At 51.0% G+C, this 50,558-nt stretch carries 49 protein-coding genes, 1 tRNA gene and 5 pseudogenes; 33 read left to right on the forward strand and 22 right to left on the reverse strand.

What is annotated here, in order from left to right; translation table 11 throughout:
- The 8 genes and pseudogenes from BGK49_RS23440 to zapC form a co-directional block, all read left to right on the forward strand.
- Positions 1–339 (forward strand): annotated as a pseudogene (locus BGK49_RS23440) (IS1-like element IS1B family transposase); the annotation flags it as partial.
- A gap of 15 nt (positions 340–354) precedes the next feature.
- Positions 355–861: pseudogene (locus BGK49_RS23445) on the forward strand (fimbria/pilus outer membrane usher protein); the annotation flags it as partial.
- Positions 862–908: 47 nt separating this feature from the next.
- Positions 909–1,979 (forward strand): annotated as a pseudogene (locus tag BGK49_RS23450) (fimbrial protein).
- 11 nt (positions 1,980–1,990) lie between these two features.
- Positions 1,991–2,533 carry a fimbrial protein gene (locus BGK49_RS23455; RefSeq protein WP_073816582.1) on the forward strand — a complete coding sequence of 181 codons (543 nt, stop codon included), beginning with the start codon at positions 1,991–1,993 and terminating at the stop codon, positions 2,531–2,533.
- A gap of 7 nt (positions 2,534–2,540) precedes the next feature.
- Positions 2,541–3,056: a fimbrial protein gene (locus tag BGK49_RS23460; protein ID WP_000919489.1), complete on the forward strand. Its 516-nt coding sequence runs from the start codon at positions 2,541–2,543 to the stop codon at positions 3,054–3,056.
- Positions 3,022–3,759, forward strand: a complete 738-nt coding sequence (locus BGK49_RS23465) for a fimbrial chaperone (protein ID WP_001111471.1) — start codon at positions 3,022–3,024, stop codon at positions 3,757–3,759. Before BGK49_RS23460 ends, BGK49_RS23465 begins: the two co-directional genes overlap by 35 nt.
- 110 nt (positions 3,760–3,869) lie before the next feature.
- Positions 3,870–4,880, forward strand: coding sequence for a quinone-dependent dihydroorotate dehydrogenase (gene pyrD / locus BGK49_RS23470; RefSeq protein WP_005043088.1), 1,011 nt, complete (start codon positions 3,870–3,872; stop codon positions 4,878–4,880).
- A 173-nt stretch (positions 4,881–5,053) separates the two neighbouring features.
- Positions 5,054–5,596, forward strand: coding sequence for a cell division protein ZapC (gene zapC / locus BGK49_RS23475; RefSeq protein WP_005026339.1), 543 nt, complete (start codon positions 5,054–5,056; stop codon positions 5,594–5,596).
- Here the strand turns inward: zapC and ycbX are convergent.
- A complete protein-coding gene (gene ycbX / locus BGK49_RS23480) occupies positions 5,593–6,702 on the reverse strand; it encodes a 6-N-hydroxylaminopurine resistance protein YcbX (RefSeq protein ID WP_000224267.1) in 1,110 nt (369 codons plus the stop codon). The two genes, zapC and ycbX, sit on opposite strands and share 4 nt — an antisense overlap.
- A 243-nt stretch (positions 6,703–6,945) precedes the next feature.
- Between ycbX and rlmKL the strand changes: the two genes are divergently transcribed.
- The 6 genes from rlmKL (at position 6,946) to rmf (ending at position 14,984) form a co-directional block, all read left to right on the forward strand.
- Positions 6,946–9,054 carry a bifunctional 23S rRNA (guanine(2069)-N(7))-methyltransferase RlmK/23S rRNA (guanine(2445)-N(2))-methyltransferase RlmL gene (rlmKL, locus tag BGK49_RS23485; protein WP_001086537.1) on the forward strand — a complete coding sequence of 703 codons (2,109 nt, stop codon included), beginning with the start codon at positions 6,946–6,948 and terminating at the stop codon, positions 9,052–9,054.
- Positions 9,055–9,065: 11 nt separating this feature from the next.
- Entirely contained in the window at positions 9,066–10,973 is a 1,908-nt protein-coding gene (locus BGK49_RS23490) for an ABC transporter ATP-binding protein (protein ID WP_000053101.1), read from the forward strand.
- A gap of 129 nt (positions 10,974–11,102) precedes the next feature.
- Complete coding sequence (gene pqiA, locus BGK49_RS23495; protein ID WP_000333176.1) at positions 11,103–12,356, forward strand: membrane integrity-associated transporter subunit PqiA; 1,254 nt, start codon at positions 11,103–11,105, stop codon at positions 12,354–12,356.
- A 4-nt stretch (positions 12,357–12,360) separates the two neighbouring features.
- Positions 12,361–14,001 carry an intermembrane transport protein PqiB gene (gene pqiB, locus BGK49_RS23500; RefSeq protein ID WP_000445545.1) on the forward strand — a complete coding sequence of 547 codons (1,641 nt, stop codon included), beginning with the start codon at positions 12,361–12,363 and terminating at the stop codon, positions 13,999–14,001.
- Entirely contained in the window at positions 13,998–14,561 is a 564-nt protein-coding gene (gene pqiC, locus BGK49_RS23505; protein WP_000759113.1) for a membrane integrity-associated transporter subunit PqiC, read from the forward strand. The genes pqiB and pqiC overlap by 4 nt, the downstream gene beginning before the upstream one ends.
- 255 nt (positions 14,562–14,816) lie before the next feature.
- Entirely contained in the window at positions 14,817–14,984 is a 168-nt protein-coding gene (gene rmf / locus BGK49_RS23510; RefSeq protein ID WP_000828648.1) for a ribosome modulation factor, read from the forward strand.
- Between the two features lie 69 nt (positions 14,985–15,053).
- Here the strand turns inward: rmf and fabA are convergent, their stop codons facing one another.
- Together fabA and BGK49_RS23520 are read right to left on the reverse strand one after the other, a co-directional pair.
- Positions 15,054–15,572, reverse strand: a complete 519-nt coding sequence (gene fabA / locus BGK49_RS23515) for a bifunctional 3-hydroxydecanoyl-ACP dehydratase/trans-2-decenoyl-ACP isomerase (RefSeq protein ID WP_000227927.1) — start codon at positions 15,570–15,572, stop codon at positions 15,054–15,056.
- A gap of 68 nt (positions 15,573–15,640) precedes the next feature.
- Positions 15,641–17,400, reverse strand: a pseudogene (locus BGK49_RS23520) (AAA family ATPase).
- A 185-nt stretch (positions 17,401–17,585) separates the two neighbouring features.
- On the opposite strand from BGK49_RS23520, the gene matP reads away from it, so the two are divergent.
- A complete protein-coding gene (gene matP / locus BGK49_RS23525; protein ID WP_000877160.1) occupies positions 17,586–18,038 on the forward strand; it encodes a macrodomain Ter protein MatP in 453 nt (150 codons plus the stop codon).
- A 75-nt stretch (positions 18,039–18,113) separates the two neighbouring features.
- Here matP and ompA read toward each other — a convergent pair whose 3' ends face one another.
- Together ompA and sulA are read right to left on the reverse strand one after the other, a co-directional pair.
- On the reverse strand, positions 18,114–19,154 hold the full coding sequence (ompA, locus tag BGK49_RS23530) for a porin OmpA (RefSeq protein WP_005042889.1): 1,041 nt from the start codon (positions 19,152–19,154) through the stop codon (positions 18,114–18,116).
- Between the two features lie 356 nt (positions 19,155–19,510).
- Positions 19,511–20,020, reverse strand: a complete 510-nt coding sequence (gene sulA / locus BGK49_RS23540) for an SOS-induced cell division inhibitor SulA (RefSeq protein WP_000288710.1) — start codon at positions 20,018–20,020, stop codon at positions 19,511–19,513.
- Between the two features lie 218 nt (positions 20,021–20,238).
- Here sulA and sxy point away from each other — a divergent pair, with 218 nt between their 5' ends.
- Positions 20,239–20,868: a CRP-S regulon transcriptional coactivator Sxy gene (sxy, locus tag BGK49_RS23545; protein WP_000839153.1), complete on the forward strand. Its 630-nt coding sequence runs from the start codon at positions 20,239–20,241 to the stop codon at positions 20,866–20,868.
- On the opposite strand, the gene yccS is transcribed toward sxy, so the two are convergent.
- Both yccS and BGK49_RS23555 read right to left on the reverse strand, forming a co-directional pair.
- The gene (gene yccS / locus BGK49_RS23550; protein WP_000875021.1) at positions 20,831–22,993 is read right to left on the reverse strand and encodes a YccS family putative transporter; all 2,163 of its coding nucleotides are present in this window, start codon (positions 22,991–22,993) and stop codon (positions 20,831–20,833) included. The two genes, sxy and yccS, sit on opposite strands and share 38 nt — an antisense overlap.
- A gap of 9 nt (positions 22,994–23,002) precedes the next feature.
- Positions 23,003–23,449, reverse strand: coding sequence for a YccF domain-containing protein (locus BGK49_RS23555; RefSeq protein WP_001261235.1), 447 nt, complete (start codon positions 23,447–23,449; stop codon positions 23,003–23,005).
- Between the two features lie 122 nt (positions 23,450–23,571).
- Between BGK49_RS23555 and helD the strand changes: the two genes are divergently transcribed.
- Positions 23,572–25,626, forward strand: coding sequence for a DNA helicase IV (helD, locus tag BGK49_RS23560; RefSeq protein WP_005043009.1), 2,055 nt, complete (start codon positions 23,572–23,574; stop codon positions 25,624–25,626).
- Between the two features lie 31 nt (positions 25,627–25,657).
- Here helD and mgsA read toward each other — a convergent pair whose 3' ends face one another.
- Both mgsA and BGK49_RS23570 read right to left on the reverse strand, forming a co-directional pair.
- Positions 25,658–26,116 (reverse strand): methylglyoxal synthase, encoded by a 459-nt coding sequence (gene mgsA, locus BGK49_RS23565; RefSeq protein ID WP_000424181.1) that lies wholly within the window; start codon positions 26,114–26,116, stop codon positions 25,658–25,660.
- 95 nt (positions 26,117–26,211) lie between these two features.
- Entirely contained in the window at positions 26,212–26,874 is a 663-nt protein-coding gene (locus tag BGK49_RS23570; protein ID WP_000847792.1) for a DUF2057 family protein, read from the reverse strand.
- Between the two features lie 172 nt (positions 26,875–27,046).
- Between BGK49_RS23570 and BGK49_RS23580 the strand changes: the two genes are divergently transcribed.
- Entirely contained in the window at positions 27,047–27,460 is a 414-nt protein-coding gene (locus BGK49_RS23580; RefSeq protein WP_005043073.1) for a CoA-binding protein, read from the forward strand.
- 44 nt (positions 27,461–27,504) lie between these two features.
- On the opposite strand, the gene hspQ is transcribed toward BGK49_RS23580, so the two are convergent.
- Both hspQ and rlmI read right to left on the reverse strand, forming a co-directional pair.
- On the reverse strand, positions 27,505–27,822 hold the full coding sequence (hspQ, locus tag BGK49_RS23585; protein WP_001295356.1) for a heat shock protein HspQ: 318 nt from the start codon (positions 27,820–27,822) through the stop codon (positions 27,505–27,507).
- 57 nt (positions 27,823–27,879) lie between these two features.
- Positions 27,880–29,070: a 23S rRNA (cytosine(1962)-C(5))-methyltransferase RlmI gene (gene rlmI, locus BGK49_RS23590; protein WP_000116300.1), complete on the reverse strand. Its 1,191-nt coding sequence runs from the start codon at positions 29,068–29,070 to the stop codon at positions 27,880–27,882.
- Positions 29,071–29,164: 94 nt separating this feature from the next.
- Here rlmI and yccX point away from each other — a divergent pair, with 94 nt between their 5' ends.
- Entirely contained in the window at positions 29,165–29,443 is a 279-nt protein-coding gene (gene yccX / locus BGK49_RS23595; protein WP_000048252.1) for an acylphosphatase, read from the forward strand.
- Here the strand turns inward: yccX and tusE are convergent.
- From tusE to BGK49_RS23610, 3 genes are all read right to left on the reverse strand, one after another.
- Positions 29,440–29,769, reverse strand: a complete 330-nt coding sequence (gene tusE / locus BGK49_RS23600; protein WP_000904442.1) for a sulfurtransferase TusE — start codon at positions 29,767–29,769, stop codon at positions 29,440–29,442. The two genes, yccX and tusE, sit on opposite strands and share 4 nt — an antisense overlap.
- A 90-nt stretch (positions 29,770–29,859) precedes the next feature.
- A complete protein-coding gene (yccA, locus tag BGK49_RS23605) occupies positions 29,860–30,519 on the reverse strand; it encodes an FtsH protease modulator YccA (protein ID WP_000375139.1) in 660 nt (219 codons plus the stop codon).
- Positions 30,520–30,725: 206 nt separating this feature from the next.
- Positions 30,726–30,813, reverse strand: a tRNA-Ser gene (locus BGK49_RS23610).
- Between the two features lie 426 nt (positions 30,814–31,239).
- Between BGK49_RS23610 and hyaA the strand changes: the two genes are divergently transcribed.
- The 10 genes and pseudogenes from hyaA (at position 31,240) to appA (ending at position 41,015) form a co-directional block, all read left to right on the forward strand.
- Positions 31,240–32,358, forward strand: a complete 1,119-nt coding sequence (hyaA, locus tag BGK49_RS23615) for a hydrogenase 1 small subunit (RefSeq protein WP_001058323.1) — start codon at positions 31,240–31,242, stop codon at positions 32,356–32,358.
- Positions 32,355–34,147 (forward strand): annotated as a pseudogene (gene hyaB / locus BGK49_RS23620) (Ni/Fe-hydrogenase large subunit). The gene hyaA and the pseudogene hyaB overlap by 4 nt, the downstream one beginning before the upstream one ends.
- Before the next feature lie 18 nt (positions 34,148–34,165).
- Positions 34,166–34,873 carry a Ni/Fe-hydrogenase b-type cytochrome subunit gene (gene hyaC / locus BGK49_RS23625; protein WP_001186423.1) on the forward strand — a complete coding sequence of 236 codons (708 nt, stop codon included), beginning with the start codon at positions 34,166–34,168 and terminating at the stop codon, positions 34,871–34,873.
- Positions 34,870–35,457 carry a hydrogenase 1 maturation protease gene (gene hyaD / locus BGK49_RS23630; protein ID WP_000003658.1) on the forward strand — a complete coding sequence of 196 codons (588 nt, stop codon included), beginning with the start codon at positions 34,870–34,872 and terminating at the stop codon, positions 35,455–35,457. Before hyaC ends, hyaD begins: the two co-directional genes overlap by 4 nt.
- Positions 35,454–35,852 carry a hydrogenase-1 operon protein HyaE gene (gene hyaE, locus BGK49_RS23635; protein WP_000063975.1) on the forward strand — a complete coding sequence of 133 codons (399 nt, stop codon included), beginning with the start codon at positions 35,454–35,456 and terminating at the stop codon, positions 35,850–35,852. Before hyaD ends, hyaE begins: the two co-directional genes overlap by 4 nt.
- Entirely contained in the window at positions 35,849–36,706 is an 858-nt protein-coding gene (locus BGK49_RS23640; protein ID WP_000004914.1) for a hydrogenase expression/formation protein, read from the forward strand. The genes hyaE and BGK49_RS23640 overlap by 4 nt, the downstream gene beginning before the upstream one ends.
- 133 nt (positions 36,707–36,839) lie before the next feature.
- Entirely contained in the window at positions 36,840–38,384 is a 1,545-nt protein-coding gene (gene appC, locus BGK49_RS23645; RefSeq protein WP_000263542.1) for a cytochrome bd-II oxidase subunit 1, read from the forward strand.
- Between the two features lie 11 nt (positions 38,385–38,395).
- Positions 38,396–39,532, forward strand: coding sequence for a cytochrome d ubiquinol oxidase subunit II (gene appB / locus BGK49_RS23650; RefSeq protein WP_000460803.1), 1,137 nt, complete (start codon positions 38,396–38,398; stop codon positions 39,530–39,532).
- 12 nt (positions 39,533–39,544) lie between these two features.
- On the forward strand, positions 39,545–39,637 hold the full coding sequence (gene cbdX, locus BGK49_RS23655; RefSeq protein WP_000270305.1) for a cytochrome bd-II oxidase subunit CbdX: 93 nt from the start codon (positions 39,545–39,547) through the stop codon (positions 39,635–39,637).
- Positions 39,638–39,716: 79 nt separating this feature from the next.
- The gene (appA, locus tag BGK49_RS23660) at positions 39,717–41,015 is read left to right on the forward strand and encodes a bifunctional acid phosphatase/4-phytase (protein WP_005028145.1); all 1,299 of its coding nucleotides are present in this window, start codon (positions 39,717–39,719) and stop codon (positions 41,013–41,015) included.
- Between the two features lie 114 nt (positions 41,016–41,129).
- Here the strand turns inward: appA and etk are convergent, their stop codons facing one another.
- The 8 genes from etk to cspH form a co-directional block, all read right to left on the reverse strand.
- A complete protein-coding gene (etk, locus tag BGK49_RS23665) occupies positions 41,130–43,310 on the reverse strand; it encodes a tyrosine-protein kinase (RefSeq protein WP_000208686.1) in 2,181 nt (726 codons plus the stop codon).
- 19 nt (positions 43,311–43,329) lie between these two features.
- Positions 43,330–43,776, reverse strand: a complete 447-nt coding sequence (gene etp / locus BGK49_RS23670) for a protein-tyrosine-phosphatase Etp (RefSeq protein WP_000057871.1) — start codon at positions 43,774–43,776, stop codon at positions 43,330–43,332.
- Positions 43,764–44,903: a polysaccharide export protein gene (locus tag BGK49_RS23675; protein ID WP_046891702.1), complete on the reverse strand. Its 1,140-nt coding sequence runs from the start codon at positions 44,901–44,903 to the stop codon at positions 43,764–43,766. Before BGK49_RS23675 ends, etp begins: the two co-directional genes overlap by 13 nt.
- A 45-nt stretch (positions 44,904–44,948) precedes the next feature.
- The gene (locus BGK49_RS23680) at positions 44,949–47,045 is read right to left on the reverse strand and encodes a YjbH domain-containing protein (protein ID WP_024259633.1); all 2,097 of its coding nucleotides are present in this window, start codon (positions 47,043–47,045) and stop codon (positions 44,949–44,951) included.
- On the reverse strand, positions 47,045–47,791 hold the full coding sequence (locus BGK49_RS23685) for a capsule biosynthesis GfcC family protein (RefSeq protein ID WP_001038065.1): 747 nt from the start codon (positions 47,789–47,791) through the stop codon (positions 47,045–47,047). The genes BGK49_RS23680 and BGK49_RS23685 overlap by 1 nt, the downstream gene beginning before the upstream one ends.
- On the reverse strand, positions 47,788–48,432 hold the full coding sequence (gene gfcB / locus BGK49_RS23690) for a lipoprotein GfcB (protein WP_024259632.1): 645 nt from the start codon (positions 48,430–48,432) through the stop codon (positions 47,788–47,790). The genes BGK49_RS23685 and gfcB overlap by 4 nt, the downstream gene beginning before the upstream one ends.
- Positions 48,433–48,538: 106 nt before the next feature.
- Complete coding sequence (locus BGK49_RS23695; protein WP_001295358.1) at positions 48,539–48,844, reverse strand: threonine-rich inner membrane protein GfcA; 306 nt, start codon at positions 48,842–48,844, stop codon at positions 48,539–48,541.
- A gap of 441 nt (positions 48,845–49,285) precedes the next feature.
- The gene (cspH, locus tag BGK49_RS23700; protein ID WP_000087763.1) at positions 49,286–49,498 is read right to left on the reverse strand and encodes a cold shock-like protein CspH; all 213 of its coding nucleotides are present in this window, start codon (positions 49,496–49,498) and stop codon (positions 49,286–49,288) included.
- Between the two features lie 285 nt (positions 49,499–49,783).
- On the opposite strand from cspH, the gene cspG reads away from it, so the two are divergent.
- From cspG to BGK49_RS28680, 4 genes are all read left to right on the forward strand, one after another.
- Positions 49,784–49,996, forward strand: a complete 213-nt coding sequence (cspG, locus tag BGK49_RS23705; RefSeq protein WP_000066490.1) for a cold shock protein CspG — start codon at positions 49,784–49,786, stop codon at positions 49,994–49,996.
- A gap of 10 nt (positions 49,997–50,006) precedes the next feature.
- A complete protein-coding gene (ymcF, locus tag BGK49_RS29995) occupies positions 50,007–50,195 on the forward strand; it encodes a cold shock small protein YmcF (RefSeq protein WP_071524879.1) in 189 nt (62 codons plus the stop codon).
- Entirely contained in the window at positions 50,170–50,232 is a 63-nt protein-coding gene (locus BGK49_RS31815; protein WP_226342180.1) for a hypothetical protein, read from the forward strand. The genes ymcF and BGK49_RS31815 overlap by 26 nt, the downstream gene beginning before the upstream one ends.
- Positions 50,233–50,281: 49 nt before the next feature.
- Positions 50,282–50,558 (forward strand): transposase domain-containing protein (locus tag BGK49_RS28680; RefSeq protein ID WP_024249094.1); only part of this gene is annotated, 277 nt, incomplete at its 3' end.

Consider the following 50,558-nt stretch of genomic DNA (forward strand, 5'->3'; position numbering starts at 1 on the left):
CAGCGCTGGCTGTTTTACGCGTATGACAGGCTCCGGAAGACGGTTGTTGCGCACGTATTCGGTGAACGCACTATGGCGACGCTGGGGCGTCTTATGAGCTTGCTGTCACCCTTTGACGTGGTGATATGGATGACGGATGGCTGGCCACTGTATGAATCCCGCCTGAAGGGAAAGCTGCACGTAATCAGCAAGCGATATACGCAGCGAATTGAGCGGCATAACCTGAATCTGAGGCAGCACCTGGCACGGCTGGGACGGAAGTCGCTGTCGTTCTCAAAATCGGTGGAGCTGCATGACAAAGTCATCGGGCATTATCTGAACATAAAACACTATCAATAAGTTGGAGTCATTACCCTGAACTACGCTCTTTCAGGCAGTTTAGTTGCCCATTCACAGGGCATTACCCTGGGGCAATCGCTGGGGGAAACTAACGTGCTGATTGCAGCACCAGGCGCAGAGAATACTCGTGTGGCGAACAGCACCGGGCTGAAAACTGACTGGCGCGGATATACCGTTGTCCCCTATGCCACTTCTTATCGGGAAAATCGAATCGCACTTGATGCGGCATCGTTAAAACGTAACGTGGATCTTGAAAATGCAGTAGTCAACGTGGTTCCCACCAAAGGGGCGTTGGTTCTGGCGGAGTTCAATGCCCATGCGGGAGCAAGGGTATTAATGAAAACATCAAAGCAGGGTATACCGCTGCGTTTTGGCGCGATAGCGACGCTGGACGGCATACAGACTAATAGCGGCATTATTGATGATGATGGCTCGCTCTATATGTCCGGTTTGCCCGCTCAGGGAGCGATAACTGTACGCTGGGGCGAAGCTCCCGATCAAATTTGTCATATCAGTTACTAGCTTACCGAACAACAAATTAACTCTGCGATTACGCGAATGGATGCCATATGCAGATAATCTTTGGAGAAAAATGCGTGTTATTACTACGACTATTTTTTGCCGCCGTCTTAATGCTATGGTGCGCTCAAACTGCTGCTTATAGCGGGCAGTGTCATACCACTCAGGGGAATCCGTATATTGGCGTCAATTTTGGCGTTAAAACCCTGGAGGAAGAAGAAAATACGGCTGGAGTAGTTAAAGACAAATTTTATCAGTGGAACGAATCGAATGATTATTATGTTTCCTGTGATTGCGATATAGACAATGTCAGAAGTGGCCGATGGGCATTCGCCGCGGATTCACCGTTAGTCTATTTAGGCGACAACTGGTACAAAATTAATGACTATCTTGCCGCCAAAGTTTTATTGCAGGTTAAAGGCAGTTCTCCTACTGCGGTTCCTTTCGAAAACGTGGGCACAGGGGCAGATACACGATGGCATATTTGCGATCCCGGCGGTCAACGTTTAGGTGGCCAGGGGGCTAGCGGTAATAGCGGTAGCTTTTCCCTGAAAATATTGCAGCCGTTCGTTGGTTCGGTCGTCATTCCTCCTATGGCGCTGGCGCGATTATTTGAATGCTACAACATACCCGCAGGTGATTCCTGCACGACTACAGGTACACCGGTTTTAGTGTATTACCTGTCTGGTACTATCAATTCACTTGGCTCATGTTCCGTCAATGCCGGAGAAACAATCGAGGTCGATCTGGGCGACGTATTTGCGGCTAACTTTCGTGTTGTAGGGCATAAGCCTCTTGGGGCCAGAACGGCAGAACTTGCAATTCCAGTCAGGTGTAACACGGGAAACGCGGGGTTAGTTAACGTCAACCTGAGTCTGACGGCAACTACAGACCCCAGCTATCCCTAGGCGATTAAGACGTCACGTCCTGGCGTGGGCGTGGTGGTGACCGATAGCCAGAACAACATTATTTCCCCTGCTGGTGGAACATTACCGCTCTCTATTCCTGATGATGCAGACAGTATCGCGCGAATGAATGTCTATCCAGTCAGCACGACAGGTGTACCACCAGAAACCGGGCGATTTGAAGCCACGGCAACGGTGAGAATAAATTTTGATTAACGCGTGAACGTATGAAGAAAAAAACGATATTTCAGTGCGTTATCTTGTTCTTTAGCATTCTTAACATCCATGTCGGGATGGCTGGGCCTGAACAAGTTAGTATGCATATTTATGGGAATGTGGTCGATCAGGGCTGTGATGTCGCCACCAAAAGTGCATTACAAAATATTCATATTGGTGATTTTAATATCAGTGATTTTCAGGCTGCGAATACCGTAAGCACTGCTGCTGATTTGAATATCGATATCACCGGTTGTGCCGCTGGTATTACTGGCGCGGACGTCCTTTTTAGCGGCGAGGCTGACACCCTTGCGCCGACACTGCTCAAACTAACTGACACAGGCGGAAGCGGTGGTATGGCAACGGGGATTGCCGTGCAAATTCTTGATGCGCAAAGTCAGCAAGAAATCCCGCTCAATCAGGTCCAGCCTCTTACGCCCTTAAAAGCCGGGGATAACACACTCAAATATCAACTTCGTTATAAGTCCACAAAGGCGGGAGCAACGGGCGGTAATGCGACGGCGGTTATCTATTTTGATCTGGTTTACCAGTGAAGGAGTGATGTTGAAACGGATAATCTGGATTCTGTTCTTACTGGGATTAACGGGGGGCTGTGAGCTATTTGCCCATGATGGCACGGTCAACATTAGCGGATCGTTTCGCCGTAATACATGCGTGCTGGCACAGGATAGCAAGCAAATCAATGTGCAGTTAGGCGATGTCTCGCTGACACGTTTTTTTCATGGGAATTATGGCCCGGAGAAATCTTTCATCATTAATTTGCAGGATTGCGGAACAGATGTCAGCACGGTTGACGTCACCTTTTCAGGAACCCCCGACGGAGTGCAGAGCGAAATGCTGTCCATTGAAAGTGGTACGGATGCAGCCAGCGGGCTGGCAATTGCGATTCTGGATGATGCGAAGATATTGATTCCGCTTAACCAGGCGAGTAAAGACTACAGCCTACATAGCGGTAAGGTGCCATTAACTTTTTATGCGCAATTGCGACCTGTCAATAGCGATGTGCAGTCGGGTAAAGTGAATGCCAGCGCGACATTTGTACTTCATTATGACTAATACGTGGAACAGATTGGCGCTCTTGATTTTCGCCGTTTTATCGCTGCTGGTGGCGGGTGAATTGCGGGCAGGAGTGGTGGTCGGCGGAACGCGATTTATCTTTCCGGCAGACAGAGAATCGATATCTATTTTACTGACTAATACCAGTCAGGAATCCTGGCTGATTAACAGTAAAATCAACCGCCCAACGCGTTGGGCCGGGGGGGAAGCGTCGACAGTGCCAGCACCATTACTGGCCGCTCCGCCACTTATTCTCCTGAAGCCCGGTACTACAGGCACGTTGCGCTTGCTGAGAACGGAAAGCGACATCTTGCCTGTGGATCGCGAAACGCTATTTGAGTTAAGCATTGCCAGCGTGCCATCCGGCAAAGTTGAAAATCAGAGCGTAAAAGTGGCGATGCGCTCGGTATTTAAACTGTTCTGGCGACCCGAAGGTTTGCCGGGCGACCCGCTGGAAGCTTATCAACAATTACGCTGGACACGGAATTCGCAGGGTGTACAACTCACTAACCCAACGCCTTACTACATTAACCTGATTCAGGTGAGCGTAAATGGTAAAGCGTTAAGTAATGCGGGAGTTGTGCCGCCTAAAAGCCAGCGTCAGACAAGCTGGTGTCAGGCAATCGCACCGTGTCATGTCGCCTGGCGGGCGATAAATGATTACGACGGGTTGAGTGCAAAGAAGGAGCAAAATCTGCCCTGAAACAGGTTCGGAAAACGTTTGCGTTTTTTTTGCCGCAGGTCAATTCCCTTTTGGTCCGAACTCGCACATAATACGCCCCCGGTTTGCACACCGGGAATCCAGGAGAGTTCATGTACTACCCCTTCGTTCGTAAAGCCCTTTTCCAGCTCGATCCAGAGCGCGCTCATGAGTTTACTTTTCAGCAATTACGCCGTATTACAGGAACGCCGTTTGAAGCACTGGTGCGGCAGAAAGTGCCTGCGAAACCTGTTAACTGCATGGGCCTGACGTTTAAAAATCCGCTTGGTCTGGCAGCCGGTCTTGATAAAGACGGGGAGTGCATTGACGCGTTAGGCGCGATGGGATTTGGATCGATCGAGATCGGTACCGTCACGCCACGTCCACAGCCAGGTAATGACAAGCCGCGTCTCTTTCGTCTGGTAGATGCCGAAGGTTTGATCAACCGTATGGGCTTTAATAATCTTGGCGTTGATAACCTCGTAGAGAACGTAAAAAAGGCCCATTATGACGGCGTCCTGGGTATTAACATCGGCAAAAATAAAGATACGCCAGTGGAGCAGGGCAAAGATGACTATCTGATTTGTATGGAAAAAATCTATGCCTATGCGGGATATATCGCCATCAATATTTCATCGCCGAATACCCCAGGATTACGCACGCTGCAATATGGTGAAGCGCTGGATGATCTCTTAACCGCGATTAAAGATAAGCAAAATGATTTGCAAGCGATGCACCATAAATATGTGCCGATCGCAGTGAAGATCGCGCCGGATCTTTCTGAAGAAGAATTGATCCAGGTTGCCGATAGTTTAGTTCGCCATAATATTGATGGCGTTATTGCAACCAATACCACACTCGATCGTTCTCTTGTTCAGGGAATGAAAAATTGCGATCAAACCGGTGGCTTAAGTGGTCGTCCGCTTCAGTTAAAAAGCACCGAAATTATTCGCCGCTTGTCACTGGAATTAAACGGTCGCTTACCGATCATCGGTGTTGGCGGCATCGACTCGGTTATCGCTGCGCGTGAAAAGATTGCTGCGGGTGCCTCACTGGTGCAAATTTATTCTGGTTTTATTTTTAAAGGTCCGCCGCTGATTAAAGAAATCGTTACCCATATCTAATTATTTCTTCGAATTCCTCTTTATAAGATAATCAGGGCTTTATTTTCAGCCCTGGTTGTTTTATATTCATCGCTGTTGCTTATTTAGACATTTTGTACTTTTATTGTTGAGGTTATTAAGCGAAGCGACAATGGATTGTGTTGCTGCGGTTTTATAGGGTAGGGGAGAGGCAGATGCGAATTAAACCAGACGATAACTGGCGTTGGTATTACGATGAAGAGCACGATCGAATGATGCTCGATTTAGCCAATGGTATGCTATTTCGCTCACGTTTTGCGCGCAAGATGTTGACTCCAGATGCCTTTTCTTCCGCAGGCTTTTGCGTTGACGACGCCGCGCTCTATTTCTCTTTTGAAGAAAAGTGCCGCGATTTTAATTTATCTAAAGAACAAAAAGCCGAACTGGTGCTGAATGCACTGGTAGCAATTCGCTATCTCAAACCGCAAATGCCGAAAAGCTGGCATTTTGTTTCCCATGGTGAAATGTGGGTGCCCATGCCGGGCGATGCGGCCTGCGTTTGGTTGAGCGATACTCACGAGCAGGTCAATTTGCTGGTCGTTGAATCTGGCGAAAATGCCGCACTATGCCTGCTGGCACAACCCTGCGTTGTTATTGCGGGTCGCGCGATGCAGTTGGGCGACGCCATTAAAATCATGAACGACAGGCTGAAACCGCAGGTTAATGTTGACAGCTTCAGCCTCGAACAGGCAGTCTAACGCGCCAACTTAAGTGCAGTCTTCGGTACACAGCTACAGCAAAGAATGGTGCCATCATCGCCCATTGCTGATTTTTTCAGCGGCGAGACTTCGCCTTCTAAAATCTGAACACGGCAACTTCCACAAATGCCCGCGCGGCAAGAATAAGGGATACGAATTCCCTGATTTTCTAATTGCTCCAGCAACACCTGTTGGTTATTTCCACGAAATGCCTGTCCCTGCCAGTCAATATCTACATTTGCGTCCGGTTGTTGCGTGATGTTGGCGGTATCATCAGCGGCAGCTGCGCCGTAAATTTTTGCCGGAGCCGTTGCCAGAATTTCCACCTCATCGCCAACGCGAATCACGCCGCTATTACGGGCAATTAAATTCTGACCAAAATCGACATCGCCGTTATCCTGGGCAGTGCGGAAAGATTGCAATGTTTTTAATGGTTCGCCTGCCGGATGTTTTTGCCCTTTTTCTGGGCTGACGGTGGTGAAAATACAGCGGCTACAAGGTTTAACCACATCAAACACCACATCACCAATGCGAATCACTTTCCAGCGATCTTCTTCCCAGGCTGACGCGCCGGAAACCACCAGATTGGGGCGGAATTGCTCCATTTTTACACTGGCCGGACAACGTTGTTGGAGATCACGTAACGAGGCTTCGTTAGCAAGAAGGTAAGGATAGCCATCAGCAAATGACAGAGGTACAGTGTTGTGGCGTTTCACGCGCCGGGTCATTTGTGGCCCCACCCAGCGTAATTGCACTTCGCGGGAGAAAAATCCACTTAGCCATTTGTTGATCGCGTCTGGCGCAATTCGCGCGGTAAAATGTGTGCCCCAAACTTCGGTTGGTGCGTCTTGTGTGGCGAAATCAGCAAAACGAACATATGCGCTACTGCCATCTGGTGCGGTGAGATGCAAGCCATCATGCACAGGTGAAGGAGTAAACCGTACCATCTGGGGAAACTGGCGAGCGGTAATAAACGTACCGTCAGGTTCCGTGATCATAAAGATGCGATCGAAGGCCAGACCACTGACATCAGCCAGAGCATGTGTAAGACCAATGCCGCGCATCGATTTAACAGGATGAATAAAAAGCCGGGTTAATGTCGCCACGGTGCGGTCCTCAAATGAAAATAAGCCCTCAACTTTATGACATGACGCGCTTATTAGCTATAATGCGCAACAATTTTCTTAGCGCCTGTCCCATTAGGCTATTTTATTTGTCAGTTTGGCCCTGGGTTGTGCTCGAAATCCTCACGTACTTGTGTACGCTCCGGTTTCTCCGCGCTGTCCATGTCCAGACTGACTGCAACAATTACGCCTACTGCGGTAGGCTCTTAGAGTAAAAGTGACGATATGAATTCTCTGTTTGCCAGTACGGCCCGTGGGCTGGAAGAGCTGTTAAAAACTGAACTGGAAAACCTGGGGGCCGTTGAATGCCAGGTGGTTCAGGGTGGGGTCCATTTCAAGGGCGACACACGGCTTGTTTACCAGAGCCTGATGTGGAGCCGCCTGGCCTCGCGTATTATGTTGCCGCTGGGCGAGTGTAAGGTTTACAGCGATTTAGACCTCTATCTCGGTGTTCAGGCGATCAACTGGACAGAGATGTTTAATCCTGGCGCGACCTTCGCTGTCCACTTCAGTGGTTTGAATGACACCATCCGCAACAGTCAGTACGGCGCGATGAAAGTGAAAGACGCGATCGTCGATGCTTTCACGCGGAAAAATCTGCCGCGTCCAAATGTTGATCGCGATGCGCCGGATATCCGCGTTAACGTCTGGCTGCATAAAGAAACCGCCAGTATCGCTCTTGATCTGAGTGGTGATGGTTTACATCTGCGTGGCTATCGCGATCGTGCTGGTATTGCGCCGATCAAAGAAACCCTGGCAGCCGCTATTGTGATGCGATCCGGCTGGCAGCCTGGAACACCGCTGCTCGATCCGATGTGTGGTTCCGGTACGTTGCTGATTGAAGCGGCGATGCTGGCGACCGATCGCGCACCCGGCTTGCACCGTGGGCGTTGGGGCTTTAGCGGCTGGGCGCAGCATGATGAAGCTATCTGGCAGGAAGTGAAAGCGGAAGCGCAAACTCGCGCCCGTAAAGGCCTGGCTGAGTATAGCTCTCATTTTTACGGTTCGGACAGCGACGCACGGGTGATTCAACGTGCACGCACTAACGCCCGTCTTGCGGGGATTGGTGAACTGATCACCTTTGAGGTGAAAGATGTCGCGCAACTGACCAATCCGCTGCCGAAAGGGCCGTACGGCACAGTGTTGAGCAACCCGCCATACGGGGAACGTCTGGACAGCGAACCGGCGCTGATTGCGCTGCATAGCCTGCTGGGTCGGATCATGAAAAACCAGTTTGGTGGCTGGAATCTCTCTTTGTTTAGTGCCTCGCCGGATCTGCTAAGCTGCTTGCAGCTGCGTGCAGACAAACAGTACAAGGCGAAAAACGGCCCGCTGGACTGCGTACAGAAAAATTACCACGTTGCCGAAAGCACTCCAGACAGCAAACCGGCGATGGTAGCGGAAGACTACGCCAACCGCCTGCGTAAGAACCTCAAAAAATTCGAGAAGTGGGCTCGCCAGGAAGGAATTGAATGTTACCGCCTGTATGACGCCGATCTGCCGGAATATAACGTTGCCGTTGACCGTTATTCCGACTGGGTGGTGGTGCAGGAGTATGCACCGCCAAAAACTATTGATGCTCACAAAGCGCGTCAGCGTCTGTTCGATATTATCGCTGCAACCATTTCGGTACTGGGGATTGCGCCAAACAAACTGGTGCTGAAAACCCGTGAACGCCAGAAGGGCAAAAACCAGTACCAGAAACTGGGCGAGAAGGGCGAGTTTCTTGAAGTTACCGAATATAACGCTCACTTGTGGGTGAACCTGACGGATTATCTCGATACTGGTCTGTTCCTCGATCACCGTATCGCCCGCCGTATGCTCGGTCAGATGAGCAGAGGCAAAGATTTCCTCAACCTGTTCTCTTATACCGGTAGCGCCACCGTGCATGCGGGATTAGGCGGCGCGCGCAGCACCACCACCGTGGATATGTCGCGTACTTATCTGGAGTGGGCAGAACGCAACCTGCGTCTGAATGGCCTAACCGGGCGTGCGCATCGCCTGATTCAGGCCGATTGCCTGGCGTGGCTGCGTGAGGCAAATGAACAGTTTGATCTGATCTTTATCGATCCGCCAACCTTCTCTAACTCAAAACGAATGGAAGATGCGTTTGATGTTCAGCGCGATCATCTGGCGCTGATGAAAGATTTGAAACGTCTGCTGCGTGCAGGTGGGACGATCATGTTCTCGAACAACAAACGTGGCTTCCGTATGGATCTCGACGGCCTGGCAAAACTGGGACTGAAAGCACAAGAAATTACGCAAAAAACGCTCTCCCAGGATTTCGCCCGTAACCGCCAGATCCACAACTGCTGGCTGATTACCGCAGCCTGAAAGGAATAGTAATGTCATTAATCAGTATGCATGGCGCATGGCTGTCGTTCAGCGACGCGCCGCTTCTCGATAACGCAGAACTGCATATCGAAGATAACGAACGTGTTTGTCTGGTGGGCCGCAACGGCGCGGGCAAATCGACGTTAATGAAAATCCTCAACCGTGAACAAGGGCTGGATGACGGTCGCATTATTTACGAGCAAGATTTGATTGTAGCTCGTCTGCAACAGGATCCGCCGCGTAACGTTGAGGGTAGCGTTTATGATTTCGTTGCCGAAGGCATTGAAGAACAAGCGGAATATCTGAAACGCTATCACGATATTTCGCGCCTGGTGATGAACGACCCGAGCGAGAAAAATCTCAACGAACTGGCGAAGGTTCAGGAACAGTTGGATCACCACAACCTGTGGCAGCTGGAAAACCGCATCAACGAAGTGCTGGCGCAACTGGGGTTAGATCCTAATGTTGCGCTGTCGTCGCTTTCCGGCGGCTGGTTGCGTAAAGCGGCATTAGGACGCGCGCTGGTGAGTAATCCGCGCGTGCTGTTGCTTGATGAACCGACAAACCACCTGGATATTGAAACCATCGACTGGCTGGAAGGGTTCCTTAAAACCTTCAATGGGACGATTATTTTCATCTCCCACGACCGTTCGTTTATCCGCAATATGGCGACGCGCATTGTTGATCTCGATCGCGGCAAGCTGGTGACCTATCCAGGGAATTACGACCAGTACCTGCTTGAAAAAGAAGAAGCCCTGCGCGTGGAAGAACTACAAAATGCCGAGTTCGATCGCAAACTGGCGCAGGAAGAGGTGTGGATCCGCCAGGGGATCAAAGCACGCCGTACCCGTAATGAAGGCCGCGTACGCGCCCTGAAAGCAATGCGTCGCGAGCGTGGTGAACGTCGCGAAGTGATGGGTACCGCAAAGATGCAGGTGGGAGAGGCCAGCCGCTCCGGTAAGATCGTTTTCGAAATGGAAGACGTTTGCTACCAGGTTGACGGTAAGCAACTGGTGAAAGATTTTTCGGCCCAGGTTCTACGTGGCGACAAAATTGTCCTGATTGGTCCGAATGGGTGCGGCAAAACCACGCTGCTGAAACTGATGCTCGGTCAGCTTCAAGCGGACAGCGGGCGTATTCACGTTGGCACCAAACTGGAAGTGGCTTATTTCGATCAGCACCGCGCGGAACTGGATCCCTATAAAACGGTGATGGATAACATTGCCGAAGGTAAGCAAGAGGTGATGGTTAACGGCAAGCCACGCCACGTATTGGGCTATTTGCAGGACTTTCTGTTCCATCCGAAACGGGCGATGACGCCGGTACGTGCGCTTTCTGGCGGTGAGCGGAACCGCTTGCTGCTGGCGCGTTTGTTCCTCAAACCAAGCAACTTATTGATTCTTGACGAACCGACCAACGATCTTGATGTCGAAACGCTGGAACTGCTGGAAGAACTGATCGACAGCTATCAGGGCACGGTATTGCTGGTTAGCCACGATCGTCAGTTTGTCGATAACACCGTTACAGAATGTTGGATCTTCGAAGGCGGCGGTAAAATTGGTCGTTATGTCGGCGGTTATCATGATGCCCGTGGTCAGCAAGAGCAGTATGTGGCGCTCAAACAGCTTGCGGTGAAAAAAACCGAAGAAGCCGCCGCGGCAAAAGCAGAAACTGTAAAACGCAGCAGTAGCAAACTAAGCTATAAATTGCAGCGCGAACTGGAGCAGCTACCGCAATTGCTCGAAGATCTGGAGGCGAAGCTGGAAGCCCTACAGACGCAGGTGGCGGATGCTTCCTTCTTCAGTCAGCCACATGAGCAGACACAAAAAGTGCTCGCCGATATGGCTGCTGCAGAGCAGGAGCTGGAGCAAGCCTTTGAACGCTGGGAGTATCTTGAAGCGTTAAAAAATGGTGGCTGATCGCAAAATAGTCGATTTAAACAGAGACAGCTGACAACGGTAAAATTGCCTGATGAACTGGGTTTATCAGGCATGAAAACCAACACTTTGTTAGTCATCTGTAAAATAGCGCATCATTAAGGAGTACCAATGTGCGAACATCATCATGCCGCGAAGCACATCCTGTGCTCGCAGTGTGACATGCTGGTGGCGTTACCGCGCCTTGAGCATGGTCAGAAAGCGGCATGTCCCCGGTGTGGCACAACGTTAACCGTGGCGTGGGATGCCCCTCGGCAGCGTCCGACCGCCTATGCGTTGGCTGCACTGTTCATGCTGTTGCTGTCCAACTTGTTTCCTTTTGTGAATATGAACGTTGCAGGAGTTACCAGTGAAATTACATTACTGGAAATTCCCGGCGTGCTTTTTTCTGAGGACTACGCCAGCCTCGGCACCTTTTTCCTGTTGTTTGTGCAACTGGTTCCCGCGTTTTGTCTGATAACCATTCTGTTACTGGTGAATCGCGCGGAATTACCGGTCCGTTTAAAAGAGCAACTGGCACGGGTGCTTTTTCAACTCAAAACCTGGGGAATGGCGGAGATTTTCCTCGCGGGAGTGCTGGTCAGTTTCGTTAAACTGATGGCTTACGGCAGCATTGGGGTAGGCAGCAGCTTTCTCCCCTGGTGTTTATTTTGTGTCCTGCAACTGCGCGCTTTTCAGTGCGTTGATCGTCGCTGGTTATGGGACGACATCGCCCCGATGCCAGAACTGCGCCAGCCGCTAAAACCAGGCGTCACGGGGATACGTCAGGGGCTGCGTTCGTGCTCCTGTTGTACGGCAATCCTTCCTGCTGATGAACCCGTGTGCCCGCGTTGTAGTACCAAAGGGTACGTTCGGCGTAGAAACAGCCTGCAGTGGACACTCGCGCTGCTTGTAACGTCCATCATGCTGTATCTTCCGGCTAATATTTTGCCCATCATGGTGACGGATTTATTAGGCTCGAAGATGCCGTCGACGATTCTCGCTGGGGTCATTCTGTTATGGAGCGAAGGCTCTTATCCCGTCGCTGCGGTGATCTTTCTGGCCAGTATTATGGTGCCAACGTTAAAGATGATCGCCATCGCGTGGCTGTGTTGGGATGCCAAAGGGCATGGCAAGCGCGACAGTGAAAGAATGCATTTGATTTATGAAGTTGTTGAGTTTGTAGGCCGCTGGTCGATGATTGACGTTTTCGTTATCGCGGTGCTCTCGGCGCTGGTGCGTATGGGAGGTTTAATGAGTATTTATCCGGCAATGGGTGCATTAATGTTTGCTTTAGTCGTCATAATGACAATGTTTTCTGCTATGACGTTTGACCCGCGTTTGTCGTGGGATCGTCAACCTGAATCAGAGCATGAGGAGTCCTGACAGTATGGAATCTAATAATGGGGAAGCCAAAATCCAGAAAGTGAAGAACTGGTCTCCCGTGTGGATATTTCCTATCGTCACGGCGCTCATTGGAGCCTGGGTTCTATTTTATCATTACAGCCATCAGGGACCGGAAGTGACCCTGATCACCGCGAATGCGGAAGGAATTGAAGGTGGCAAAACCACCATTAAAAGCCGTAGCGTTGACGTCGGCGTGGTTGAAAGCGCCACACTGGCTGATGATTTGACGCACGTTGAAATCAAAGCGCGGCTGAATTCCGGTATGGAAAAATTGCTGCATAAAGACACCGTCTTTTGGGTGGTGAAACCGCAGATTGGTCGCGAAGGGATTAGCGGCCTGGGAACGCTGCTGTCTGGAGTTTATATCGAACTGCAGCCAGGCGCGAAAGGCAGCAAAATGGATAAATACGATTTGCTGGACTCGCCACCGTTGGCCCCGCCTGATGCGAAAGGTATCCGTGTGATTCTCGATAGCAAAAAAGCCGGGCAGCTCTCGCCAGGAGATCCGGTGCTGTTCCGTGGCTATCGGGTAGGTTCGGTTGAAACCAGCACCTTCGATACGCAAAAACGCAATATCAGTTATCAACTGTTCATCAATGCACCTTATGACCGACTGGTGACCAGCAATGTTCGCTTCTGGAAAGATAGTGGCATTGCGGTTGATCTGACGTCAGCGGGGATGCGTGTGGAGATGGGCTCATTGACAACGCTGCTTAGTGGCGGTGTTAGCTTTGATGTGCCGGAAGGTCTGGATTTAGGGCAGCCAGTGGCACCGAAAACAGCTTTCGTTTTGTATGATGATCAGAAGAGCATTCAGGATTCGTTGTACACCGATCACATTGATTATCTGATGTTCTTTAAAGATTCGGTACGCGGTCTGCAACCGGGAGCTCCGGTAGAATTCCGGGGTATTCGCCTGGGTACCGTAAGCAAAGTGCCATTCTTTGCGCCGAATATGCGTCAGACATTTAACGATGATTACCGTATTCCGGTACTGATTCGTATCGAGCCAGAGCGGCTGAAAATGCAGCTTGGCGAAAATACGGATGTTGTTGAGCACCTTGGCGAATTGTTGAAACGTGGTTTACGCGGATCGCTGAAAACCGGAAACCTGGTCACTGGTGCACTGTATGTTGATCTCGATTTCTATCCAAATACGCCTGCAATAACCGGTATTCGTGAATTTAATGGTTATCAGATTATCCCGACTGTTAGCGGCGGCCTGGCGCAAATCCAGCAACGACTGATGGAAGCGTTGGATAAGATCAACAAACTGCCATTGAATCCGATGATTGAACAGGCAACCAGTACGCTTTCTGAAAGTCAGCGCACAATGAAAAACCTGCAAACGACGCTGGATAGCATGAACAAGATCCTCGCTAGCCAGTCGATGCAGCAGTTGCCGACGGATATGCAGTCAACGTTGCGTGAATTGAATCGCAGCATGCAGGGCTTCCAGCCTGGCTCCGCAGCCTACAACAAGATGGTGGCGGATATGCAGCGCCTTGATCAGGTGTTGCGAGAACTGCAACCGGTGCTGAAAACGCTCAATGAGAAGAGTAACGCGCTGGTATTTGAAGCGAAGGACAAAAAAGATCCAGAGCCGAAGAGGGCGAAACAATGAAAAAGTGGCTAGTGACGATTGCAGCACTGTGGCTGGCCGGATGCAGCTCCGGCGAAATTAATAAAAACTATTACCAGTTACCTGTGGTGCAGAGCGGTACACAAAGTACCGCCAGCCAGGGCAATCGTCTGTTATGGGTAGAGCAGGTCACTGTTCCTGACTATCTGGCGGGGAATGGTGTGGTTTATCAAACCAGTGATGTGAAGTATGTGATTGCCAACAACAACTTGTGGGCCAGCCCGTTGGATCAACAGTTGCGCAACATCCTGGTTGCCAACTTGAGTACGCAACTGCCCGGCTGGGTGGTTGCCTCCCAGCCTCTGGGAAGCGTCCAGGACACGCTCAATGTTACCGTAACGGAGTTTAACGGTCGCTATGATGGCAAGGTCATTGTCAGTGGTGAGTGGCTGTTGAACCACCAGGGACAACTGATCAAACGTCCGTTCCGTCTGGAAGGAGTGCAAACTCAGGATGGTTACGATGAGATGGTTAAAGTGCTGGCCGGTGTCTGGAGTCAGGAAGCCGCTTCTATTGCACAAGAGATAAAGCGTCTACCTTAATTATAAAGATTTGTAAGTATAACCGTCTCCGGTATGTTGCCTGAGGCGGTTTTTTTGTTTCTAACGTGCGGAAAAATTTGTTCCTCTTCACATTTTTTGTACAACCGACATGCCCGTGTAGCTCACAAATATGACAGTGGCGTGAATTTTGCGCATTGACGGCAGTTATGATTCGCGGTATTGCTTAACTGTGATTGCACATTTAGTAATCACTGTTTTCTTTTCCACCAGAAACCAGTATGAGGGAAACGAGGCATGAAGAGACAAAAACGAGATCGCCTGGAACGGGCACATCAACGTGGTTATCAGGCCGGCATCGCCGGACGCTCAAAAGAAATGTGTCCCTATCAGACGCTGAATCAAAGGTCACAATGGCTGGGAGGCTGGCGAGAAGCCATGGCGGACAGGGTAGTAATGGCCTGATTCTGTCTCTTTAAAAAGAAACCTCCGCATTGCGGAGGTTTCGCCTTTTGATACTCTGTCTGATGATAATCAGAAGGCAGACGTATCCTGGAACAGACCGACTTTCAGGTCGCTGGCGGTATAGATCAGACGACCATCAACCAGCACTTCGCCATCTGCCAGACCCATAATCAGACGACGATTAACAATGCGTTTAAAGTGAATACGGTAGGTCACTTTTTTCGCTGTCGGCAGTACCTGACCAGTGAATTTCACTTCGCCAACGCCCAGCGCGCGGCCTTTACCTTCGCCGCCCAGCCAGCCGAGGTAGAACCCTACTAGCTGCCACATTGCGTCCAGGCCCAGGCATCCCGGCATAACCGGATCGCCAATGAAGTGGCATCCGAAGAACCACAGATCCGGATTGATATCCAGTTCTGCTTCAACATAGCCTTTGTCGAAGTTACCACCCGTTTCGGTCATTTTGACCACACGGTCCATCATCAGCATGTTCGGTGCTGGCAATTGCGGGCCTTTAGCGCCAAACAGTTCACCGCGACCAGAGGCAAGAAGGTCTTCTTTTGTATAGGATTCGCGTTTATCTACCATGTTCTCTGTAAGCCTTATTTTATTGAAGCACGCAGGATAGCTAACACGTGTACGCTGAACAAGTCCGATCAGTTCGGAATAAACCAGTTCAGCCAACGTAATGGCCATGGAAAACGGTGACGTCCTTCCTGTTGCGATGCTTGCGCGATACGTTCCTGGATGGTTTGCATCAGCGTCGTTTGGCCTTCGCCATCCCACACCAGATTTAATAATAACGGCAGTGCGTCAGTCACATCGTCTACTGCCCAGATGGTGAATTTGCCTTCTTCTACCGCTTTCACCAGTTCACTGTGAAGACTTAAATGGCGAACGTTAGCTGTGGGGATAATGACACCTTGTTTCCCGGTTAACTCACGTTGCTGGCAAATAGCAAAGAAGCCTTCGATTTTCTCATTTAAACCACCGACCGGCTGGGCGCGACCGAACTGATCGACTGAACCTGTGATAGCGATACTCTGATTCACCGGCACATCGGCGAGGGCGCTTATCAGGGCGCAGAGTTCAGCCATCGAGGCACTATCTCCATCAACTTCACTGTATGACTGCTCAAATGTCAGCGATGCTGAGAAGGGGATCTGTTGCTCAAGCTGTAGTTCCGACATCAGGAACGCTTGCATGATCATCATCCCTTTCGCATGGATATTGCCGCCAAGTTCCGCTTTGCGTTCGATGTCGTGAATTCACCATCGCCAATATGCACAACGCAGCTAATGCGAGAAGGTTCGCCAAAAGCGCGTGGATGACCCGGAAATTCAATGACCGAAAGGGCGTTAATTTGCCCGATGCGTTCGCCTTCGGTTTCAATCAGGATTTGCTCCTGAAGGATCTCATCCTGCATACGTTCAGCGAGGAAACCTTCGCGCCATTCACGCTGCTGCAGCATTAAGTTTAGCTGCTCGCCGGAGAAGGTGTCGCCATCACACAGGGAGGCGACCTCTTTACACTGGCGGAGGATCCACTGCGGGCTAAGCGGAAGTGTTTCTTGTTCACCGGTGTAGCGTGCTGCTTCGCGGATAAGTACCGGCCAGGCATCCGCTCCCGGGGCAGGTAAGTGATTATGTCTGGCGGTAAATGTCACCCAGCGACACCACTGGCTTACTGACTCCGCATCGACAATCTGCAGAGTATCTTCAAATTCGCTATAAATAGCCTGCTCTGAAAGCTCTGGCTCCATCTCCTGGAAATCAGCCAATGATTCGCGTTCGCCTACCAGAATGACTTTCAGCTTCAATGGCATCGAAGGCACAGAGACGGGGAGAGGGCGCGACTCATCAAACGCAACCCAGTCAAAACGCTCGCGGTTAACGATATTTTTCAGCCGCATCCACAGCAGAGGTTGCGCCAGCAGTGTACGCAAAGAGATGATGAGAATACCGCCATTTGCCTGATGCACCAGACCAGGCTGCAGGGTAATGTCGCCATTAAACTGGCGCAGGCAGCCAAAGAGTTGCTCCGCTTCTACCCAGTCGGCAGCGACAACTTGCGTTAAAGTCGCAAAATTATCATCTGCACTCACTGCGTGACGTAAGCGGATGGAGTGGCCGGAAACCTCATAGTGATCGCCCACCAGTTGGCCTGCATCGCTTTGTAGCGTACGCGCGGCATCGGCAATAAGATTCAGATACTCAGACTCTTCCGGGGCCTTAGCCAGCATAAAAGAGGAGGATGCTCGCGTATGCAGCAACTGCTCCAGCGCAAATTGCAGCCGCGGTTGAGTATCACTGAATAAAGGATCGTTTTCGTCAATCAAATGTGGCTGAGCAAATATTTCCTGATAGCTATCGGTATCAGGAACCAGGTCACGCCATGCAAGTTTCGTAATGGTCAAAGTTGATGTTTTTTAGTCTGTTGTCAAAGCCGCGATTATACCGTAACCGGCACTACAGCACACGTAGAAAGCACCGACAATACTTCTGGCATGGGCGTTAAAGCTCACAGGATGGAGATTCTTTTCTTCACTGGCCTAAAAAGCTGATATTCTGTAAAGAGTTACACGGTAACATTGAGATCGCTATGAAATATCAACAACTTGAAAATCTTGAAAGCGGTTGGAAATGGAAGTATCTGGTGAAGAAGCATCGCGAAGGGGAGTTAATTACCCGTTACATAGAAGCCAGTGCCGCCCAGGAAGCCGTCGATGTGTTGCTCTCGCTGGAAAATGAACCCGTGCTGGTAAATGGCTGGATTGACAAGCATATGAATCCGGAACTGGTCAATCGCATGAAGCAAACCATTCGGGCCAGACGGAAGCGCCATTTTAATGCGGAACACCAGCATACGCGCAAAAAGTCGATCGATCTGGAATTTATTGTCTGGCAACGTCTGGCTGGTCTTGCGCAGCGTCGCGGTAAAACGCTTTCTGAAACGATTGTTCAGCTGATTGAAGATGCGGAAAACAAAGAGAAATACGCGAATAAAATGTCTTCTCTGAAGCTGGATCTGCAGGCATTGCTGGGTAAGGAATAACTGACGAAAGTCAGTTCAATTTACTAAAGGCAAAAAAAACCCCGCAGCAGCGGGGTTTTTCTACCAGACGATAACTTAAGCCTGCGGCTGAGTTACAACGTCTTTGATACCTTTAACTTCGATCTCTACGCGACGATCCGGAGCCAGGCAGTCGATCAGTGCAGCACGCTGTTTCACGTTGTCACAGGTGTTGCCAGTAACCGGGTTGGATTCGCCCATACCACGTGCGGAGATCTTGTCTGCCGGGATACCTTTGGAGATCAGGTAATCAACAACAGACTGAGCACGGCGCTCGGACAGACCCTGGTTGTAAGCGTCAGAACCGATGCGGTCGGTGTAACCCAGAACAACTACGGAACCGTCTTTCGGATCCAGGTTGCTCAGCTGGCTGTACAGCTGATCCAGAGCAGCCTGACCTTCCGGTTTCAGGGTTGCTTTGTTGAAGTTGAACAGAACGTCAGACTTCAGAGTGAAGTGCTTGGTCTGTACTTCCGGTGCCGGAGCTGGAGCCGGAGCAACTACTGGAGCTGCTTCGCCCTGACCGAAACGGTAGGAAACACCCAGGCTCAGCATGCCGTTGTCCGGACGAGTGCCGATGGTGTGTGCGTCACCGATGTTGTTGGTCCACTGGTATTCCAGACGGGTAGCGATTTCAGGAGTGATCGCGTACTCAACACCGCCAGCGAAGACCGGAGAAACGCCGGTGTCGTGGTTTTTACCATAAACGTTGGATTTAGTGTCTGCACGCCATACCATACCACCCAGACGAGTGTAGATGTCCAGGCCGTCAGTGATTGGGTAACCCAGTTTAGCGGTCAGTTGAACGCCCTGAGCTTTGTATGCACCGTTTTCAACGCTGCCTTTGTACGGCATACGACCTAACCAGTCGTAACCCATTTCAAAGCCAACATACGGGTTAACCTGGTAACCACCAAAAGCACCAGCGCCCAGTTGGTTTTCATGGGTCGGGCCATTGTTGTTGATGAAACCAGTGTCATGGTACTGGGACCAGCCCAGTTTAGCACCAGTGTACCAGGTGTTATCTTTCGGAGCGGCCTGCGCTACGGTAGCGAAACCAGCCAGTGCCACTGCAATCGCGATAGCTGTCTTTTTCATTTTTTGCGCCTCGTTATCATCCAAAATACGCCATGAATATCTCCAACGAGATAACACGGTTAAATCCTTCACCGGGGGATCTGCTCAATATTAACTCTACCGATATCTTCGGCTTATGCCGAGCACCCCTGGCGATGTAAAGTCTACAACGTAGTTGAAAACTTACAAGTGTGAACTCCGTCAGGCATATGAAAAAAAAGTCTTGTATAAGGTATGTTTAATCTTTTTTGTCAGCGACAATTTACAGAAGAAAATCGCGGAAACCGCTTCAGACAAGCCTCCGCAAGGAAAATTAGTCACGACTGAAAGCATTGGCTGGGCGACAAAAAAAGTTCCAGGATTAATCCTAAATTTACTTAATGATACAAATTAGAGTGAATTTTTAGCCCGGAAAGTTGTCTCGTGGCGTGAGAGGATGCGCTTACCGGACGCATAATAAACCCCATAGCGTTACCTTCATTTGCCGCATCAACAAGTTCAGCATGCTCTTCTTCAGTCAAATCATCTGCCAACCAACCGATCACCACACTGTAATTGCCCGTGCGTAAAGCGCGAACCATTGACTCCACAGTGTGGCAAGGGGAGAGCTGGCTAATCTGCATTACTTTCGTTAAGGGTAGCCCAGATGCCTGAACCCATTCCCGACTCAGTTTTTGTTGCGGTGTTAACCAGAGTTGCCAGCGCGATTGCTGACCGAGTTGCTGTAACAATGGCAACAGTAGAAGTTGCGTCATCATGGGCTGATCTTCGCGATAGACAACTTCACTGATAAGCCCGGCTGTAGTGTTTTCCGTAGAGACACGCGCAATTTTACTTGCTGCGGATGAGAACGACGAAGAACGATGTGCATAGCCTGAAGTGTACATAATCAATCCAGCCCCTGTGAGTTACTGTATGGATGTACAGTACATCCAGTGACAACAAAGATCAACCCTATTTTCGGAAAGAGCCTCGCAAATTTTGTCGTTGGTGACGGGAAAACATAAATTAATCTTGCCCCTTAAGAATAAGTTGCCTATTTTCGTAGTTAACGGATCCGTTAATGTGAATCATTCTTTTATGTTATGATTTTAAAAGGAATTTTATGAAAAGCCTCTCCTATAAGCGGATCTATAAATCACAAGAATACCTGGCAACGTTGGGCACAATTGAATACCGATCATTGTTTGGCAGTTACAGCCTGACCGTTGACGACACGGTGTTTGCGATGGTTTCTGATGGTGAGTTGTATCTTCGGGCTTGTGAGCAAAGTGCACAGTACTGTGTAAAACATCCGCCTGTCTGGCTGACATATAAAAAGTGTGGCCGATCCGTTACCCTCAATTACTATCGGGTTGATGAAAGTCTATGGCGAAATCAACTGAAGCTGGTGCGTCTGTCGAAATATTCTCTCGATGCAGCGCTGAAAGAGAAAAGCACGCGCAATACCCGGGAAAGACTGAAAGATTTGCCCAATATGTCTTTTCATCTGGAAGCGATTCTCGGGGAGGTGGGGATTAAGGATGTACGGGCGTTACGTATACTTGGGGCAAAAATGTGTTGGTTGCGACTGCGGCAGCAAAACAGTCTGGTGACAGAAAAGATTCTGTTTATGCTTGAAGGTGCCATTATCGGCATTCATGAAGCTGCGCTCCCGGTGGCACGCCGCCAGGAGCTTGCAGAATGGGCTGACTCACTTACGCCGAAACAGGAGTTTCCTGCGGAACTTGAGTAATCTGGCGTTGCAGACGACCAATCTCAGGCAGTAATGCAATCAATAATCCAACTTGTTGTACGACCAGAGGTTCTTTGCTGTCTGCCCGTGGTTCAAGTTGCTGCATCCGCTGTTTCAGGCTAGCTAATGCCTCATTGACGCGTTCTTCATCAGCAGGTTGATGATGTAACGCGTCATCAACATAGCAAACTGCGTCATCAAGAAACGCCAGAATTTCAGGATTAGTTAACTGCTCCCGGTGAGCACCGAGGGCTGAGATATAGCTGGTAAACGTATGGTTAAGGCACAGCAACCGAAACGCGGCTTCGCGAATTTGCGGGGTAACGTTCGGCTCGCTGGACATATTTGATACCACCGACGCCAGCTCAGCATCACGGTTGTGTGCATCGCGGCGGGCAATACGATACGCCAGACGGTTATCACGCCCCTGATGGTATTGCTCCAGTATGGCATCGAGATACCGACAGTTGGCCTCTGTGGCGCGTTCGAGCATGCGCGGCAGATTGCGAAACTGCCAGTCAGGCCAGATGTAGCTCACTGCCGCCCACGCAATGGCACAACCAATCAGCGTATCGATTACGCGAGGTAACGCTACTTCAAAACCTTCACCCAGTAAGTTAAAACACAGTAGCACCAAAAGTGTGATGAACATCGTTGCATGAGCGTATTGCACGTTACGGAAGGCAAAAAAGAGCACGCCGGTAATAACCAGCAGCACCAGCTGCCCTTCCAGTGATGGCACAAACCACAGCACAGGAATGCCAATGGCGATACCTACCAGCGTACCAATAATCCTTAACTTCAGGCGGTGGCGCGTGGCGTTATAGTTTGGCTGGCAGACAAACAAACTTGTCAGCAAGATCCAAAACCCGTGATGCATTCCGGTTATTTGAATGATGGCGTAGCCGAAGCACAACACCAGCGACATTCTTACCGCATGACGGAAGAGGGCGGATTCCGGCGTGAAGTGACGGCTAAGACGCAGCCAGATATCACTCAACCCGTGCGGGCTGTCATCAGCGAGCTCATTTTCGTCATTATTATGGGGTAGTGCCTGGGCCTGTTCTGATTCAATTGTTGCCAGTTGGGCATCAATGGCGCGTAAATTGTTCAGCAAAAATCCCAGTGTTTTGAGTAAATCGGCGGGTGCGCCGTTATCGCGCATCCGCTCCAGCGCAGCATCAATATGCGTAAAAGCGCGCTCAAAATGCGGATCATGTTGATAAGGCTGACGCAACAAAATACAGCGTGACAGTTGCTGGCACGCCTGGCCCTGCATCGACATCAGCCGCTGAAAACGGAACAGCACGTCGCTGTGGCGAAAATGTTCACGCAATGTTTGATACTGAATATGAGAAGAGCTGGCACGCTCGTGAATATCCTGTGCGACAAAGTAATAATGCAGCGTGCGACGCGTTCCCCGTTGACCACGATCGCCACGTAAGCGGGTCAGCAGCGAGAGTTTCGTCTGATTCAATGTCGCCATCAGCAGACCGTTGGCGAGAGCCAAATCGTACAGCGGTGCCTGGCTTTCATCTTCAATATCAGGATCAAACATGCGCGACTTGAGCTCAAGATAACGCGCCAGTTGTTCATAGCAACGCGCCAGGTTGTCCTGCAGCGGGCGGACCGGGAACAGCAGATGACCAATAAGTGTCAGGACGTTGTACCAGACGGCACCGGCCAGCAGATACATCGGCTGCTGATACCAGTGCTCATACAGTGATGTTCCCAACATAGTGTAAATGGCGATCAGCAATGCACCGAAGGCAATTGTTGCATAGCGTTGACCCAGACCGCCGAGCAAAATGAAGCCGCTGGTAGAGAGCGTTAAGCCAATCGCAAATAGCCAGGGCCAGGGAAACAGCAATTCTACTGAGGCCGAGGCGATAAAAAAGCAGAACAGCGTAATGATGAGGTTACGCAAACGCCCCGCCAGTCGGTCATCGAGATCGGTCAGCGCCGCTGCCACCATCCCCAGCGTTAGCGGAATCGTCAGTTTTACATCACCCAGCCACCACGGAAACGCTGTGGTTCCACAAAGCGCAATAAAAATACGCGCGTAATACAGCCAGGCGCTGTTCCAGGTATAGCGTTTGAGCAAAGGACTTAGCATAAAGGCCATATTAGTGGATTATTCAAAACGACGACGTGCATTGGCTTCACGCGCAGCTTGCGCTGTTTCTACCGATACCACGCGACGACCAACCGGCCATAGTGCAATAGCGGCAATTTTAAAGTTCGCAATGCCGACAGGAATGCCAATGATTGAAATACATTGTGCGATGCCCGTTGCAATGTGCATCAGGCATAACCACCAGCCAAAGAAAATCAGCCAGAAAATATTCAATACCGTACCGCCAGTATTCAGCAGCACATTTTTGCCAGCCGGGTTCAGTTCATCGACATGAATAGCTTCATTGCCATAAGGCACCAGAGACAGTTTAGTGATCTCCCAGCAGGATCGTGTCAGCGGTAAGGTAAAAATCAGCACAATACTGACCAGAGTCGCCAACAGCCAGCCCAGAGTGGTGGCAAATCCGCCAAGCACAAAGTTCAGAATGTTCAAAACGGTACGCATAAAACCTCGCTTTACTGTGGTTTTCAGTAATGGGCGGCAATTGTAACGTTTTTTTGGGCTGGAGCACGTTTTCTCTGACGGTTACACTGATAAGAAATAATTTCGTGTGGATCTACAGAGTCATGGAACTGAAAGCGACAACGCTTGGAAAACGTCTGGCACAGCACCCTTACGATCGGGCGGTGATCCTCAATGCCGGGATTAAAGTCTCCGGCGATCGCCACGAATACCTTATTCCTTTCAATAAATTACTGGCGATTCACTGTAAGCGTGGTCTGGTATGGGGCGAGCTGGAATTTGTACTGCCGGACGAAAAAGTGGTGCGTCTGCACGGCACCGAATGGGGCGAGACGCAGCGTTTTTACCATCATCTTGATGCTCACTGGCGGCGGTGGAGTGGCGAGATGAGCGAAATTGCGTCTGGTGTTTTACGCCAGCAACTGGATTTGATTGCCACGCGCACTGGAGAAAATAAATGGCTGACGCGTGAGCAAACCTCTGGCGTTCAGCAACAAATCCGCCAGGCTTTGTCGGCGTTGCCGTTGCCGGTTAACCGACTGGAAGAATTCGATAACTGCCGTGAGGCGTGGCGTAAATGTCAGGCCTGGTTGAAAGATATTGAAAGCGCTCGGTTGCAGCATAACCAGGCGTATACCGAAGCCATGCTTACCGAGTATGCGGATTTTTTCCGCCAGGTCGAGTCTTCACCGCTGAATCCGGCGCAGGCCCGGGCAGTCGTTAATGGCGAGCATTCTCTGTTAGTGCTGGCAGGTGCAGGAAGCGGAAAAACGTCGGTGCTGGTGGCCCGTGCAGGCTGGTTGCTGGCACGTGGTGAAGCGTCCCCTGAGCAAATTTTATTGCTGGCGTTTGGTCGCAAAGCCGCTGAAGAGATGGACGAGCGGATTCGCGAACGGCTACATACCGAAGACATTACCGCACGCACGTTTCATGCGCTGGCGCTGCATATTATTCAGCAGGGCAGCAAAAAAGTTCCGATAGTCAGCAAACTGGAAAATGATACCGCTGCCCGTCATGAACTCTTTATTGCTGAGTGGCGCAAGCAATGCAGCGAAAAGAAAGCGCAGGCGAAGGGCTGGCGGCAATGGCTGACGGAAGAAATGCAGTGGTCAGTGCCAGAAGGTAACTTCTGGGATGATGAAAAATTACAGCGTCGCCTTGCCTCTCGCCTCGATCGCTGGGTAAGTCTGATGCGGATGCACGGTGGTGCACAGGCAGAAATGATTGCCAGTGCACCCGAAGAGATTCGCGATCTGTTCAGTAAACGTATCAAGTTGATGGCCCCGTTATTAAAAGCCTGGAAAGGTGCGCTGAAGGCAGAAAACGCTGTCGATTTTTCGGGCCTTATTCATCAGGCGATTGTGATTCTGGAGAAAGGTCGCTTTATCAGCCCGTGGAAGCATATTCTGGTTGATGAATTTCAGGATATCTCGCCGCAGCGGGCAGCGTTGTTAGCGGCATTACGCAAGCAAAACAGTCAGACGACGTTGTTCGCTGTTGGTGATGACTGGCAGGCGATTTACCGATTCAGCGGTGCGCAAATGTCGCTCACCACCGCTTTCCATGAAAACTTTGGTGAAGGCGAACGTTGTGATTTAGACACGACTTACCGTTTTAACAGTCGTATCGGTAAGGTGGCAAACCGTTTTATTCAGCAGAACCCAGGCCAGCTGAAAAAGCCGCTAAACAGCTTAACCAATGGAGACAAAAAAGCCGTCACGTTATTGGATGAGAGTCAACTTGACGCTTTGCTGGATAAGCTCTCTGGTTATGCCAAACCGGAAGAGCGCATTCTGATCCTGGCGCGTTACCATCACATGAGGCCTGCCAGCCTGGAAAAAGCGGCAACACGCTGGCCGAAGTTGCAAATCGACTTTATGACCATTCATGCCAGCAAAGGGCAACAGGCGGATTACGTCATCATCGTTGGCTTGCAGGAGGGAAGTGATGGTTTTCCGGCTGCGGCGCGGGAGTCGATTATGGAAGAGGCGCTACTGCCACCGGTTGAGGATTTCCCGGACGCTGAAGAACGGCGGTTAATGTACGTGGCGCTGACCCGGGCACGCCATCGGGTATGGGCACTGTTTAACAAAGAGAATCCCTCTCCCTTTGTTGAAATACTGAAAAATCTGGATGTGCCGGTGGCGAGAAAACCGTAAGAAACAGGTGGCGTTTGCCACCTGTGCAATATTACTTCAGACGGTCCGCGAGATAACGCTGATAATCGGGGATCAGAATATCGACCGCGTCGTTGAAATGCGGCGACTGGATTATGAAGTCTGCCGTTGCCACGTTGGTGGCGACCGGAATGTTCCATACCGTCGCCAGACGCAGCAAGGCTTTCACGTCAGGATCGTGCGGCACGGCATTTAGTGGATCCCAGAAGAAAATCAATACATCAATTTTCCCTTCTGAGATCAATGCGCCAACCTGCTGGTCACCCCCCATTGGGCCACTCAACATCGCGTTGACGTTCATGCCGGTCGCGCGGGAAATTAAGTTACCGGTAGTGCCTGTTGCATACAGTACGTGTTGTTCCAGTAACGGTTGATGCCGTTCCACCCAGCTCATCAGCATTTGTTTGCAGTGATCGTGTGCCACCAGCGCAATATGTTTCCGCGCAGGTAAAGTGCGAGTCGTCAGTTCCATAATGTACATCCGTAGTCAACTTTCCTACAGATTACTGTAAGCACTTATCGCTGCAAGATAAAGACCGAAAAAGCCTGCGCACAGGTACAAAAATCTCAGGAAGATGGTTGTTTTTCCGCCCACTGCAGGAAAGTATTTCGCGTTTGTGGGTCAGCCAGTTTAAACCAATACTTCAGCCGTTGTTCTGTGAGCACCTGAGACTGCGGTGGAATAGCATCCAGCTTGGAAACACCCGAAAGCAGCGTACTGTCATCTGCCATCATCGTGGCAAATTGCGGTAGTGAAGCGCGTTTCGCGGATTTGTTATAGCGTTCAACCTCGACCTCATAATCAATCGTTTTTGCCGTTGAGGTAATGGCGAGAATATCCAGCTTTACCGGAATCGGCGTCGCATCGCCATCCAACAATTCAAGGCGCGGCGCGGCATCAAAATGGTTAGCTTCCCGCTCATTCTCCAGGCGAGGCAGGCGAAAATTGACCTGGTTGATGAGCTGGGTATTAAAACTGACCACCAGCGGTGGGGAGATATACAGCCGTTCTTCACTATTGGAAAGATGAATCGTCTTCTCAACGCGAAACACTAACTGATGCGGTCCATTATCCAGTTCAATGCTGTCCGCACCGCGCAGCAGAGAGCTGGAAACCTTCTTGCCGTCGAGTACCAGAAGATCGACATCGGTTGAAAGCCGCAGCGTGGTGGCAAAAACGGATACCGGCAAACATAATGCAATCAAGGTGGTCACGATGCCGGTTTTCATAGGTAGCTCCTGTCAAAAGACCGCCCGAATAATAATGTGTCAAAATTTTTCTTTAATCATACTTACTAACATATAGACATATTTCCCGCTTTTGCTCTCATTCATTCGTATTAGCTGCATGGTTGGCATGTCGGCTTTGTCGTACACTTTGTTAAACAGTCTGGAGGAAATAATGAAAGAAACCGATATTGCAGGCATTTTAACGTCCACTCACACCATTGCGCTGGTGGGGGCAAGCGACAAACCCGATCGTCCCAGCTATCGCGTGATGAAATATCTACTCGACCAGGGGTATCATGTCATTCCGGTTTCGCCAAAAGTTGCCGGCAAAACGCTGCTGGGCCAGCAGGGGTATGGCACGCTGGCAGACGTTCCGGAAAAGGTCGATATGGTCGATGTTTTCCGTAATTCAGAATCGGCGTGGGGCGTGGCACAGGAAGCTATTGCCATTGGCGCGAAAACCCTCTGGATGCAACTGGGGGTGATTAATGAGCAAGCGGCAGTACTGGCACGGGATGCCGGGTTGAATGTGGTGATGGATCGCTGCCCGGCTATTGAGATCCCTCGCCTGGGCCTGGCCAAATAAAAAATCCCCGGAAGGCAAAAACCTTCCGGGGATTCGTTCAGGGATCAGTTACGCAGACGCGGGGCCTGGAGTTGTTTGCGGATGGTCTGCGCCAGCTCATCCATGGATGGCTGTTCAGGATGTTCATCCTGCAATTCGCTACTTAGCTGGGCTTCAGCCAGGTAGGTATGAACCGGTAGGCCGTTATCGTCCTCCATCACTACGTGATACCACGGAGCGGCGCGAAGCTCGTCATTTACCGCCAGCTCATCAGGCGACGGTTCAGAGAGCGAATAAACCGGGTCGATATCCACGACCACTCCGAGATAACCTAACAGGGAATGGCGGACCTGCTGGCCGATACCGAATTTGCTGGCAATCATAGTCACCTCCCGGGAAATCTTTACCTTTGATATAAGGGTAAAATTCCACATTTCAAGTTACATGACGCGACAGGCAAACCCTTTCAGATATAGCCCTTCCGGATAGGTAGCGATCACCGGATGATCGGCTGCCTGACGGAACTGCTCTATAAATTGTACATCACGGCCGGCATCAATTGCGGCATCCGCGATGATTTTCTGAAATAAATCGCTGGTCATCAGACCGGAACAGGAGAAAGTCAGGAGAATACCGCCTTCATTCAGCAACTGAATCGCCAGCATGTTGATATCTTTATAGCCACGACACGCGCCCATCAACTGGCTTTTATTCTCAACAAACTTCGGCGGGTCCATCACGATAACGTCAAATTTTTCACCGCGATCGCGATAAGTACGCAGCAATTTAAAGACATCATCACGGACAAACTCAGCCTTGCTCAGATCCAGTTTGTTCAGCTCAACGTTCTGCCGTGCAATATCCAGCGCTTCCTGGGAGGTATCAACGCTGACAACCTGGCTGCAACCGCCCATCAGTGCCGATACGGCGAAACCACCGGTATAGGAGAAACAGTTCAGCACACGTTTATTTTCAACGTAGCGGCGGGTAGCCAGGCGGCTGTCTCGCTGGTCCAGGTAGTAGCCCGTTTTGTGTCCGTGCTGAATATCCACCAGCAGCTTCATGCCGTGTTCTTCAATCGGCAGCAGGGCAGGCGGCAACTCGCCGGTGACGAGGCCCAGGGTCAGCTCCATCCCTTCTTTTTTACGTACCGCAACATCGCTGCGATCGTAAATCGCACATTCCGGGTACAGCGTTTGCAGGGCACTAACTAATGCCGCGCGCTGATATTCTGCCCCAGCACTCAGCAGTTGCAGCACCAGAAAATTACCGAAACGATCGATAGTAATACCCGGCAGGCCATCAGATTCTCCGGCGATTAAACGATAGCTGTCGAGGCCATCTTTTTGCGCCAGCCAGTCACGCCATTTTTGTGCTTGTTGCAAACGGCGGGAAAAAAAAGCAATGTCGATAGACTCAGACGGGTCAAACGTCCAGACGCGCGCCCGGATTTGCGAAGCTGGCGAATAAGCGCCGCGTGCTAACCATTTTCCCTGATGATCAACAATATCGATGGTTTCACCGAGGCTGGCTTTACCTTCCATGCGGGCAACGGCCCCGGAAAAGACCCACGGATGGCGACGAAGTAATGATTTTTCGCGCCCTTTGGCTAACACTAAACGTACACTCATAATTTACTTTTCTGTCGATGCAAAGAAATGGGCGTCATTGTCCGGAGTTTTCCATGGATTTGCAACGCGTCCATTAAGGATAAGGAGAGCAGCAATGTCGAAAGTCTGCATAATTGCCTGGGTTTACGGGCGAGTTCAGGGCGTAGGATTTCGCTACACCACACAGTACGAAGCGAAAAGACTGGGTTTAACCGGGTACGCCAAAAATCTTGACGATGGCAGCGTGGAAGTGGTTGCCTGCGGTGAAGAAGGGCAGGTGGAAAAATTAATGCAGTGGTTAAAGAGTGGCGGCCCGCGTTCTGCGCGTGTAGAACGGGTGCTCAGCGAGCCGCATCATCCCTCGGGGGAATTAACCGATTTTCGTATCCGTTAAATACATTTTACCGGTTTTGGCAGGCCAGCAATTTTGGTGGCTTGCTTCGCCGGACCTTTCGGAAACAGTCGGTATAAATAGCGGCTGTTACCTTTTTCTTCGCCAAATTTATTCGCCATCGCTTTTACCAGCATACGAATCGCCGGAGAAGTATTGAATTCCAGATAGAAATCACGCACAAAACGCACCACTTCCCAGTGTTCCGGTGACAGCGAAATCCCTTCGTTCTCTGCAATCACCACTGCCAGCGGCTCACTCCACTGGCTGCTTTCTTTGAGATAGCCTTCGGTATCCGTTTCTATCTCTTTACCTTCGAAGATCAGCATAATTATTACTACCTTAATCAGACTGGCGGCAGTGTAACAAAAAACAAAGCCCCGCATAAAGCGAGGCTATGAAAGTGTTAGCGGGTGAGATTAATCGCGGCTGGCGAAGCCCAGAATGCTCAGCAGGCTGACGAAGATGTTGTACAGCGAAACATACAGGCTAACCGTGGCACGAATATAGTTCGTTTCACCGCCATGAACGATGTTGCTGGTTTCAAACAAAATAGCGCCAGAGGAGATCAAAATGAAGACCGCGCTGATCGCCAGATGCAGAGCAGGCTGCTGCAGGAAGATATTAGCAACCATACCAATCAGCACCACCACAATACCCGCCATCAGCATACCGCCGAGGAACGACATATCTTTGCGGGTGGTCAGCACATATGCAGAGCAGCAGAAGAACACTAACGCCGTTCCGCCCAGTGCCATAGCGATTACGTCACCCATTCCGGCAGACAGATAGGTGTTCAGAATAGGTCCGAGGATATAACCCAGAAAACCGGTAAAGGCGAATGCGGAGATAATCCCGGTCGGCTTATTCGCCGTTTTATAGGTCAGGAACATCAAACCATACATACCCACCAGCGTCAGAATCAGACCCGGAGATGGCAGCATCAGCACCGTACTGGCAGTTGCGGTAATCGCCGAAAAGGCCAGCGTCAGGCTCAGCAGAAAATAGGTATTACGCAGCACCTTATGGGTGCTAAGCAGTGATGTACGGTCATGTGAAGAACTAACAATACGATCCATTGAGTCACTCTCTATGACAGATGTAATTAATTAAGCAGCATAATGATAATGCGTAAGGGCACCCAGAAGTTTTACCCATCTTTACGCATTTGATCTGGAACAGGTTTAACAGCGGATTATCAGGTCATTAAGCAAATATAACGCCCTGAGAATTTCGACAGGCAAAAGAAAAAGGGGTTAGCATTTAGCTAACCCCTTATCTTATTTGGCGGAAGCGCAGAGATTCGAACTCTGGAACCCTTTCGGGTCGCCGGTTTTCAAGACCGGTGCCTTCAACCGCTCGGCCACACTTCCGGAATGACGCGCACTATAAACATCCCGATGCGGCGTGTAAACCCCTAATTTGTTTGTTTGCCTGAAAAACAGCCAAAAGTGCATTGATAGCGTGAAATAACAGCAGATTGATCATTTCATCACCATGAATTCCTTCTCTTTTACTCGTTTAGCAACCGGCTAAACATCCCCACCGCCCGGCAAAAAGAAAAATAGGTCCATTTTTATCGCTAAAAGATAAATCCACACAGTTTGTATTGTTTTGTGCAAAAGTTTCACTACGCTTTATTAACAATACTTTCTGGCGACGTGCGCCAGTGCAGAAGGATGAGCTTTCGTTTTCAGCATCTCACGTGAAGCGATGGTTTGCCTTGCTACAGGGACGTCGCTTGCCGACCATAAGCGCCCGGTGTCCTGCCGGTGTCGCAAGGAGAAGAGACGTGCGATATGAATAACGAGGAAACATTTTACCAGGCCATGCGGCGTCAGGGCGTTACCCGGCGCAGCTTTCTCAAATATTGTAGTCTGGCTGCCACGTCGCTGGGATTAGGCGCGGGAATGGCACCAAAGATTGCCTGGGCGCTGGAGAACAAACCCCGCATTCCGGTGGTATGGATCCACGGTCTGGAATGCACCTGCTGTACCGAATCTTTTATCCGCTCCGCTCACCCACTGGCGAAGGACGTCATCCTTTCCCTGATTTCCCTCGATTATGACGATACTTTGATGGCTGCCGCCGGAACCCAGGCGGAAGAAGTCTTCGAAGACATCATCACGCAATACAATGGCAAATATATCCTCGCAGTAGAAGGTAATCCGCCGCTGGGCGAGCAGGGGATGTTCTGTATCAGCAGCGGTCGACCGTTTATTGAGAAACTCAAACGTGCCGCTGCCGGAGCCAGCGCGATTATCGCCTGGGGAACCTGCGCGTCCTGGGGCTGCGTGCAGGCCGCGCGGCCCAATCCGACGCAGGCAACGCCTATCGACAAAGTCATCACCGACAAACCCATTATCAAAGTACCTGGCTGCCCGCCGATCCCGGATGTGATGAGCGCCATCATTACTTACATGGTGACCTTTGATCGCTTGCCAGATGTCGACAGAATGGGCCGTCCGCTGATGTTCTATGGTCAGCGAATCCACGATAAATGCTATCGCCGCGCCCACTTCGACGCCGGAGAGTTCGTCCAGAGTTGGGATGATGACGCTGCCCGCAAAGGTTACTGCCTGTACAAAATGGGCTGTAAAGGGCCTACCACCTATAACGCCTGTTCCTCCACACGCTGGAATGATGGCGTTTCTTTCCCAATCCAGTCTGGTCACGGCTGCCTAGGCTGTGCGGAAAATGGTTTCTGGGATCGCGGTTCGTTCTACAGCCGCGTGGTCGATATTCCGCAAATGGGTACTCATTCCACCGCCGATACCGTCGGTTTAACCGCGCTTGGCGTGGTGGCAGCGGCTGTTGGTGTGCACGCAGTCGCCAGCGCCGTTGACCAGCGCAGACGTCATAACCAGCAACCTACAGAAACCGAACATCAGCCAGGCAATGAGGATAAACAGGCATGAGCACTCAGTACGAAACTCAGGGATACACCATCAATAATGCCGGACGCCGCCTGGTGGTCGACCCGATTACGCGCATCGAAGGCCACATGCGCTGCGAAGTGAATATTAACGATCAGAATGTGATCACCAATGCCGTCTCCTGCGGCACCATGTTTCGCGGGCTGGAGATCATCCTACAAGGGCGCGACCCGCGCGATGCGTGGGCGTTCGTTGAACGTATCTGCGGCGTCTGTACTGGCGTACACGCCCTGGCTTCGGTTTACGCCATCGAAGATGCTATCGGTATTAAAGTGCCGGACAACGCCAATATCATCCGCAACATTATGCTGGCAACGCTCTGGTGCCACGATCATCTGGTGCACTTCTATCAGCTTGCCGGGATGGACTGGATCGATGTGTTAGATGCGCTGAAAGCCGACCCGCGGAAAACCTCCGAACTGGCGCAAAGTCTCTCCTCTTGGCCGAAATCATCCCCTGGCTATTTCTTCGACGTACAAAACCGCCTGAAAAAATTTGTTGAAGGCGGGCAGTTGGGGATCTTCCGCAATGGCTACTGGGGGCACCCGCAGTACAAACTGCCGCCAGAAGCTAACCTGATGGGCTTTGCCCACTATCTCGAAGCTCTCGATTTCCAGCGTGAAATTGTCAAAATCCACGCGGTCTTTGGCGGTAAAAACCCGCATCCAAACTGGATTGTCGGCGGGATGCCTTGCGCCATCAACATTGACGAAAGCGGCGCGGTCGGGGCAGTCAATATGGAACGCCTGAACCTGGTGCAGTCAATTATCACCGCACGGCGGACTTCATTAACAACGTGATGATCCCCGACGCCTTAGCCATCGGTCAGTTCAACAAACCGTGGAGCGAAATCGGCACTGGTCTTTCTGATAAATGCGTTCTCAGCTACGGCGCATTCCCGGATATTGCCAACGACTTTGGCGAGAAAAGTCTGCTGATGCCTGGCGGCGCGGTGATTAACGGCGACTTCAACAATGTGCTGCCAGTGGATTTGGTTGATCCGCAGCAGGTGCAGGAGTTTGTCGACCACGCCTGGTATCGATATCCCAACGATCAGGTCGGGCGTCATCCGTTCGATGGCATCACCGACCCGTGGTACAACCCCGGCGATGTCAAAGGCAGCGATACCAACATTCAGCAGCTGAATGAACAGGAACGCTACTCGTGGATCAAAGCGCCACGCTGGCGCGGTAACGCGATGGAAGTGGGGCCGCTGGCGCGCACGTTAATCGCTTATCACAAAGGCGATGCTGCGACCGTTGAGTCGGTCGATCGCATGATGTCGGCGTTGAACCTGCCGCTTTCCGGTATCCAGTCAACGTTAGGCCGCATTTTGTGCCGCGCGCACGAAGCGCAGTGGGCCGCAGGTAAGTTGCAGTATTTCTTCGACAAGCTGATGACCAACCTGAAAAACGGCAATCTCGCCACTGCTTCCACGGAAAAATGGGAACCTGCAACCTGGCCGACAGAGTGCCGTGGTGTCGGTTTTACCGAAGCGCCGCGCGGGGCGTTAGGCCACTGGGCCGCCATTCGCGATGGCAAGATTGATCTCTACCAGTGCGTGGTGCCGACCACCTGGAACGCCAGCCCACGCGATCCCAAAGGGCAGATTGGAGCTTATGAAGCGGCGCTGATGAACACCAAAATGGCGATCCCCGAGCAACCGCTGGAGATCCTGCGTACTCTGCACAGCTTTGACCCGTGCCTCGCCTGTTCAACACACGTGCTGGGCGACGACGGTAGCGAGCTGATCTCCGTGCAGGTGCGTTAACAGCGAAGGAGAATCATCATGCAACAGAAAAGCGACAACGTTGTCAGCCACTATGTCTTTGAAGCGCCAGTCCGCATCTGGCACTGGTTGACGGTGTTATGCATGGCGGTGTTGATGGTCACCGGATACTTTATCGGCAAGCCGCTACCTTCCGTCAGCGGCGAGGCGACGTATCTGTTCTATATGGGCTACATCAGGTTAATTCACTTCAGCGCCGGGATGGTTTTTACCGTGGTTTTGCTGATGCGGATCTACTGGGCTTTTGTTGGCAATCGATACTCCCGCGAGCTGTTTATCGTGCCGGTATGGCGTAAAAGCTGGTGGCAGGGCGTGTGGTATGAAATCCGCTGGTATCTGTTTCTGGCAAAACGTCCGAGTGCCGATATAGGCCATAATCCCATCGCCCAGGCGGCGATGTTCGGCTATTTCCTGATGTCGGTCTTTATGATCATCACTGGTTTTGCGCTGTACAGCGAACACAGCCAGTACGCTATTTTTGCGCCGTTCCGTTATGTGGTGGAATTTTTCTACTGGACGGGTGGCAACTCAATGGACATTCACAGCTGGCATCGGCTGGGGATGTGGCTGATTGGCGCGTTTGTGATCGGTCATGTCTACATGGCGCTGCGTGAAGACATCATGTCCGACGACACGGTGATCTCCACCATGGTCAACGGCTACCGTAGCCACAAATTTGGCAAAATAAGTAACAAGGAGTGTTCATGAGCGAGCAACGCGTGGTGGTCATGGGGCTGGGCAACCTGCTGTGGGCCGATGAAGGCTTCGGCGTGCGGGTGGCGGAACGGCTGTATGCCCATTACCACTGGCCCGAGTATGTGGAGATTGTCGATGGCGGTACTCAGGGACTGAACTTGCTGGGGTATGTCGAAAGCGCCAGCCATCTGTTGATTCTCGATGCCATTGACTACGGGCTGGAACCTGGAACGCTGCGAACCTATGCCGGAGAACGCATTCCGGCTGATATCAGCGCGAAGAAAATGAGCCTGCATCAGAACAGTTTCTCCGAAGTGCTGGCGCTGGCAGATATCCGCGGACATCTGCCAGCACATATTGCCCTCGTCGGGCTGCAACCCGCGATGCTCGACGACTACGGCGGCAGCCTGAGCGAACTGGCACGGGAGCAACTGCTCGCTGCGGAACAATCGGCGCTGGCGCAGTTGGCTGCGTGGGGAAGTGTGCCGCAACCGGCTAATGAATCGCGTTGTCTCAATTATGACTGTCTGTCGATGGAAAATTACGAAGGCGTTCGCTTGCGCCAGTACCGGATGACACAGGAGGAGCAGGGATGAGCAACGACACGCCATTTGATGCGTTGTGGCAACGAATGCTGGCGCGCGGCTGGACGCCGGTCAGTGAATCCCGTCTTGACGACTGGCTTACGCAAGCGCCAGACGGCGTGGTGTTATTAAGCAGTGACCCGAAACGCACGCCAGAGGTCAGCGATAATCCGGTAATGATTGGCGAATTACTGCACGAGTTTCCCGACTATACATGGCAGGTGGCGATTGCTGACCTTGAGCAGAGCGAAGCCATCGGCGATCGCTTTGGCGTCTTTCGCTTTCCTACCACTTTAGTGTTTACCGGCGGAAACTATCGCGGCGTGCTGAATGGTATTCACCCGTGGGCGGAACTGATAAACCTGATGCGCGGGCTTGTCGAACCGCAGCAGGAGCGTGCCTCATGAGCGAAACTTTTTTCCATCTGCTGGGGCCAGGAACGCAACCGAACGATGACAGTTTCAGCATGAATCCACTGCCGATCACCTGTCAGGTGAATGATGAACCGAGTATGGCGGCCCTGGAGCAATGTGCTCACAGCCCGCAGGTGATTGCGCTGTTAAACGAGTTACAACATCAACTAAGCGAACGCCAGCCGCCGTTGGGCGAGGTGCTGGCAGTCGATCTGTTAAATCTCAACGCCGACGATCGTCACTTTATCAATACGCTTCTCGGGGAAGGGGAAGTGTCAGTGCGCATTCAGCAGGATGACGACAGTAAAAGTGAAATACAGGAGGCGATCTTCTGCGGATTATGGCGGGTGCGCAGACGTCGCGGCGAAAAGTTGCTGGAGGACAAACTGGAGGCTGGCTGCGCGCCGCTGGCGTTGTGGCAGGCGGCAACGCAAAATCTCTTGCCGACAGATTCGCTGTTACCGCCGCCCATTGATGGCCTGATGAATGGCCTACCGTTGGCGCATGAGTTACTGGCACATGTACGTAACCCCGACGCGCAGCCGCACAGCATTAATCTGACGCAATTACCCATCAGCGAGGCTGATCGGCTTTTTCTCTCACGTCTCTGTGGGCCGGGAAATATTCAGATTCGTACCATTGGCTATGGCGAGAGCTATATCAACGCCACGGGGTTACGCCATGTCTGGCATTTACGCTGTACGGACACCTTAAAAGGCCCGTTACTGGAAAGTTATGAAATCTGCCCAATACCGGAAGTGGTGCTGGCAGCGCCAGAAGATTTGGTCGACTCTGCGCAGCGGCTTAGCGAGGTATGTCAGTGGCTGGCGGAAGCTGCACCGACGTAAAAAGACGGTAAGTATCGCTTTCAGTCTTATGAATATCGCAATCGGCGAATACCTCTGGTCGTAGAGTTTCAGGATAAAGAGGGAGATCTAACATTATCGGGTTATTTTTCTCTCTTCGCCTACAGGAGTGCGCATGTGGGATGTCATTGATTTATCGCGCTGGCAGTTTGCTCTGACCGCGCTGTATCACTTTTTATTTGTACCCCTTACCCTGGGGCTGATTTTTTTGCTGGCTATCATGGAAACCATTTACGTGGTCACCGGCAAAACAATCTACCGCGATATGACGCGCTTCTGGGGTAAGCTCTTCGGTATCAATTTTGCTCTTGGCGTGGCTACCGGCCTGACCATGGAGTTTCAGTTTGGTACTAACTGGGCATTCTATTCCAACTATGTGGGCGATATTTTTGGCGCACCGCTGGCGATGGAAGCATTAATGGCCTTCTTCCTCGAATCCACCTTTGTCGGGCTTTTCTTCTTCGGCTGGCAGCGGCTGAATAAATACCAGCACCTGCTGGTGACGTGGCTGGTGGCGTTCGGTTCAAATCTCTCTGCATTGTGGATATTGAATGCCAACGGTTGGATGCAATACCCGACCGGTGCGCATTTTGATATCGACACCCTACGTATGGAGATGACCAGCTTCAGCGAGCTGGTCTTTAACCCGGTCAGCCAGGTGAAATTTGTGCACACCGTAATGGCGGGCTACGTGACCGGGGCCATGTTTATTATGGCGATCAGCGCCTGGTATTTACTGCGCGGACGGGAGCGCGATGTTGCATTACGCTCGTTTGCCATCGGTTCCGTCTTCGGTACTCTGGCGATTATCGGCACGCTACAACTCGGAGACAGTTCTGCGTATGAAGTCGCGCAAGTACAACCGGTAAAACTGGCGGCGATGGAAGGGGAGTGGCAAACGGAACCTGCTCCTGCACCGTTCCATGTGGTTGCCTGGCCGGAACAGGATCAAGAGCGTAACGCCTTTGCCATCAAAATTCCCGCGCTGTTAGGGATCCTCGCCACTCACTTATTAGATAAACCCGTGCCGGGTCTGAAGAATTTGATGGCTGAAACCTACCCACGCTTGCAACGCGGACGTATGGCTTGGCTGTTAATGCAGGAAATATCGCAAGGCAATCGTGAGCCGCATGTGTTGCAGGCATTCCGGGAACTGGAAGGTGACCTGGGCTACGGCATGTTGCTCTCCCGCTATGCGCCGGATATGAATCATGTCACAGCCGCACAGTACCAGGCGGCGATGCGTGGCGCGATACCTCAGGTTGCGCCGGTATTCTGGAGTTTCCGCATCATGGTGGGCTGTGGTTCCCTGCTGCTACTGGTGATGCTGATTGCGCTTGTCCAGACGCTGCGTGGCAAAATCGACCAGCATCGCTGGGTGCTGAAAATGGCGCTCTGGAGTTTGCCGTTGCCGTGGATTGCGATTGAAGCCGGGTGGTTTATGACCGAGTTTGGTCGTCAGCCGTGGGCGATACAGGACATCTTACCGACATACTCCGCGCATTCCGCTTTAACCACAGGACAACTGGCTTTCTCACTGATCATGATCGTAGGGCTTTACACCCTGTTCTTAATCGCCGAAGTCTACCTGATGCAGAAATATGCCCGTCTGGGGCCGAGCGCGATGCAGAGTGAACAACCGACGCAGCAACAGGGGTAAAGGAGAAAATCATGTTTGATTATGAAACATTGCGCTTCATCTGGTGGCTGCTGATTGGCGTGATCCTGGTGGTCTTTATGATCTCCGACGGATTTGACATGGGGATCGGCTGTCTGCTGCCGCTGGTGGCGCGTAATGATGATGAACGCCGGATAGTGATAAACAGCGTTGGTGCACACTGGGAAGGCAACCAGGTCTGGTTGATCCTCGCTGGTGGGGCATTATTTGCCGCCTGGCCCAGAGTGTATGCAGCGGCGTTTTCCGGCTTTTATGTGGCGATGATCCTGGTGCTGTGCTCACTGTTCTTCCGCCCGCTGGCCTTTGATTATCGCGGAAAAATCGCCGATGCACGCTGGCGTAAAATGTGGGACGCCGGTCTGGTCATCGGCAGTCTGGTGCCGCCGGTAGTCTTCGGTATCGCCTTCGGCAACTTGTTGCTCGGCGTGCCGTTTGCCTTCACACCGCAATTACGCGTGGAGTATCTCGGCAGCTTCTGGCAACTGCTGACGCCATTCCCTTTATTGTGCGGATTGCTCAGCCTTGGGATGGTGATTTTGCAAGGTGGCGTCTGGTTACAACTGAAAACTGTTGGTGTGATTCATCTGCGTTCACAGCTGGCCACCAAACGCGCTGCACTGTTGGTGATGCTGTGCTTTTTGCTGGCGGGTTACTGGCTGTGGGTCGGTATTGATGGCTTTGTACTGCTCGCCCAGGATGCTAACGGTCCTTCCAATCCGTTAATGAAACTGGTGGCAGTGCTACCTGGTGCCTGGATGAATAATTTCGTCGAATCGCCCGTTTTGTGGATCTTCCCGCTGCTGGGGTTCTTCTGCCCATTGCTGACGGTGATGGCGATTTATCGTGGTCGCCCAGGTTGGGGATTTTTAATGGCGTCATTGATGCAATTTGGCGTGATTTTCACGGCAGGCATCACGCTGTTCCCCTTCGTCATGCCGTCAAGCGTGAGTCCGATCTCCAGCCTGACGTTGTGGGACAGCACTTCCAGCCAGCTGACGCTGAGCATTATGTTGGTAATCGTGCTGATATTTTTGCCCATTGTGTTGCTCTACACTCTCTGGAGCTACTACAAAATGTGGGGGCGCATGACAACAGAAACTCTCCGCCGTAACGAAAACGAGTTGTACTAAGGAGCAGGAACAATGTGGTATTTACTTTGGTTCGTCGGCATTTTGTTGATGTGTTCGCTCTCCACCCTTGTGTTGGTATGGCTGGACCCGCGTCTGAAAAGTTAACGAACGTAGGCCTGATGCGGCGCATTAGCATCGCATCAGGCAATCAATAATGTCAGATATGAAAAGCGGAAACATATCGATGAAAGCGATCTTAATCCCATTTTTATCTCTTCTGATTCCGTTAACCTCGCAATCTGCATTCGCTCAGAGTGAGCCGGAGCTGAAGCTGGAAAGTGTGGTGATTGTCAGTCGTCATGGTGTGCGTGCTCCAACCAAGGCCACGCAACTGATGCAGGATGTCACCCCAGACGCATGGCCAACCTGGCCGGTAAAACTGGGTTGGCTGACACCGCGCGGTGGTGAGCTAATCGCCTATTTCGGACATTACCAACGCCAGCGTCTGGTGGCCGACGGATTGCTGGCAAAAAAGGGCTGTCCGCAGCCTGGTCAGGTCGCGATTATTGCTGATGTCGACGAGCGTACCCGTAAAACAGGCGAAGCCTTCGCCGCTGGGCTGGCACCTGACTGTGCAATAACCGTACATACCCAGGCAGATACGTCCAGTCCCGATCCGTTATTTAATCCTCTAAAAACTGGCGTTTGCCAACTGGATAATGCGAACGTGACTGACGCGATCCTCAGCAGGGCAGGAGGGTCAATTGCTGACTTTACCGGGCATCGGCAAACGGCGTTTCGCGAACTGGAACGGGTGCTTAATTTTCCGCAATCAAACTTGTGCCTTAAACGTGAGAAACAGGACGAAAGCTGTTCATTAACGCAGGCATTACCATCGGAACTCAAGGTGAGCGCCGACAATGTATCATTAACCGGTGCGGTAAGCCTCGCATCAATGCTGACGGAGATATTTCTCCTGCAACAAGCACAGGGAATGCCAGAGCCGGGGTGGGGAAGGATCACCGATTCACACCAGTGGAACACCTTGCTAAGTTTGCATAACGCGCAATTTTATTTGCTACAACGCACGCCAGAGGTTGCCCGCAGCCGCGCCACCCCGTTATTGGATTTGATCATGGCAGCGTTGACGCCCCATCCACCGCAAAAACAGGCGTATGGTGTGACATTACCCACTTCAGTACTGTTTATTGCCGGACACGATACTAATCTGGCAAATCTCGGCGGCGCACTGGAGCTCAACTGGACGCTTCCCGGTCAGCCGGATAACACGCCGCCAAGTGGTGAACTGGTGTTTGAACGCTGGCGTCGGCTAAGCGATAACAGCCAGTGGATTCAGGTTTCGCTGGTCTTCCAGACTTTACAGCAGATGCGTGATAAAACACCGCTGTCATTAAATACGCCGCCCGGAGAGGTGAAACTGACCCTGGCAGGATGTGAAGAGCGAAATGCGCAGGGCATGTGTTCGTTGGCAGGTTTTACGCAAATCGTGAATGAAGCACGCATACCGGCGTGCAGTTTGTAATGCATAAAAAAGAGCATTCAGTTACCTGAATGCTCTGAGGCTGATGACAAACGAAGAACTGTCTAATGCGTAGACCGGAAAAGGCGTTCACGCCGCATCCGGCCATTTTCAGTTTTACTCTTTCTCGGAGTAACTATAACCGTAATAGTTATAGCCGTAACTGTAAGCGGTGCTGGCGCGTTTAATCACACCATTGAGGATAGCGCCTTTAATATTGACGCCTGCCTGTTCCAGACGCTGCATTGACAAACTCACCTCTTTGGCGGTGTTCAAGCCAAAACGCGCAACCAGCAGGCTGGTGCCAACAGAACGCCCCACGACCGCGGCATCACTCACCGCCAGCATCGGCGGCGTATCGACAATCACCAGATCGTAATGGTCGTTCGCCCATTCCAGTAATTGACGCATCCGATCGCGCATCAGCAGTTCAGACGGGTTAGGTGGCACCTGACCGCGAGTAATCACATCAAAGCCTCCTTTGCCAAAATGCTGGATCACTTTGTTGAGCTCATCTTTACCTGCCAGATATTCCGACAAGCCATGTTCATTACTCACGGTAAACAGGTTATGCGAATAACCACGGCGTAAGTCGGCATCAATAAATAACACTTTTTGATCGGACTGGGCGATCACCGCTGCCAGAGTTGAACTGACAAACGTTTTACCACTGTCTGGCGTCGCACCGGTGATCATCAGAATGTTATTCTCCGTCTCCATCATAGCGAAGTGCAGACTGGTTCGTAGCGCACGTACGGCTTCCACAGCAGAATCCGCCGGGTTATCCACCGCCAGGAAGGGGATATTTTTAGTACGATGGCGCTGCTGATTAGAAAATAAATTTTTCTTACGCAGACGGGTACGTTTATCCAGCCACTCGGACATTGGGATAGTGGCATAAACGCTGATGCCGTGCTCTTCCAGTTGTTCCGGGGCTTCTACACCACGACGCAACATCGCACGCGCCAGCACGGCACCCACCGAAATAAACAGGCCAAGAATAAAACCAAGCACCACGTTCAACGCTTTTTTCGGTTTCACTGGCTGCGGCTGAGTGACTGCCGGGTCGATAATCCGCACGTTACCAATGGCACTGGATTTCGAAATACTCAACTCCTGCTGGCGGTTAAGTAATTGCAGATATACCGCACGGCCCGCTTCTACGTCACGGCTTAAACGTAACACTTCCTGTTGAGTGGAAGGCATTGCCGATACCCGCTTATTCAGGCGTTTGCGTTCTTGCTCCAGCGTCTGGCGTTTTTCCAGCAGCGCACGATAAGTTGGGTGATCTTTCTTATACAGCTGGGAGATCTCTGCCTCGCGGAAAGTCAGCTCATTGAGTTGATTATCAACGTTCACAATCTGCTCAAGAACGGCTTTGGCTTCTAGGTTAAGGTCAACCGAATCGCGCTGCTGGCGATAAACGTTGAGTTTTTCTTCCGCCTGGTCCAGCTCGCTGCGCACTTCAGGCAACTGGCGCTGTAAGAATTCAAGGCTTTGTGAATCCTGCGCCGCCTGGCGAGCGATATTCTGTTGCAAATAGTTGTTAGCGATGCTGTTCAGAATACGAGTAATCAACTGGGGATCATCACCAGTCATGGTAAGTTCCAGCATCCCGCTTTCTTTACTGCGTTCGCTAACGGTAAAGGTTTCCTGCAATGCGTTAATCGCTTCCAGTTCGGTACGCTGGCTCAGGACAAACTGTGTTCCTGGTTTGGCCTTAATGTCCGCGATAGTCAGCGCAACGCCATCTTTTTCCAGACGCTGGCCGACCATACCATTGACGGTGAACTCTTCACCTTCCAGTGTATAGTGGCCGTTTTCCCCAACCGTGAGTGTCAGTTGCTGATCCTGACCATTCAGTTGTGGAATATGCATCCAGCTGATCGCCAGCTCACCTGGTTTTTCTTTGGTTAATCTCGCCCAGCCGCGACCCACAATCGGAAAATACTTCTGCTCAACTATGTCGCGCAGATTCAGTTCAGCAATGGTTTTACCGAGAATCATGCGCGATTGCAGCAGTTGGATCTCCGGTGCAGACTCGGGCGATGAGTTAGGGATCATATCACTCAGGCCGCTGAGAATGGCGTTGCCCTGTTTTTGCTCAACCTGGACCAGAGTATCTGCCTGATAAATTGGTGTGCTTAACAGCGAGTAAGCGACAGCGATCAGCGTGAATAACGCGGTCACGCTGATAATAAACTTACGGTGATCCCATAACTCGCCGACCAGACGAAGCAGATCGATCTCATTTTCCTGAGTGCTGCTTGGTGGCGTATTCATATTTTTAGTTGTCATCGTATTTTATAAACTCAAATTACCGGCTGAGGCGCTTCGCCCATTCCTGACTGGCGCGCTCCAACATACCGTAGACATGTTCAAATGCGTCCTGACTTTTACGATAGGGATCCGGGATCTCTTTCTGTTCCAGCCATTGCCCAAACAGCATTGTCTTCCCGCGGACCTCGGGAGCGATTGCGGTAACCTGAGCAATATGCTCTGACTCCATTGCCAGAATCAGATCGTAATTTCGTGCCATCTCAGCAGTGAGCTTACGTCCGGCATGTCCTTCAAGAGATACGCCATGATTAGCGGCAACATCTGCTGCTGTCGCATCTGCAGGGTGTTTTACCAGACCATGAACACCTGCCGATTTGACTTTTACGCCTGGCAGACGTTTACGCAGCAAGCGCTCGCCAATGGGCGAACGGCAAATGTTGCCGGTACAAACCACCAGGATTGAGTTAAATTTTAGTTGGGCCATGTTTGAATCCACCGTGAAGTCTCTGTCAGGTCATGCACCCCGGAAATCGTCGGTACCAGCAGAGAAATCACACGGTTCCAACGAGCCAGCGGCGCGGTAGTGACATAAACAATGTCGTAAGGTTCAAGCTGGAATTCCGTTCCGAGTATCATTGCCGATGCGTCCTTCGCATTCAGCTGATAAATATTGGCGATTTTGCCATTCTGCTTGTTTTGCGTTGCACGAATAACAAAAATCCCCGTCGCATCAGCGACATCCTGATTCATACCCTCAGCGTTACCCAGCGCTTCCGCCAGGGTCATACCGCTGCGGTCCATTTTCAGCGTGCTCTGTTTACCCACTTCACCCATCACGAAGACTTTCAGATCATCGTTGCGCGGAATAAATAAAATATCGCCCGGGTGCAGCAGTTTGTTCTGGCACAAGTCGCCACGCTGCATCAGCGCATAGAGGTTCACTTTGGTCTTTACGCCATTCTGGGTGAGCACCACGTTGCGCCAGTCTGCATCTGCGGTCAGACCGCCCGCGGCGTTAATCGCATCCATGATGGTCAGAGGAATATTGGTAATCGGCTGCTGACCCGATTTGCTGACTTCGCCGGTGACGTACGCTTTTTGCGATCGGAACGCCGCGACGCTGACATCGACTTGCGGGCTTTCAATGACTGAATCGAGACGCGCTGTAATCTCGTTGCGTACCTGGGTAAGTGTTTTCCCGGCCACTTTCAGGCGACCAATATAGGGGTAGAAAATCGCACCATCGGCGTTAACCCAGTTGCCGGTATCACTGGCGCTACGGTATTGCCCTGCGGGGGTGGTTAGTTCCGGGTGATCCCAGACCGTAACCATCAACACATCACCAATCCCGATACGATATTCATAGTTTGCGATTTGCTGCTCCAGCTCCGGGTTAGCCTGCGACATAATCGGTTTGGCGCGCAACTGATCAATCAATCCTGGCGTGACGGGATAGATATTGACCATTTTGTCCAGGTCATACTGATTGTCAGGTAGTTCAATGACATCCTTGTTACTGGTCGATAAATTCTGACCAGGAACAAGGGTACATGCTGTCAAAGACAGAACAGCCAATGTCAGTACCGAAAACTTAAAAATGTTCTTTTTCATTGGTTTATATTTATCAGTCAATGTAATGTTATGAATTACGTCAGGTTATTGTCCAACCGGTACTTCTCGCTCTGCCGTCATTGGATAGAGCTGGTATTTGCGTGACAGCATTTGTCCACCATCACGCGTCAATGGTGTCCACGAAACCACCGTGCGGTTGCGGTTAGGTCCAATGGTCATCAAGTCGAGTGGAATCGAGATATAAAAACCTTTACTAAAGCCGCCTTCGCCGTAGTCATCTTTAGATACGTTACTGATTGCCGCCCATACCCCTACCGCCACGCCGCTGTCAAAGCGTTTGGCGACGTCGATCGTTGCGCCTTTATCTTTTGCCAGATATTGCCCAACGCTAAGTTTCATCAGTACGCCATTGAGCGTCGGCGGGTTCCAGTAAGCCGTCACGAAACCAGTTGGCGTGGAATAATCGGTGAAGCGCATCATGTTGTCCCAGTCACGTTGCTTCACGTAGTTAACGTCCACACCCAGCGCCCAGCTGGCATCTAGCGGGCGATAAAGCAGCTCGGAACCGACACCGGCGTACATCGTTTCCAGATAACCGCCATACACCTGGCCATAGAAACCATTGCCTAAGTCGGCAAAGTAGTTCGCCTGCAAGTTGTTGAGATAAACGTCATTGCGAACGTAATCACGGATATGCGTGCGCACGCGGGGCAGGGTAGAGTCCGCGGGCAACAGCGAAGACTTAAACTTGTCGTAGTTGTTGTAAATATTGGTGAAAATACCGCCATCAAGCAGCAGGTGGTCGGTAAACCAGTAGCGGGCACTGGACATCAGCCCCAGCTGGAACATATAGAAATCTTCCGGGCCGCCCAGCGACTGTGAAAGTGTTGGGTTGAAAGAGTAGCTAAAGCGATCTTCACGAATACGGTAGCCCCGACCAAAGGCAGAAAGATCTTCTGCTTCAACACGTTGTTGTTGAAGTTGCTCTGATTGACCAGGCGCTGTACCAGCCAGCTGTTTGCGCAGGCTGGCTACGTCGGTTTCGGTAGTCACCATCGCCATATGCTCGCGCTTTTGCGTCACGCTAATCTTCTCAACGCCTTGCGGCAGGTTATTCACCAGAATCCGGTTGGCACGATCGACCGCTTCGCGAGAATCACGGTATTTGTATTGTTGACCAGACATATACAGCGTCTTATCGCGCAGCTGAATTTCCGGTGCTTCAAAACCTGCGTTGTACTTCAGCGCGGTAAGTTGGTTCGCTACTGTGGTGTACTGCAATCCTTCAGATTCAGGCGCAGGTTGATATGCCGGTTTTGGCGTATCGCGCAGGGCAGGGCGCAGATCGTTGAAATTGGTCCGTAACGTGAAGCCAAACATCAACGTGTTACCGCGTTCATAACTCAGGTTGAGATCTGCCCAGCTGGCAGCGCGATAAACTGCGCCGACGTTGAAATGGCTTGCCTGAGGCAGTTTGCCAGCGAAATCATTCTGGTAATTGTTGCCATCGTATTCGAGTTTCAGACGCAGGGGATTCCACGGCGTTTGATACTCAATGCCGCCAAAGATGGAAGCCGGGCCACGAAAGATATCGCTAAAGCTGATATCGCCCGCATCGTGAGACTCTGCGCGATGACAATATTTATCGCTCACCCGGCAAAACGGGTTGGTAATATTGCCCGCATTACCGGCGTAGCCCCATGCCATCCCGAGGGTGAAATCAAATGGCCCCGCTTGCTTGCTGGCCACCAGATACTCACCGTCAAACAGACCCGTACCAGCAATATCACGTTTACCAAACGCCACTTGCGGTAGCCAGTAACCTTCTTCCCACAGGCGAAGTTTAAAATCGAATGATTTGTCTTTGTATGACTGATCGCCGCTGAAATCTTCCCACTGGCTATATTTGCGTGTGCGCACATCCGTATAACGAATGGTGCCTTCCAGCCATGGGAACAGCGCCACGGAGGTGGAGTAGAACCGGTATTGATCGTTATCCCGGTAGTTGACGCTGAATTCACCTTCCGGTGCGATGCGCGCATTTGGCATCTGCAACAATCCTGTGCCGCCAAAGTCTGATTGCGACGAACCTAGCGGATCCGGGTAGGTTAATACTTCAGCATGACAGGCACTGGAGACGGCAATGGCCAGGCAGCTTAAAAGATAAGAATTCTTCTTCATCAGTCAGGAACACGTTGCGTTAAAACAGACACAATCTGGTCATTTAAATCAGCATATTTTTCGGGCAGTACATGCGCAGAAAAGCCCAACCAAAGCTGGCTGCCAGGCGGTGGTTCCACATGTCTTTTATTCCACAGGGCAACAGGGGCGACGACAGTCTCACCCTCAGGCGTAATCACCATAACGTTATTCTTGTCCGCGCCTGCAAGGCGGGGGTGATCTTGCAGATAATCGGTAACGCTACGGCCTGCCTGCCAGGGCAATTGCCCGGCCCCAGAAACCGCACCCAGCAGAGTAATAGTCACCGGACGCTGTACGGTATAGAGCGTATAGTCCCCGACCAACGGGGGATTGCTGTTCTCATCCACTCGAACAAAATCAGGGTCCAGTTTGACCGGTAAGCGACCAGTGATATTGAGATTGAGTAACTGCTGGCGCACGGATTTAATCGTTGCCGCCACATCGTCGTCAGCTTCTGCTTCCCAAGAAGCAAGCTGTGCCATGACATGTTGGTAGTCTTTAAGCGCTTTAGCTTTCGCCGCAGAGTCGGTCAGCAAGGCACTAGGCCACCAGAGGCGATCGCGCAGTTGCGGTTGTGTCACCAACTGGACAACATTTTCCATGGGGCCAACGGAAAGTGTCTGTTGTTCGCCAGGCAGATAAATAGTCACCGTTCCTTGCGCAAAGGCATGGGGTGTCATTACGTAAAGTACGCTGGCAATGAAATACGACTGTAATTTATTCATGGTGCGGGTTTAAGAAACGTCATTTCTACGGGAATAACCCCTGCGCCTAACATTTGCCGACTTTGACGAACCTGGCCAGTAGCCGAATCGACCCAGAATGTGTTTTGCCACTGTTTTTCTGGCCGCGTGGAAGTCACCTCTTCCTGCCAGACATTACACAGCACATTGCGACCCGCAATATTCAGCGTCTCTAATCCAGCAAAGGAAAAAGTAGAACTCAGGGTCGCAGAGCGAAAATGGTTGTCTTCACTCCAGAGAATATCGCGCGTCCAGCGGCTGCTATCTTTTATTGCCAGCGCGTTACGCAGAGGGTCCTGCCCGGAATTTGTCACTTCCAGCAGATTATTATTAAGTTTGACGGTTTTTAAAAGACGTCCATTGTGGGTAACCAGCATGGCGTTATCCTGGGATAACCATTTGCTTTGTTCTTGTTCTATATATCCCAGTACCACAAAGATTCGTTGCCCTTCATTAAGGCGTAAATACATCGTGGAATAAGGCAACGCCTGGATCTGCTGATCCGCTACGGTGATATCCTGATTATCGAAAAGGCTGGCGCGAAATGTATCGACCATACTTTGCTGGCTGTGCGTACATCCCGCAAGAAATAGTGCGAAAATCGATAAAATAAGAGGGCGCACCTTTAATCCTTGAAAGGTTAATTAAAAAAATGCAAATCTTTAAAGCCCGGTACGAATATCGCAACCGGGTATCATTTAACTTTAATTTCGACGCGTTAAAGCAGTATTAGCGTGTAGTGGACGTGGTGGTTGAGGTGTTATGAGAACCGCCATCGCCACTGTCATTTGCTGCAACAACTGCCAACGTCGCCACACCAACAGCCGTTGCCACACCGACAACTGTCGCCGTGCCGACAGCGCCAGCAGCCACGCCACCAGTGGTAGTAGCAGTCGTGGTTGCGCCGGTAGTGGTCGTTGTGGTGCCAGTAGTACCCGTCGTTGCCTCGGTCCCGTTTGTTGCTTCAGGGGCAGCAAACGCAGCTGGCGTCGTCAACATGAAGGCCATAAGGATTGCAGAAAGCTTGTGTTTCATAACTTTTCCTTTATTCATCGCATGGACAATACGTACGCTTGAGATCAGGATTGTCTACTTTGAGTATAACATCCTTGTGAAATCTCCCTTTCCTCATACCGCTTGCACTATATACTGCGGGTAGGAAAGGCGCGCAGAGGGAAATATAAGATTGTTAACTATCCCCCTCTGGAAATACGACTTGTGAGCATAAGATAAATCTTAGCAAAATACAAATTAAAGATAAGGAAATTGTTACGAAAGCTATTAATTATTGCTGGTAATATAGTTTCAAGTGGTACTATAACTGGCTGTTAAATGGCATTTATAACTATTAGGTGCAGAGATATTCGCTTAAATGGATTAGTTTCTTTGTGGAAAAGTAACTGATGTTATAATATATGGTGTTGACTATTGCACTATTCCAATAAAACCAGTCAGCTTTAAACAAGCAGCGTCATATTAAGAGAGATAAACATTTGCCGCTGTTGGTCCTCGCAGGCCATTTACGCGGCAAAATTCCACACGTAATCCTGGTATAAGCACTTCTGCGTCGCGGGGAGTGAATGCGGAAATATGGACCTGAACTTCTTTACGACCGTCGGAGGGGATAATGAATCCTTTGCCGCTTTTGCGATCAAAGGTTTTGACAATTCCTGTCATTTTACGGGACAAACAAATTCCTTACTGAAAATACTGCGCTGCACTATACGGGGTTAATAAAATAAAGCCAGCGATATTTAAGACCGCCGGACGGCTAAAATAAAATTTGCTTAATATCAATTATCATGCGTTAATAGCTGCGTCGGTTTGAAAGACAGACAGCATACAAAGTAGTTTACTAAAGCAGTTCTCATTATCAGGCATTATCCCCTTCTTTTGAGTCTCTCTCCTGAACACTAAGTAGTTTCTGTATTAAAGCCCTGTTTGCCGAAAGGCCCAAAATGAAGGAAGTAAAATATGTCTAATAAAATGACTGGCTTAGTAAAATGGTTTAACGCAGATAAAGGTTTTGGCTTTATCACTCCTGATGATGGCAGCAAAGACGTTTTCGTCCATTTCACTGCCATCCAGAGCAATGAATTCCGCACGCTGAACGAAAATCAGAAAGTTGAATTTTCTATTGAGCAGGGGCAACGTGGCCCCGCGGCAGCGAACGTTGTTACGCTCTAAGGTTGCCGTTATTACTCAACATCTCCATTTCCGCTGTCCATGTTGTCATGGTTCACAGTACCGCACATCGGCATTCGATGTGACGGAGCGAAATCCTTTGGGCGCTAAGTGTATTTTTTGTAAATCGACGATGATCACCTTTGATAACGTCGCGCTGCAAATACGCACTGACCATGCGCCGCTGGATTTCACAAAATAATATCAGGCTCCCTCGTGGAGTAATGCCGATCAGTTAAGGATCAGTTGACCGATCCAGTGGCTGTGTAAGAATCCGGAAACGCTCACTTGTTTCCGGATTTTTTTATGCACATTGGACAGGCTCTTGATCTGGTATCCCGTTACGATTCTCTGCGTAACCCACTGACTTCTCTGGGGGATTACCTCGACCCCGAACTCATCTCTCGTTGCCTTGCCGAATCAGGTACTGTAACGCTACGCAAGCGCCGTCTTCCCCTCGAAATGATGGTCTGGTGTATTGTTGGCATGGCGCTTGAGCGTAAAGAACCTCTTCACCAGATTGTGAATCGCCTGGACATCATGCTGCCGGGCAATCGCCCCTTCG

This window comes from Shigella sp. FC1544 (assembly GCF_001722145.1).
Classification (GTDB): Bacteria; Pseudomonadota; Gammaproteobacteria; order Enterobacterales; family Enterobacteriaceae; genus Escherichia; species Escherichia coli.

What these genes read in the sequence shown, in the direction of transcription:
- BGK49_RS23455 (WP_073816582.1), top strand. Translation starts at nt 1,991, where the DNA reads ATGAAGAAAAAAACGATATTTCAGTGCGTTATCTTGTTCTTTAGCATT.
- BGK49_RS23460 (WP_000919489.1), top strand. Translation starts at nt 2,541, where the DNA reads ATGTTGAAACGGATAATCTGGATTCTGTTCTTACTGGGATTAACGGGG.
- BGK49_RS23465 (WP_001111471.1), top strand. Translation starts at nt 3,022, where the DNA reads ATGCCAGCGCGACATTTGTACTTCATTATGACTAATACGTGGAACAGA.
- pyrD (WP_005043088.1), top strand. Translation starts at nt 3,870, where the DNA reads ATGTACTACCCCTTCGTTCGTAAAGCCCTTTTCCAGCTCGATCCAGAG.
- zapC (WP_005026339.1), top strand. Translation starts at nt 5,054, where the DNA reads ATGCGAATTAAACCAGACGATAACTGGCGTTGGTATTACGATGAAGAG.
- rlmKL (WP_001086537.1), top strand. Translation starts at nt 6,946, where the DNA reads ATGAATTCTCTGTTTGCCAGTACGGCCCGTGGGCTGGAAGAGCTGTTA.
- BGK49_RS23490 (WP_000053101.1), top strand. Translation starts at nt 9,066, where the DNA reads ATGTCATTAATCAGTATGCATGGCGCATGGCTGTCGTTCAGCGACGCG.
- pqiA (WP_000333176.1), top strand. Translation starts at nt 11,103, where the DNA reads ATGTGCGAACATCATCATGCCGCGAAGCACATCCTGTGCTCGCAGTGT.
- pqiB (WP_000445545.1), top strand. Translation starts at nt 12,361, where the DNA reads ATGGAATCTAATAATGGGGAAGCCAAAATCCAGAAAGTGAAGAACTGG.
- pqiC (WP_000759113.1), top strand. Translation starts at nt 13,998, where the DNA reads ATGAAAAAGTGGCTAGTGACGATTGCAGCACTGTGGCTGGCCGGATGC.
- rmf (WP_000828648.1), top strand. Translation starts at nt 14,817, where the DNA reads ATGAAGAGACAAAAACGAGATCGCCTGGAACGGGCACATCAACGTGGT.
- fabA (WP_000227927.1), bottom strand. Translation starts at nt 15,572, where the DNA reads ATGGTAGATAAACGCGAATCCTATACAAAAGAAGACCTTCTTGCCTCT.
- matP (WP_000877160.1), top strand. Translation starts at nt 17,586, where the DNA reads ATGAAATATCAACAACTTGAAAATCTTGAAAGCGGTTGGAAATGGAAG.
- ompA (WP_005042889.1), bottom strand. Translation starts at nt 19,154, where the DNA reads ATGAAAAAGACAGCTATCGCGATTGCAGTGGCACTGGCTGGTTTCGCT.
- sulA (WP_000288710.1), bottom strand. Translation starts at nt 20,020, where the DNA reads ATGTACACTTCAGGCTATGCACATCGTTCTTCGTCGTTCTCATCCGCA.
- sxy (WP_000839153.1), top strand. Translation starts at nt 20,239, where the DNA reads ATGAAAAGCCTCTCCTATAAGCGGATCTATAAATCACAAGAATACCTG.
- yccS (WP_000875021.1), bottom strand. Translation starts at nt 22,993, where the DNA reads ATGGCCTTTATGCTAAGTCCTTTGCTCAAACGCTATACCTGGAACAGC.
- BGK49_RS23555 (WP_001261235.1), bottom strand. Translation starts at nt 23,449, where the DNA reads ATGCGTACCGTTTTGAACATTCTGAACTTTGTGCTTGGCGGATTTGCC.
- helD (WP_005043009.1), top strand. Translation starts at nt 23,572, where the DNA reads ATGGAACTGAAAGCGACAACGCTTGGAAAACGTCTGGCACAGCACCCT.
- mgsA (WP_000424181.1), bottom strand. Translation starts at nt 26,116, where the DNA reads ATGGAACTGACGACTCGCACTTTACCTGCGCGGAAACATATTGCGCTG.
- BGK49_RS23570 (WP_000847792.1), bottom strand. Translation starts at nt 26,874, where the DNA reads ATGAAAACCGGCATCGTGACCACCTTGATTGCATTATGTTTGCCGGTA.
- BGK49_RS23580 (WP_005043073.1), top strand. Translation starts at nt 27,047, where the DNA reads ATGAAAGAAACCGATATTGCAGGCATTTTAACGTCCACTCACACCATT.
- hspQ (WP_001295356.1), bottom strand. Translation starts at nt 27,822, where the DNA reads ATGATTGCCAGCAAATTCGGTATCGGCCAGCAGGTCCGCCATTCCCTG.
- rlmI (WP_000116300.1), bottom strand. Translation starts at nt 29,070, where the DNA reads ATGAGTGTACGTTTAGTGTTAGCCAAAGGGCGCGAAAAATCATTACTT.
- yccX (WP_000048252.1), top strand. Translation starts at nt 29,165, where the DNA reads ATGTCGAAAGTCTGCATAATTGCCTGGGTTTACGGGCGAGTTCAGGGC.
- tusE (WP_000904442.1), bottom strand. Translation starts at nt 29,769, where the DNA reads ATGCTGATCTTCGAAGGTAAAGAGATAGAAACGGATACCGAAGGCTAT.
- yccA (WP_000375139.1), bottom strand. Translation starts at nt 30,519, where the DNA reads ATGGATCGTATTGTTAGTTCTTCACATGACCGTACATCACTGCTTAGC.
- hyaA (WP_001058323.1), top strand. Translation starts at nt 31,240, where the DNA reads ATGAATAACGAGGAAACATTTTACCAGGCCATGCGGCGTCAGGGCGTT.
- hyaC (WP_001186423.1), top strand. Translation starts at nt 34,166, where the DNA reads ATGCAACAGAAAAGCGACAACGTTGTCAGCCACTATGTCTTTGAAGCG.
- hyaD (WP_000003658.1), top strand. Translation starts at nt 34,870, where the DNA reads ATGAGCGAGCAACGCGTGGTGGTCATGGGGCTGGGCAACCTGCTGTGG.
- hyaE (WP_000063975.1), top strand. Translation starts at nt 35,454, where the DNA reads ATGAGCAACGACACGCCATTTGATGCGTTGTGGCAACGAATGCTGGCG.
- BGK49_RS23640 (WP_000004914.1), top strand. Translation starts at nt 35,849, where the DNA reads ATGAGCGAAACTTTTTTCCATCTGCTGGGGCCAGGAACGCAACCGAAC.
- appC (WP_000263542.1), top strand. Translation starts at nt 36,840, where the DNA reads ATGTGGGATGTCATTGATTTATCGCGCTGGCAGTTTGCTCTGACCGCG.
- appB (WP_000460803.1), top strand. Translation starts at nt 38,396, where the DNA reads ATGTTTGATTATGAAACATTGCGCTTCATCTGGTGGCTGCTGATTGGC.
- cbdX (WP_000270305.1), top strand. Translation starts at nt 39,545, where the DNA reads ATGTGGTATTTACTTTGGTTCGTCGGCATTTTGTTGATGTGTTCGCTC.
- appA (WP_005028145.1), top strand. Translation starts at nt 39,717, where the DNA reads ATGAAAGCGATCTTAATCCCATTTTTATCTCTTCTGATTCCGTTAACC.
- etk (WP_000208686.1), bottom strand. Translation starts at nt 43,310, where the DNA reads ATGACAACTAAAAATATGAATACGCCACCAAGCAGCACTCAGGAAAAT.
- etp (WP_000057871.1), bottom strand. Translation starts at nt 43,776, where the DNA reads ATGGCCCAACTAAAATTTAACTCAATCCTGGTGGTTTGTACCGGCAAC.
- BGK49_RS23675 (WP_046891702.1), bottom strand. Translation starts at nt 44,903, where the DNA reads ATGAAAAAGAACATTTTTAAGTTTTCGGTACTGACATTGGCTGTTCTG.
- BGK49_RS23680 (WP_024259633.1), bottom strand. Translation starts at nt 47,045, where the DNA reads ATGAAGAAGAATTCTTATCTTTTAAGCTGCCTGGCCATTGCCGTCTCC.
- BGK49_RS23685 (WP_001038065.1), bottom strand. Translation starts at nt 47,791, where the DNA reads ATGAATAAATTACAGTCGTATTTCATTGCCAGCGTACTTTACGTAATG.
- BGK49_RS23695 (WP_001295358.1), bottom strand. Translation starts at nt 48,844, where the DNA reads ATGAAACACAAGCTTTCTGCAATCCTTATGGCCTTCATGTTGACGACG.
- cspG (WP_000066490.1), top strand. Translation starts at nt 49,784, where the DNA reads ATGTCTAATAAAATGACTGGCTTAGTAAAATGGTTTAACGCAGATAAA.